The following is a 56,430-nucleotide window of genomic DNA, read 5'->3' as shown; positions in this document are numbered from 1 at the left end:
CCACCGCCGGAGCCACCTTCGCCGCCGTCGAGGTCGAACCCGCAGCAGGCTTGACCGCCGTACCCGTCGAGGCCGCCGCACCAGCCACAGAACTGTCCGAACCCGCCGCGGCACTACCCCCGGCCGGTGCGCTGTTGGCCGGGGTGTTCGCCGCGGTGTCGGTCGACGCGGAACCGGAGTTCTGGCTCGCCGTGTCGCTCGCGGCGACCCGGGACCCACCGCATGCGGCCAACAGGGCCAACGTCGTGCTGACAGCCACGCAGGCCGTTACCAGCCGACGTGGTCTCCTTCCAGCTGTCATGTGCTTGCCCTTCGAGAAGGCCCCGAGCGGGGCCGCAGTCGTCCAGGAATGTCGAACAGCTTCTGTGGTGCTGCTGGGCCGTAATTCGAAAAGCGGTACGACTGCGGGCGGTGTTCTCTACGGGCCCCGCGGGCGGGCGGGTCCTGCCGTGCACGGTGCTGGAGCTATTGAGCGGTCCAACCACCGTCGATGGCAATGACCTGGCCGGTGATGAATGAGGATTCCGGGCGGGCCAGGTGGATCAGAGTCGCGGCGATGTCGTCCGGTTGGCCGAGCCGCCCATTGGGCGTGGCAGCCTCGCAGTAGTCCCGCAGCGCGTCGGTGATGTCGCCCAGGATCGGCGTTTCGATGATGCCGGGGCAGATGACGTTGATCCGCACGCCGGTCTTGGCGTACTCGATCGCGGCCTGGCGGCTCATGCCGATGATCGCGCCCTTGGTGGCCGAGTAGGTGAAAACGTTCTGCATGCCGACCAGGCCCGCGACCGAGGCGACGTTGACGATCGCGCCGCCGCCGGCGGCGATCATCGCGGGCAGCACCGCGCGCATCCCGTAGAACACGCCTGTCTGGTTGATCGACACGACCCGGTCCCAGCCGTCGTCGGTCTGGTCCACCGCGTTGTCCGGGCCAGCGTTGACCACGCCGGCGACGTTGGCCAGCAGATCGATCGAGCCCTGCCGGGCCAACGTCTGCTCCACCACCAGGCGCCACTCGCCCGGCTCCCGGACGTCCATCGAGACCGCCGACGCCGAGCCGCCTGCGGAAGTGATCTCCTCCGCGGTCTGGTCGGCCTGTTTGACGTCCAGCGCCACCACGTGCATGCCCTCGGCGGCGGCCCGCAAGGCCGTTCCGCGCCCGATCCCTGATCCGGCGCCGGTGATGATCGCGGTTCGCCCCTGCAAGCTCATCTGCATCCTCATTCCGGTCGGCGACGCCTGGAGTGACCCCGACGTTAGGTAGCCGGGGCGTGCTTGCCAATGGCCGATGACGTCAGGTGGGGACCACCCGTTGTCAGGTTCCGTCAATCTCGCAGGCGCATCCGTAGGAACTACGACCGGAGGCGGATCCGGGCTAGTACCTAGCACGGATTCAGCGGTCGCCGCGGCCGACGTAGACATGGCCATCGCTTGAGCCCCGCTGCCCATCAGAAGGGTCGGACCCATGCACTTCGGGATTCTGCTGCTGTTCGCGAACGCGCACTCAGGTAAGACCGACGCGCAGCTGTGGAAGGAGGAGATGGACCTCGGGGTGCGTGCCGAGGAGCTCGGCTTCGACAGCGTCTGGGCGCCCGAGCACCACTTCGACCGTCCGTACTGCGAGTCACCGGACCCGCTGTCGGCCTTGACCTACCTGGCAGCCAAGACCAGCCGCATCAAGCTCGGCACCGGCGCCATCATCCTGCCGTGGTGGCAGGGCCACAACGACGCCATGCGCCTCGCGGAGCGCATCAGCATCGTCGACCATCTCTCAAACGGCCGGCTGCTGCTCGGCCTCGGGCGAGGGCTGGCCCGCATGGAGTACGAAGGCTTCGGCGTCGACATGGAGGAGTCGCGGGACCGCTTCACCGAGACCGCGAACATGCTCCTCGACGGCCTGGACAACGGCTTCATCGATCACGACGGCAAGTACTTCAACCAGCCCAAGCGGGACATCTTCCCCGAGCCGGCCAAGAACTTCCGCGACCGGACCTACACGATCGCGATGTCGCCGCCCTCGATCGCCGCCTCCGCCGAGTTCGGCGGAACGCTGATGTGCTTCAACTACCAGTACCCGATTGAGCAGCAGGCCGAGCAGTTCAACGAGTGGCGGGCGCTCTACGAGGCGACGCACGGCGTGCCGGCTCCGCCGCCGGTCCTGCTGGACTTCTCGTACTGCCACGAGGACGCAGCGGTCGCCGACACCGTGATGCGCGATCACCTCGGGCCGTTCTTCAACGCGATGGTCGACCACTACGAGTTCGACGGCAAGCACTTCGCCAGCTCGGACATGTACAACCACTACGCCGGTGGCGCCGAGGCCATCCAGGCAGCCGGCCGCGAGGCCGCGTTCGAGGGCTTCTACGGCCTGCAGTGGACCGGAACGCCGGAGAAGATGATCGAACAGATGCGCCGGCGCATCGAATTGATCGGCGAGTTCAGCCAGATGATCCTGGTGTCCTTCGGTGGCATGTCGGTCGAGGCCGTCGACAACAGCCTGAAGCTGTTCATGGACAAGGTCGCCCCCGAGGTGCAGAAGATGGCTGCCGCGGCAGGCGCCAAGGTCACCATCTCCGCGTGAGACCGGTGAGGGCGCTCCGCTAGGAGGAGGAATCCCGTGCGCGATCCCACGAACCCGTACTGGGACGTCAAACGCGAGACGCGCGACCCGGCAGACCGCGATGCCGAGACGCTCGTCCACCTGCAGGCCTCGCTCAAGCGGGCCTACACACTGACGTTCTACCAGCGGCACTGGGACGCGCACGGGTTCCATCCGGACCAGGTGCGGACACTGGCCGACTTCACGCAGCGCTGCCCGATCATGACCAAGAAGATGCTGGTCGCCGACCAGGCGGAGTTCCCGCCGTACGGCAGCTATTTGGGCATCGACCGGACCGACATCTTCCGGATCCACGGCTCTTCGGGCACCTCGGGCACCCCGACCATGTACGGGGTCGCGCGCGCCGACTGGGAGCACGCGAAGGAGATCTTCGCGCTCACCCACTGGGCCTCCGGGGTGCGGCCGTCCGACGTGGTGCACTACGCGTTCCCGTTCGGCATGTTCTTCGGCGGCTGGGCGATGCTGATGGCCGCCGAAGAGGTGGGCGCGACTGTGTTCCCGATGGGGCTGGCCGACACCCGGCGGCACATCGAGATGATCGACCGGTTGGGCTCGACCGTGGTCGAGGCGACCCCCTCGTACATGCTGCACATGGCCGAGGTCGCCAGGGAGATGGGCTACGACACCGTCAACAGCCCGATCCGGATCTTTCTGTCCGGCGGCGAACCCGGCGGCTCGATCCCGTCCACCAAGAAACTGATCATGGAGCTGTGGGGACTGGACATCCTCTGCGATGCCGGTACCAGCTCCGAGATGTTCCCGTTCGTGACCAACGCCGAGTGCTCCCACATGCAAGGCCCGCACGTCTACACCGACGAGGTCTGGACCGAGCTCGTCGATCCCGAGGACTCCCACAAGCTCGTGCCGGACGGGGAGATCGGCAACCTCGTCTACACGCATCTGCATCGGATCTCGCAGCCGATGATCCGTTTCCAGGTCAACGACCGCAGCTACCTGACCCGCGAGCCCTGCCCGTGCGGGCGCACCTATCCCCGACTGCCGCAGGGCCTGATGGGCCGGGTCGACGACATGCTCGTGATCCGCGGGGCGAACATCTTCCCCTCCGCGATCGAGAAAGCCCTGCGCGGCGTGGCCGGGCTGGGCACCGAGTTCCGCATCCGGGTGTTCAAGCAGGGACACCTGGACGAGATCAGGGTCGAGGTCGAGGTCGCCCCGGACTTCACCGGCGACCGCGACAACCTGACCCGGCAGGCCACCGACGCGGTCACCCACCACTGCCTGATCCGGGTCCCGGTCAACCTCGTCGAGGCCAACGTGTTCGAACGCGCGGTGCTGAAGTCGCGTCGGGTCATCGACGAGCGCGCCTCATGACTTCGCTCGACTTCGAGGTCGACGTGCTCGGCCCGGAGGCGATCCGCGACCCGTCGGGGTACTTCTCCCGACTGCGCGAGAGCGCCCCGGTGTACTGGGACCCGCGCTACCGCTCCTGGTTGATCACCGGGCACTCCGCGATCGTCGAGGCCATCCGCGACCCCCGGTTCTCCTCCGACCGGGTCGCGCCGATGATCCAGAACAAGCTCATGGGTTCGGACACTGATCCGGCAATCCGCAACGCGTTCGAGGTGCTGCAGCACTGGATGGTGTTCCAGGACGACCCCAAGCACGCCCGGTTGCGTCGCCTGGTGTCGCGCACGTTCACCCCACGCTCGATCGCGAACATCGAGCCGGCCATCGAACGCAAGAGCCACGAGTTGGCCGCCGCGCTGCCACGGCACGGCAAGTTCGATCTCATCGCGGAGTTCACCTATCCGCTGCCGGTCTTTGTGATCGCCGAGATGCTCGGCGTCCCGGAGGCCGACCGCGCCAACTTCAAGAACTGGGCCGAGGAGATCGCACCGGTCATCTCCGGCGGACTCGACGACCCGTCGCGCTACGACCGAGCGGGCCGCGCAGTGGCCGATCTGGTCGCGTTCTTCAGTGACCTGCTCGACCACTACGCCGCCAACCCGGCCGACAACCTGCTCACCTCGCTCGCCGCCTCGCGCGTTGCCGACGAGCCGCTCACCCAGCACGAGGTACTCGCGTTCTGCACTCTGCTGATGTTCGCCGGGCACGAGACCACGGCGAACCTGATCGCCAGCGCGATGCTCGCGCTGTGCCGGCACCCGGACCAACTGGATCTGCTGCGCCACGGCAAGGTCCCGATCGCGAGCGCCGTCGAGGAATTCCTGCGCTGGGACGGCCCCGGCAAGGCGATCACCCGAGTGCTGGCCGAGAACGTCGAGTTGGACGGGCAGCAACTGCTCGCCGGGCAACGGGTCTTCCTGATCCTGGCCGCGGCAAACCGCGACCCGGCGGTGTTCGACGACCCGGACGCGTTGCGCCTGGACCGCGACGCGAACAAGCAGCTCGGCTTCGGCGGCGGCGCGCATTTCTGTCTGGGCGCATCGCTGGCCCGGTTGGAGACCCGCATCGCGTTGCCGATCCTGCTCGACGCCCTGCCGAACGTGCGCCTGTCGCCGGGCCACGAGCTGGAGTGGCAGCAGGTCCTGCTCACCCGCGGGCTGAAGACGCTCTGGCTCGAGGTCGGATGAGCGAGCTTGCCGGGGGCTCCCGGCAAACCGGTTCGCTCCCCCTGCCGGCGACCACCGGACGGTGCGGTTCGTTCTGGACCGCTGGTGCCGACGGCGTTCTTCGGTTGCCGTGGTGCGCGAGCTGCTGTCGCCACCTGCACCCGTCGGCGCAACTGTGTCCAGGCTGCGGCGGAACGGATCTGACGCCCGTCGCAGTCGACGGCCGCGGGCACGTGGTCGCCTGCACCGTCAACTTCCACCCGTGGCCCGGGGTCTCGACGAAGCCGTACGCGCTGGCCGTCGTGGAACTGCCGAACGCCTCAGGGATCCGGCTGACCACCCGCCTGGTCGGCCTCGACGTCGCTGACGCGCGGGTCGGGCTGGCGGTCCGGGTCCGCTTCGAACCGGTCGAGGACGTCTTTCTGCCGGTCTTCGAGCCCTCCGGTGCACCGGACGCCGCGGCCCGAGCACCGGAGCCGGCTCCGGTCGCCCGAGTGCCGGCCGCGGCGAGCCGGTTCGAGCACCTGGTCGCGTTCACCGGCACCGGCACCTCGCAGGTCGGGCGACGACTGGACCGGTCGGAGCTGGACCTGACCGTCGAGGCCTGCCGGCGGGCGATCGCCGACGCGGGGCTCGATCCGTCCGAGATCGACGGGTTGTGCGCCTACCCGGGCTCGACCGGGATGCCGGGCGTGGGCAGCGGTGGGGTGCGGGCCGTCGAGCAGGTGCTCGGCCTGCACCCGACTTGGCACAGCGGCGGGCACGAAGTGCCCGGCCAACTCGGTGGAGTCGTCGCCGGGATGCTCGCGGTCGCGGCCGGGCTGTGCCGGCACGTGCTGTGCTGGACAGCCGTCGGCCGCGACGCCCTGCCCTCCGACGTCGGACCCGGCAGCCGGTTGACCGGGGAGGCGCAGTGGCGGGTGCCCTTCGGGGCCGTGTCGCCGGCGCATTGGATCGGGCTGGCGGCCTCGCAGTACCTGCACCGGTACGGCGCCGACCGGGAAACCCTGGGTTGGCTGGCGGTTTCGGCCGGGCAGCACGCCGCGCGCAACCCCGCGGCGTTGCGCATCGGCTGCGCCGATCTCGACGACCACGCGGCCGCGCGGATGATCACCACCCCGTTCGGGTTGTTCGACTGCGACCTACCCTGCGACGGCGCCCACGCGGTCGTGGTCTCCGCGCTGTCGGCGGCCCGCGACCTGCGGCGGCCGCTGGTGCGGGTGGAGGCCGTCGGCACCGCTGTCGCCGAGGACCAGACCTGGGAGCAAGGCACGCTGACCCACCAGCCCAACGTGTTCGGGCCCGCGGCCCACCTGTGGAGTCGTTCGGCACTGCGGCCTGCCGACGTCGACCTGGCGCTGCTTTACGACGGCTTCACGTTCAACGCGCTGTGCTGGCTGGAGGCGCTCGGCTTCTGCGGCCCGGGCGAGGGCCCGGAGTTCGTCAAGAACGCCGAGCGGATCGGGCCCGGCGGGGTGCTGCCGGTCAACCCGCATGGTGGCCAGTTGTGCGCCGGGCGCAGCAACGGATTCGGCAACCTCGCCGAGGCGATCAGCCAATTGCGCGGCCACGCCGCGGAACGGCAGGTCCTCGGGGCGCAGGTCGCGGTTGTCAGCGCGGGCGGCGGGATCCCGGCAGGATGCATGATCCTCACGACGGACAGGTGAGCCGATGACCATCAGCCCCGCCGACGACTTCATGATCCACCAGACCCCGGACCCGATCCGGTGGGTGGGAACCAGCGACCGCAGGTTCTACGACCGCCACTTCCTGACCGGACACTCCCGCGACGGACAGGTCGCCTTCCTGTGCGGCATCGGGGTCTACCCGAACCTCGGTGTGATCGACTGCTTCGCCTCGGTCACGGTCGGCAACACCCAGTACACGACGCGGGCCTCCCGTGAACTCGGCCACGACCGCATGGACACCGCGGGCATCGGACCGTTCGGACTGCAGATCCTCGAGGGCCTGCGCACGCTGCGCTTCACCTGCGCGCCGCACGAGGACCAGTTGGTCTCCTTGGACCTGCGGTGGGACGGCTCCGCCCCGGCGTTCGCGGAGCCACCGCTGTTCTCCCGGGTCATGGATCGCGTGATGGACGCGGGCACGCGGATCATCCAGACCGGCACGTGGTCCGGCCACATCCGGGTGGCCGGCCGGGAGTTCGAAGTGACTCCGGATCAGTGGCAGGGCGGGCGCGACCGCTCCTGGGGCGTGCGTTCGATGGGCATGGAGCGGGAGCCCAAGGGCATTGCGCACGCGCACCAGGTCGCCAAGAACCGCACCACGCTGTGGATCTGGTCCCCGATGCAGTTCCGCGATCGCACCGTGCACTTCAGCCTCTCGGAGTTCCCCGACGGCGAACGCGACGTCAACACCGTGCGCGAGTCGCTGTCCTACGAGCGCGGCGGCGAACTGCGGTTGCTCTCCGGGCCCGATCACGAGTTGGTCCTGGACCCGCACGACCGGGAACTGCACAAGGGCCAGGTGTCCTGGCGCGAGGCCGACGGCTCGCGCCGCACCGTTCACCTGACCCCGATCTCCCGCATCTACCTGCGGGCCGGCACCGGCTACGGGGGCCCGGATCCGTGGCGGCACGGGACCTACATGGGCCGCGAGTGGGTCGACTCGGTCTCCTTCGACCTGACCGATCCGGCTGTCACCACGAAGATCGGCCCGACACACGTGATGTGCCGGATGGAGGCCGACGACGGCGAGATCGGCTACGGCACCTTCGAGGTCCAGGTCTTCGGCGCCCACGAGAGGTACGGATTCAGCGCGTGACGAACCCAGCCCTCGCTGCCGGGCTCGCCGACGTGCTGACCGAGCATCTCGGTCGGCCGGTGGAGGTCGGGGGCCTGACCCGGCTGTCCGGCGGGTCCTCGCACGAGACCTGGGGTCTGGTGGCCACCACCGGCGACGGGGCCGTGACCGCCCCGCTCGTCCTGCGTCGGGACTTCGACCGGGGCATGCTCGACACCGACGTCCGGGCCGAGTACGAACTGCTGACCACGCTGCACGACGTGGGACTGCCGGTCCCGCGACCTTGGCTGTGCGTCACCGAGGATTCCCCGCTGGACCTGCCGTTCATGATCATGGAACGGGTGGCCGGCACCGATCTCCGCAAGGACCTGGCCCGCCCCGGGCACGGCCGCGACCTGCCCGCGCTGGCCCGTCAGGCGATCGAACTCCAGGCGCGCATCCACGCGGTCGACCCGGCCGAACTGCCCGGCCTGGACCCCCGGTGGGGCCCGCAGCGCGAATTGGCCCGCTGGTCCGCGGTCATCGCCGACGCCGAGCCGGTCCCCGATCCGCTGTTGGTCGCGGCACTTGCCTGGTTGGGCACGCACCTGCCGGACCCGCCGGCGCCGGCGCCTTGCCTGGTGCACGGGGACTTCAAGGCCAACAACCTGCTGATCACGCCGGCCGCTGAACTGGTGGTCATCGACTGGGAGCTCTCCCACCTCGGCGACCCGATCGAGGACCTGGCCTGGACGATGCTGTGGCGCACCGACTGGGACATCGTCGGCGGGCTGCACACCCGCGAGGCGTACGTGCGGACCTACAGCGATCTGACTTGCCGTCAGGTCGGCGCCGAGGCATTGCGGTTCTGGCGCATCCTCGCGCTGGTCAAGCTGTGGGCCATGTTCCTGACCGGGACCGCCGGGGAGGCCCCGCGGCCGACGTTGCTGCTGATGGGCCGGGCCGGGATCTGGATCGCCGACCAGCTGGCGCAGGAGTTGGCGCCGGTTGTCGTCGGGATGAGCGGCGGCACTCGATGATCGACGGTCTGAGCACCGTCGAGGCGGTCGCCGACTTCCTCGATGCCGAAGTCGCCGGGGCGGTGCCGGGCGAGCTGCGTGGCGAGGTGCGTGCGGCCGCCAAGCTGCTTCGGGCCTGCGCGCTGGAGCTCTCGGTGCGCCCCCGCGAGGTCGGCACCGAGATCGACGACCTGCTCGGCCTGATCCACCGAACCAACCTCGATGAGGCCGACCTGGACCTGCTCAACTCCCTGCAGGCCCGGTCGCTGGACCCGCATCTGACCCTGCGCGAGCAGGAGGACCTGCGCTGTGCGGTGGCTGCCCTGACCGGACGCACCCTGGCCCGGCTGGTGCAGACCGACGACCCGCGGGTGGCCGGGTTCGTCGAGTGCCTCGGCCACCATGCCGCGCGCCGCTCGCGCTGGCAGGACGTCTTCCCGGCGAATCCCGCAGGGGTCCGACAGTGAGCGGCGTCGCGCTCAACCGCCCCAGGTCCTGACGGTCAATCACAAACGAGAGGAACGACCATGGAGAAGCTCGTCGGAGACGGTCATTTCTTCGAAGGCCCGCGGTGGCACGACGGCCACTGGTACTCCTCCGACCTGTACGGCCCCGCCGTCCATCAGGTCACTCCCGAGGGCGAGTCGCGGATCGTCGCGACAGTGCCCAATCAGCCCTCGGGCCTGGGCTGGTTGCCGGACGGCACGATGCTGGTGGTGTCCATGAAGGACACCCAGGTGATGAAGGCCAACGCCGACGGATCGGTGTCGAACTACGCGGACCTGCGTCCAGGCACCGTCAGCTTCGCCAACGACATGGTCGTCGACAAGCTGGGGCGTGCCTGGGTCGGCACCTTCGGCTTCAACCTGTTCGAGGGCGAGCAGCCCGCCCGCGGAGCGATCTCCAGAGTCGACCCGGACGGCACTGTCACCGTCGTCGCGACCGAGATGGACTTCCCGAACGGCTTGATCGTCAGCCCGGACAACAACACGCTGATCGTGGCGGAGACCTTCGGCTCCCGGCTGACCGCGTTCGACATCAGCGCCGACGGCTCGTTGAGCGGCAAGCGTGTTGTCGCCCAGCTCGGCAAGGCACCCTCGTGGGACTCGATGGAAACCCTCATCCAGCTCGAGTGCGCCCCCGACGGCTGCGTGCTGGACGCCGAGAACCACGTCTGGGTGGCCGACGCCTGGATGGGCCGCGCACTGCGGGTGTCCCCGGACGGCAAGATCGTCGACGAGGTCAAGGCACCGCCGGGGATGGGCCTGTTCTCGTGCACGCTCGGCGGGCCGAACGGAAACACGCTGCTGATCTGCTGCGCGCCGAGCTTTGCCGACCACGAGCGCAAGCCGGTCAAGGAGTCCGAGCTCTGGGTGCAGGACGTCGAGGTGCCGCGAGCAGACGGGCGACCTTGACCCGCGACGGAGTAGCGTCCCTTCCCTGCGACCCAACGGTCGCACCGGGAGGAGGGCCCTGGCAGGTGAGCCCCGCCGACCCCTACCCGAGCGCGGCGCACCGCGGCGATTCCCTCGCCGCGGTCGCTCCGTTCGCGAGGGTGAGCCTGGCGGAGCGACTGGGCCGGGGCCCGCTCGGACTCGGCGCGACCCTGGACATCACCCGGGATCTGCTCAACCACCTCGTCCCGTTGCACGCCAGGGGCCGGGTCCACGGGGCGCTGTCTCCGGAGAACGTGCTGCTGACCGAGTGCGACGGGCTGACCCAGGCGACGCTGCTCGCGCCACGGCTGCAGACCGAGGCCGGGCCCGGCGGCGGCGCGAACAACCACGCCTACAGCGCCCCGGAGATGCTCGGCGCGATCGACCGGCGCGTCGACGGGCGGGCCGACCTCTACTCCCTCGGCGTCGTCGTGCTCGAGTGCCTGACGGGTACTCAGCCGTTCCGCGGGGCCGACCTGCGGGAGACGTTGCGCCGGCAGCTGTCGATCCGCGTCCCCACCCTGCGAAGTCGCGGAATCACGGCCCCGCGCGCCGTCGACGAGCTGTTGGCCGCGCTGCTTGCCGCCGACCCCGACGATCGCTACGACCGGGCCGACCGGGTGATGACCGACGTCATCCGTCTGATCGCCGACATCGCCGCCGGGGAACGGGAACCCGCGCTGATGCTCGGTCCGCGCCGGATGCCGGCACCCAGCGCACTGGACGAACCCTCGTTCACCGGGCGGGAGGCGGAGCTGCGATTGCTGGCCGGACGGTTGGAGGACGCCCGGCACGGCACACCGCGCACGGTGGTACTCACCGCGGCCAGCGGCGGTGGCAAGACCGGTCTGCTCGACGAACTCTGCCGCCATCCCGGCGCGACCGACGTGTTGATCCTGCGTGGGCAAGGGGTGGAGGGCGCGGGCCAACGGCCGCTGCAGGTGTTGTCCGGCGTCGCCGAGGGCATTGTCGAGCAGGCCGCGACCGACCTGGAACTGGCCGGCGCACTGCGCACGCGACTGGCCGGGCACAGTGGCCCGCTGTGCGAGTTGTTGCCCGAACTGGCCGAGGTCCTCGACCCGCGGCGCTCGCCCACCGCGTGGCCGGGCGTGCACTCGGAGAGCCAGACGGTGGCGGCACTGGTCGCGTTGTTGGCCAGTCTCGGCCGGCCCGGCCGGCCGGCGCTGGTGGTCCTGGACGACTGCCAGTGGGCTGATGACCTGACCGTCTCGGTGCTGTCCGCGTGGACCTCCCGCGGTGTGGCGGACGACGCCTCGACGCACGTGGCTCTGGTGGTGGCGATGCGGTCCGAGGCCGGTTCGCGGACCGTCCCGCCGACCGCGTTCACCGGCGCCGAACTGCGGGCGTTGCCCCCGCTGGCCGAGCCGGAGGTGGCCGCGATCATCACCTCGATGGCCGGCGCTGTGCCCGCCGGCGTCACCGAGGTCGTCGTCGGCCTCTCGCACGGGGAGCCGCTGCTGGTCTCCGCAGTGCTGCGCGGACTGGTCGAAGGCGGTGCGCTGACCGGTCGGCGCGGAGCGTGGGCCTTCGACGCCGTCCCGGACGGTTGGCAGGCCTCCACCGAGGCCGCCGGGGTGCTCTCCCGGCGCATCGAGTTGCTGGCGCCGGGCACCCGTCGTCTGTTGGAGTCCGGCGCGGTGCTCGGGCGCCGCTTCACCGTCGCGCATGCCGCACAGTTGGCCGGTCAGGCACCGGAGGAGACAGCGACCGCCGCGGTGCAGGCGTTGGAACGCAACTTGGTCTGGAGCCCAGAACCGGGCGTGCTGGCCTTCATCCACGACCGGGTCCGCGCGACCCTGCAGGGCGGGCTGACCGAGGACCGGTTGGCCGCCCTGCACGGGGCCGCCGCGGAGTTGCTCGAAAGCGCGCAGGCGCCGCCGGATTTCGACCTGGCCTACCACTTCGACGCCGCCGGCCAACCCGAGCGGGCTTTCCCGCACGCGCTGTCCTCGGCCGCAGCCGCCCGGGCGCGGCAGGACCTGGTGCTCGCGGTCCGGCAGTACGAGATCGCCGAACGCGGATTCGCCGCCGCTACCCGCGAGGAGCGCTACCGGGTCCACGCGGCGCTCGGCCAGATCCACGTGCTGCGGGGCAGCTACGACGCCGCGGCCGCGCGCTTCACCCGGGCGTTGACCTTCGCCGACGACCAGGTGCAGATCGCCACCACACAAGGACATCTGGGCGAGGTGGCCTTCCGACAGGACGACCTGGCCCGGGCCGAGACCCATATCGAGGCGGGCCTGACCGCGCTCGGCGAACGGGTGCCGCACGCCCGGGTGGCGGTCTGGATCCGGCTGGCCGTCGAACTGCTGCGACGGATGACCCGCCGCGTGCGTCCGCAGCGCCGGTCCGAAGTCGGAGGCGGTTCGGCCCGCGACCGGTTGGTCGCACACCTGTACACCCAACTGCAGTACCCGCGTTGGTTCCACGCCCGGCGCGTCGAGACGCTGTGGCTGATGGTGCGTCAGGTCAACGTCGCGGAACGCTGCCCGAACAGCCGCGAACTCGTGCACGCCTACAGCGTCTGGGGCGGGGCACTGGCGTTGACGTTCCCGTTCCTCTCCGGCCGCGGCCTGCGCTACGTCGACCTGAGCAACGAACTCGCGGTGGCCCATCACGACATCCGGGCCCAGGGCCACGCGCAGAGCATGCGCACCTGCGTGCTGCTGGCCGCGGGCCGCTACGCCGACGGTGAGGTCTCGGCCGCGCAGGCGTTGCGCGTGCTCTCCCGGGTCGGAGACCGTTGGGAGCAAGGATTCGCGGCCCGCAACCGCGCGCTGTGCCTCTACCGGACGGGCCGCCTGCGCGAGGCCGCGGCCGAGGCGCGCCGGGTGCACCGGATCGGGTTGGAGGTCGGCGACGCCAACGCCGAGGTGACCGCGTTGGAGGTGCTGGCCAAGTCCACCGGCGGCCGGCAACGGGTTCCCACGCCGGCGGTGGAGCTGTTGCTGCGTGGGCCGGATCTGGAGACCCGGGTCGCCGGGCTGCAGGCCGAGGCCTTGCGGTTGCGCCACGACGGGGACCTCTCCGGTGCGCTCGATCTGCTCGAGCAGGCCGGCCGGGCGGTACGCGAGGCCCGCCCGACCAACACCTACCTGGTCCCGGTGTTCGCCTGGCTGGCCACGGTGCACCGCGAGCGGATCGAGGGCGAACTGCTGCCGGGCGGGCGTCGCCGCGCGCTGCGCGCCGCCCGTCGCGCCACCCGACGGGCCACGCGCTACGCCCGCGTCTACCCCAACGACCGCCCGCATGCCCTGCGGGAGAAGGCGTTGGTCGCGGCGCTCGGTGGACGGTCCCGGCGGGCCCGGCGACTGCTGCGGGCCGCCGCGGCCGACGCGCTGCGGCGGGAGGCCTGGGCGGAGCTGGCCGAGACCCGCCGCGAGGCGGACCGCTTCGGCATGGCCGACGCGCTGACGGGGCCTGCGTCCCAACCCGCACCGGGCGGCGACGGCGACCTGATCCCGCCCCCGGCGGGTCTGGCCGACCGGTTCCAGGCGCTGCTCGAGGCCGGTGCGCTGCTGGCCGCCGCCGACGACGTCGATGCCGTCCAGGAAGCCCTGAGTGCAACGGCCATCTCCCTGCTGCGGGCCGAATACGCGCAGGTGGGTTTCGCGGTCGAGGGTCCCGATCCCGCCGGCGGCGTCGAGGACGCGGTGCGGCAGGCTGTGGACTGGCTGGCCGAGGTCGGGGCGCCCACCGTCCTGGACCTGGAGGCCGACCGCCAGTCGACGCCGATCCATGCCCTGGTGCCGGCCGCGGCGCGTTCGGCATTGTGCGCCCCGTTGACCGTCGACGGCCACTGCGGCGGCTACCTGCTCATCGCACATGACCGGGTGCCGAACCTGTTCGGCGAGGCCGAGGAACGGCTCACCCGGTTCCTCGTCGCGTTGGCCGGGGCGGCGTTGAGTCGGCAACGGTTGGAGCGGGCGACCCGCGCGGAGGTCCTGGCGGCGGCGGAGGCCGAACGCACGCGAATCTCCCGCGACCTGCACGACGAGATCGGCCAAGCGTTCACCTCGGTGCTGCTGGGCGTGCGCCTGGTGGAGAACGCGGCGCTGAGCGGAGGCAACTGGCAGGAGGTGCTTACCCGCACCGAGCACCTGCGGACATTGGTCACCGGTGGCCTGGACAGCGTGCGCCGGTTGGCGTTCGAGCTGCGACCGACGGTGCTCGACGACATGGGTCTGCTGGCCGCGGTGCGCCAACTGGTGGCGGCGCCCCGAGCAGGCGTCGAGGTGGACCTGGAGACCGTCGGGGTCGACGACGGCCAGCGGCTGCCGCCGGACGTCGAGACCGCTGCCTACCGGGTGATTCAGGAAGGCCTCACCAACGTGGCCCGGCACGCCGGACCATGCCGGTGCAGCGTGGTGATCGGGGCCGACCGGCGCCGGTTGCGCATCCTGATCGAGGACGACGGTCGCGGTTTCACGATGGGCAACGGCAGCGAACGCCTTGGGCTGCGCGGAGTGCACGAGCGCGCCGCCTTGGTGGGTGGCACGGTGCGCGTCACGTCGGCACCCGGTCAGGGCACCGCCGTAGTGCTGGAGGTTCCGCTGGAGGTGCCTGGATGACCGAGCGCAGTGAGGGAATCAATGTCACAGTGCACGCCACCTCCGACTCGCGCGCGCGAACCAGGGTAAGCCGGTGACCGATCCGATCAGGTTGGTGATCTGCGACGACCACCGGGTCGTCCGCGAAGGCCTGCGCCGGGTGCTCAGCGAGGACCCGGATCTGCTGGTTCTGGCCGACGTGGGCACCTCGGCCGACGTCGTCGGGGCCTGCGCGCAGCACCGGCCCGACGTCGTGGTCCTCGACGTCACTCTGCCCGACGGCAGCGGGATCGGCGCGATCCCGCGGATCGCGGCGGTCAGCCCGGGCACCCGGGTGCTGGTGCTGACGATGCACGACGATTTGGCCTACCTGCGCGAGGCATTCGCGGCCGGCGCGGCCGGTTACGTGCTCAAGGCCGCGGCCGACGTCGAACTGTTCGACGCCGTCCACCAGGTCTTCGCCGGACACCGCTACGTCCATCCGACACTGGGCGCCGCGCTGATCGACGCCCAGACCGATCCCGGGCCGAACGGTGTCGGCAAGCCGTCGGTGTCGATGACCCACGGCCTGTCCGAACGCGAGGCCGAGATCCTGCGTTACCTCGCGCTGGGCTACACGAACACGGAGATGGCACAGATGCTGACGCTCTCGGTCAGGACGGTGGAGACCTACCGGTTGCGACTGCAGCAGAAGGTCGGGCTGCGGTCCCGCGCCGAACTGGCCCGGTTGGCGCGCGAGTCCGGGCTGCTGCCGTGAGTCAGAGGCTCGCCGGGAAGGTCGCGTTCATCACCGGTCTGGCCCGGGGCCAGGGCCGGTCCCATGCGGTCCGGATGGCGTCCGAGGGCGCCCGGATCATCGGCCTCGACCTGTGCGACCGGATCGACTCCGTCGGCTATCCCCTGTCCGACAAGGAAGATCTGGAGCGCACGGTCGCGCAGGTGCAGGCAGCCGGTGGCGAGATCGTGGCGCGGGTCGGCGACGTCCGCGACCGCGATGCCGTGGCGGCCTGCCTGGCCGACGGGCTGGCGGCGTTCGGTCGGGTCGACCTCGTGGTGGCCAATGCAGGGGTCCTGCCGATCGTCGGTGAGCAGAGCCGCACCGTGGCGGCGTTCCTCGACGCCGTCGAGGTCAACCTGACCGGGGTCTTCCACACCGTCGACGTGGTGATCCCGACCCTGATCGAACAGGGCGAGGGGGGCAGCATCGTGATCACCAGTTCGACCTCGGGGCTGACCGGCCTGGCCGACGGGAGTCCCGGCAGCATGGGCTACGCGGCAGCGAAGCACGGCGTGGTGGGGTTGATGCGCGGCTGGGCAACGGTCCTGGCCGAGCACAACGTCCGGGTGAACACCGTGCACCCGACCGGGCTGGCCTCGCCGATGGTGCTCAACGAGGCTTTCGGCGGCTACCTCGACGAGCACCCGGAGATGCGTCCCCGACTGCGCAACGCCCTGCCGGTGCACCTGATCGAGCCGATCGACATCAGCAACGCGATCATCTGGCTGTGCTCGGCCGAGGCCCGCTACGTCACCGGTGTCACGCTGCCGGTGGATGCCGGGTTCTGCCTGCGCTGAGCCGCGGTGGGACTCAGGCTGGGACGATTCGCAACTCGGCAAGGCTTTCGCGCAGTGCCGCGGCGTCGGTGAACCGGATCGCGAGCAGTCCGGCGTCGCCGGCCCCGGCTACGTTCTCCACGAAGTCGTCGATGAACACGATGTTCTCGGCCGGGCAGGCGCACCGCTCGATCAACGCCGCATAGATGGCCGCGTCGGGCTTGCGCAGGCCCACCTCGTAGGACAGGCAGTGCACGTCCACCGTGCCCGGCGGGAACATCGACCGGATCCAGCCGTCCAGATCGGAGTAGATGTTCGAGCACAACCCGATGCGAAACCCGGCGGCCTTGAGTTGCAGGACCAGCGCGTGAATCACGGGTTCGACCTGGTCGCCCATGATCGCGGCCATCATCGCCGCGAACCGCGCGGCCGGGACCGAAATCCCTTGCTCCGCTCGGATCTGTTCGACCGCGTGCTCGCAGAACGTGCTGAACGGCATCCGGCCGGTCTCGCACGGTTCGAACAGACCTCCGCCCCGGAACAGGCCCATGGCCGTACCGGGGATGAGCCCGTACTCGGCATCCAACCGGCCGAACTCCGTCAACGGACTGGCCACCAGGACCCCGCCGATGTCGAACACGACCACGTCGATGTCGGGTGCGGGCACCGCGGCGGCTCCTGGCGAAATGGTCCGGAGGGCGGCCGGACCTACGCCGGCCGCCCTCCGGGGCTAGAGGGTTGCGAGGATCTGACGTCACGTCAGGACGGCGTTGCCAGCTTGTTGTCCGGGGTGAGGTGATACCCGTTGCCTTGCTGCGACGGGATGGGGATGCCCGGGCCGGGGCAGTGGATGTCGGTCCCGACGCCGGCCATGCCGTCGTTGTACCAGGGCGCGTTGCAGATCGCCGGGATGGTGGTTCCGGAGTGCAGCCCGACGTAGTTGTAGGAGACGTTGTAGCAGAGCATCGCCAGGTTCAGCGCGCCGGACAGTGCCAGGAAACGGACGCCCGAGCGCTTCCAGCCGGTGACCTTGAGCTTGTCCAGGCCCCGTTCCGGGAACGTCTCGCCCTTGTCGTTGCGGAAGTAGCGGAGCATGCCCATCGAGCCCCAACAGCCGCTCCACAACAGCCATTCGCCCAGCGGCATCTGGTAGTAGTGCCCGTAGAACAGGGTCAGATGGTTGTTCGCCGGGTACCACCAGACCCAGCCGCCGCCGCGCTCACCGGGCAACTCGAGGATCAGGTCCAGGATCAGCGCGGCGCTGAACGCAACCGCTATCAGGCCGGGTGTGCCGATGGCCGGCCACCGCTTCTTGGCCATGCTCATGACCTTGCAGATCCCGACCATGCCGAGAACCAGCACGCCGCCGTACATCAGGCCGATGAAGATCAGCGGCTCGACGAACTGGTGCTTCCCGGACCCGCCCGGGGAAAGCCAGCCGGGGACGTGGCACTGCGGGCAACCCAGGTTCACGAACCGGCTGTTGTAGCTGTAGACAACCGCGGAGTAGTTCTCCCACGGGTCCTGCAGCATGTAGACGCTCGTCATCGCCATGATGAGCAGGCCGTCCAGCGTGATGCGCCGTTGCACGCGCCACTGCTTCCAGCCGAACTGATAGATCGTGAACAGCAGCAGAGCAGCGACGACACCCTCGAAGATGTGGTCGGTCAGCGCCATCCAGCCCGGCGCGTGCCCGTCCTTGGGGGCCGGATGCGCGTCCCCGACGGCGATCCAGTCGGTCCAGCAGTAGATGATCATGCCGACAACGCCCGCGCCGAGCGCGGCCCACCACTTGATCGGGACCACCTTGCGGGTCACTACGTTCGGGTTTTCAGGACGGGCGGCCTCCGTTGCGGAGAACGGCCGTTCCGGTGCGATGGTCACGAGTCTGCCTCCCGGTGTGTCGAGCACTCGTCGGTCAGGACTTGCGAGGAAGAACACCCGCTCGAATGAACTGGGCGTCGCGGAACACGTCGACCTTGTGCATATAACCGTTCTGCGTGAAAACCGAGTACTGCTTGCCGTCCGGGTCGCGGAACACGGCGTAGTAGTCCTGCATGGTCGGGGTGATGTTCGGGACGTCCGGGCGGTGCTCGGCCTCCTGCAGGTGCAGGGCGAGCCGACCGGTCGGCTTGACCAGTTCGCCGGTGACCGTTCGTCCGTCCTCGAACTCGAGGTGATAAGCCATCGGCCAGGCGGTGGATTCCTTGTGGTAGTAACCGCCGACCAGCGGCGTGAGCGTGGTTGCGTCGGAGTACCACCCGGCCACCGGCATCGGCGCCGGCTCGGGCAGTTCGTGGCTGCGCAACGCGATGAACGAGAAGACGCTGTCGTCCGGCAGCACCGCGGAGACCAGGTCCCAGCCGGTGTTCCACATCAACTGGGTCTTGCGCCGACCCCACCCGCGGTCCCGCCAACCGAACCCGGAGAACGGCAGCTCCCTGCCGTCGGCCTTCCAGGTCAAGGTGCCCTCGGCGACGATCACCTGTTCGGTGTGGCAGTAGAACTGGCCGTGCTCGCCGGTGGCGTAGTAGCCGTGGAACATCGTGTCCCACAGCGGCGCGAAGTGCTTTCCCTTCAGGGTGAGGTCGAACCGCACCTCGTCCAGGTCGGCGACCCAACGCAGCTCGTGGTCGGAGTCCCAGGACAGATTGACGATCTCCAGCCGGCTCATCGAGTTGCCGATGGACTTCTCGTTGTGCAGGCCGTCCTCGCGGCGCACCTGGACCGCGGTGTTGTTCCCCTGGGACACCCCGACCGCGATGCGAGTGTTCGGCGTCCGGTTGGCGCTCACCGTCATGTGCATCATCAGGTTCGCGTTGATCGCGTCGTCCCGGAGGGTGACGAAGAACGTCTCCTTCCACGGGAACGACTCATCACCCCAGGGCGTGTGCAGCAGCTCGTCCTCGGGGCGTGGGCGCCACTCGGCCGGGATACTCGCGGGCCAGCTCATGCTCCCACCTCCGCGTCGGCCGGGGCCGGCTTGAGGATCGTCACGGTGCCTTCGTTGCCGTCCACCCGAACCAGGTCGCCGGTCCGCAGCACCTTGGTGCCGTTGCCGGTGCCGATCACGCAGGGCACCCCGACCTCGCGGGCCACGACGGCGGCGTGGCTGAGCAGACCGCCGATGTCGACGACCAGTGCGGCGGACAGGAACAGCACCGCGGCCCAACTCGGGTCGGTGGTGACGCACACCAGGACCTCGTCCGGCTCGATGTCGGCGAAGGTCGGGTCGTGCACTATGCGCACGACGCCCTCGACGATTCCACCGCTGGCACCGATTCCCTTGAGGGTGCCGTCGCTGTTCGCCGACTCCGAGCCGGTCCCCGCCCGGGTCAGGACGAACGGCTCCGGGTTGCCCTCCCAGTGGGTCGGGATGTCGTGCAGCTTGAAGTCCTCGCGCTGGGCCCGCCGATCGGCGGCCACATGCTTCATGTCGCCCGTCGGCACGCCCTTGGTCAACTCGTCGATGGTGAACAGGAACACGTCCTCCGGATCACCGATGCGACCGTCGTTCGCCAGATGCTGCCCGAGTCGACGAGCGGCTCCGCGAGCGACGTCGAGGGACTGCAGGTAAGCCCCCTTGGCCACACCGCGCAACGGGATGCGGGCCACCGCCATCTTGAGCACGAGCTTCGCGCCGGAGCGCCGCGACCGGGGCAGTTTGGCCAGCAGATCCCGCTCGGCCTCCTCCCGCAGGCGGACCCGCTCGGCCGCGGCCTTCGCCGGGTCGCCGTCCGCGTCGCGACCCGCGTACTGCTCGGCGATCCGTTGCACCGGCGCCGAGTCCTCCCGCCAGGAGAAGCTGGACAGCTCGCCGGCAGCCGGGCCGTGGTAACCATGGCGCTGCAGGAACTGCTCGAGGGTGAGTGTCCGTCGGCCCATCGCCCACAGGTCGAAGATGATCTCGGTCTCGGCGTGCGATCCCTGCCCGGCCACCAGGGCGTTGGCCTGCGCCGCGTCCAACTCCGCCTTCTTGATCAGCGCCAGCAACTGGTCGTAGACGCCTTGCACTCCGATGAACACGCCACCGGCCTGAACCCGAACCGTCTCGTAGAAGTAGTCGCGGCCCTCCTTGAGCGCGGCCTTGGCCCCGTCCTCGTCGAGGCTGTCGAACCGGGAGACCCAGGACTGCCACCACGGATGGATCGGGGCGCACTTGGAGATGACGTCCTTGCGGATCGTGACCATCTCCCGCGGCATCTTCGCGAGCACGTGGCCCATCCGCCGCTTGGACCGCTCCAGCGGCACTCCGGCCGGAACCTCACCGAGCAGCTGCCGGGCGATCGCATCCGGTCCGGAGCCCGGCAGCAGACCGCCCATCTCGCAGAAGAAGTTCACGTTCAACGCCGCCCGGCCGTAAAAGACACCGACCGTGCGGTTGTTCGGGTCCTCGACGATGCGCACCTCGCTGCGCGGCAGCGATCCGAGCCGCGCGAAGCAGTCGCGGATCGCCAGGTCCGCGCCGGTGCCCCAGATCGACCAGCCGAGGTAGCTGATCACTCCGGGGACGGCCTCGCCCAGATTCGTCGTGCTCCAGAACTGGCCATCACGCGACACGGTGTGGAGCGAGCTGCTGGGATCGACCTCGATGGCCATGAACGTCTCTCTTCCTGCAGACCGCGTCGGCTGGAGAACCTGCTAGGCGGTTTCGCCGACCAAGTTGTCGCGAACGTATTGGCCGATCTGCTCGTAGACGCCGTTGGCGTGCTCGACAATCCCGGCCATCCAGAGGAAACCATGGATCATCGTCGGATTCTCCAGCGAGACGACGGACACTCCGGCAGCCTCCATCCGCCGTGCGTAGGCCTCACCCTCGTCGTGCAACGGGTCGTTGCCGGCGGTGATCACCATCGCCGGGGGCAGTCCGGCAAGGTCGAGCGCGCGGACCGGGGAGATGTAGGGGTTGTCGACGTCGTCAGGCTTGTCGATCACCAGGTCCATGAACCACTCCATGGCCCGACGGGTCAGCAGGAACCCCTCGCCGTTGCTGATCCGCGACGGGTAGTCGTCCTTGCTCATGTCGGTGACCGGGTACTGCAGGACCTGAACACCGATCGACGGTCCGCCGCGGTCGCGGGCCATCAGGCTGACGGTGGCCGCCAGGCCGCCACCGGCGCTGTCGCCGGTGACGCCGAGCCGACTCGGGTCGCCGCCGACCCGCTCGGCGTTGGTGGCCACCCACCGGGTTGCGGCGTAGCAGTCCTCGGCACCGGCGGGCGCCTTGTGCTCCGGGGCCAGGCGGTAGTCGACGGAGACCACGACACAGCCGGTCACGTTGGCCAACTGGCGGCACGGCTTGTCGGCGACCTCGAGTCCCCCGATCACGAAGTACCCGCCGTGGAAGTACATGAGGATCGGCAGCGACTCCCCGTTGCTCGGACGGTAGACCCGCATCGGGATCTCGTTGCCGTCCGGACCCGGCGCCGAGCACTCCCAGGCCTCGGCGACCTCCTGGGCCGGCCCCTCCAGATCCAGGAAGGCGTTGATGAAGCCGCGCGAGGCCTCCACGCCGAGGTCGGGGAAGTCCGGCACGCCCTGCGCAGTGAGGTTGTCGAGGAGGGCCTGTGCCTGCGGGTCGACGGTCATCGGGGGATCCCATCGTTTGCGAGGTCGCTGCGGGGACGGCCTGACATAAGGCCGCCGGCGCCAGTCTGGTGCCCCCACGGGCACTCGCCAATGACAGCAACTGTCAACCGGAGGCCGGCACATTTCCGCTTCCGTACCAGGGTGTCCGCCGCAGTGAAGGCGCCGCGGCAGCGGTGGCGAGTGGCGCCATTGTGAGCGGCGGGGGCCGAACCTAGCGTCGGCGACGACACACCTGTCGCCCCGAGCCGCACTCACCGCCCTGGCGCCAACCGATCGGAGTCCCGATGCCGGATGTCATGGACCGCACCCATACCCATCCCCTCGTCGAGCGCGCCACGGAGCTGCGCGACGTCCTGCGGGCCGATGCGCGCCAGGCCGATCTGGACCGCCGACTGCCGGACTCGACCGCGAAGGCGATGATCGACGCCGAGCTGTACAAGGTGTGGATCCCGAAGCGCTACGGAGGCTTCGAGGCTGACATCAAGACCCACGTGGACATGTGCGCGGCGATCTCCCGCGGCTACGCCTCGGCCGGCTGGGTGCTCGCCATGCAGACCGCGGTCTCGTGGATGGCCTGCTGGATGAACGAGGAGGGCCAGGACGACGTCTACAGGAACAACCCGGACGCGCGCCTGGTCGGCCTGTTCACCCCGTGCAACATCCCGGCCCAGGAGGTCGAGGGCGGCTTGGTCATCAGCGGTGCCTGGCCTTACGCCACCGGCTGCATGTGGTCGGACTGGGCCGAGGTGATGGTGCCGCTGATCGACAGCGACGGGAACTTCCTCGACGCCCTCTGGTGCTTCGTGCCGATGAGCGACCTGCGGATCGAGGACACCTGGTACTGCATGGGGATGAAGGGCACCGCCTCGAACACCCTGCACGCCGAGCGGATCTTCGTGCCGCAGCACCGGGTCGTTTCGATGCTCGGCCCGAAGGGTGTCCTGGCCGGTGTCTCGGGCAACCCGTACACCGAGGAAGCGCTCTACCGGATCCCGTTGAGCATGGCCGGCACGATCTGCACGACCGGTTCGGTGATCGGTGCCGCGCAGGCCGCCCTGGACTACGTGCTGGAGAAGGCCCCCAAGCGCTCGATCTCCTACTCCACGTACATGAACCAGGCTGAGTCCAAGGTCACCCAACTGCAGGTCGCCGAGGCCGCGACGAAGATCGACACGGCCCTGCTGCATGCGCACCGGGCAGCCGACGACGCCTGGGAGGCCGGGGTCAGTGGTGAGTGGCCCGACGCCCGACGCCGGGCCCGCGCCCGGTACGACGCCTCGTTCGCGATCCGCGAGTCGAAGATCGCCGTGGACCTGCTGGCCAGCATCGCGGGCGCGTCTGCATTCGCCGACGGCAGCGACATGGAGCGGATCTACCGCGACGTCGGCGTTGCGACCCTGCACGGCGTGTTCCGCCCCGATATCACCGCGGAGCTGTACGGGTCGATCCTGCTCGGCCAGCCGCCGACCTGCTCCCCGATCCTCTGACCCGGCCGGAGACGCCATGACCGCCACGATCAACCGCGACGCCGTAGTCGTCGGCGCCGGGTTCGCCGGGGTCCGGACCCTGTGGGAGATGCGACAGCTCGGGCTGTCCTGCACGGTCCTGGAGGCCGGCACCGGCGTCGGAGGCACCTGGTACTGGAATCGCTACCCCGGAGCCCGGACCGACAGCGAGGGCTGGACGTACTGCTTCTCGTTCGACGACAAGCTGTGCCAGGAGTGGGACTGGACCGAGCGTTTCCCGGGCCAGCCGGAGATGGAGCGGTACTTCAACCACACCCTGGACAGCCTGGACCTGCGCAAGGACGTCGAGTTCAACAGCCGGGTGAACAGCTGCGTCTACGACGAGGCCGCCAACACCTGGACGGTCACCACCACCGACGGCCGCAGCTACGTCTGCAAATACCTGATCAGCGCCAGCGGCTTCCTGCACATCGCCCTGAAGCCGCCATTCCCCGGCCTGGAGAACTTCCGCGGCGAGTATCTGATGACCTCGAACTGGCCCAAGGAGCCGGTGAACTTCGCCGGCAAGAAGGTCGCGGTGATCGGCACCGGCGCCACCGGCGTGCAGATCATCCCCACCATCGCCCGTGACGCCGAGGAACTCACGGTCCTGCAGCGCACGCCGAACTACGTCGTGCCCGGGCGCAACCACGCGCTGGAGCCCAACCACCGCGACGAGATCAAGCGCAACTACGACGAGATCTGGGCGCAGACCGAGACCCAGGTGTTCGCGTTCGCGATGGACCCGGCCGGGCGCATGGCTGCCGACGTTCCGCGGGAGGAGTGGAACAAGGTCTTCGACGCGGGCTGGGAAGCCGGCGGTTTCCGCTTCCTCTTCGAGACGTTCGACGACCTGCTGATCAACCTGGAGGTCAACCAGGCCGCCGCGGAGTTCATCCGCAACAAGATCCGCACGATCGTGAAGGACCCGGCAACGGCCGAGTTGCTCTCCCCGAATTACTACTACGGCGGCAAGCGCCCGCCGATGGGCACCTTCTACTACGAGACCTTCAACCGACCGAACGTGAAGCTTGTGTCGGTCGCGGACAACCCGATCACCGCCATCACCGAGACCGGCGTGCAGCTCGCCGATGGCACCGTGCACGAGGTCGACGTGATCGTGTTCGGGCTCGGCTTCGACGCGATGACCGGCGCCCTGGCGCAAATGAACGTGCGGGGCAAGGACGGCCGCACGCTTCAGGAGAACTGGGACCCGGAGCCGCAGACCTTCATGGGCGTGACGGTGCCCGGTTATCCGAACTTCTTCATGTTGTCCGGTCCGCAGTCACCGTTCGCGAACATCCCCGTGGTCATCGACAAATCGGTGCGGTTCATCTCCGCAACGATCCAGAAGGCGCGCGAGGTGGGGGCCGAACGCATCGAGCCCTCGGCGGAGGCCGCGGTGGCCTACAACGACCACTGCAAGATGCTGCTCAGCTTCAACCCGATCATCTCCTCCGGTGCGAACATCCACTCCTGGTTCCTCGGCGCGAACGTCGAGGGCAAGTCCCAGTCGGCGGTGTACTTCTACTACGGCGGCGCGGCTGGGTACTTCACCGAGCTCAAGGGCGTCGTGGAGAAGGACTTCGAGGGCCTGCAGTTCCGCTGATCCGAGGGCCGTTCTCATTTCACGGAGGTCAGCGGATTCCCGGGGGCTTTCGGGGGTCGACCACCGGACGACGGCAGCGCCGACAACTCGGAGCGCACCGGGATCGCGTCGAGCAGGCGGCGCATCCGCAGCGCGACCAGCAACTCGGTGCGTCGCTCGGTGGTGGACCGCCCGACCAATTGCTCGATCTGTGCGATCCGGTTGCGGACGGTGTGCTCGTGGACGCCGAGCCGACTCGCGGTGTTGATGTTCGAGCCGGAGGTCAGCCAGACCCGCGCGGTTTCCCGTAGCGCAGCGGTGCGGGCGTCGTCGCGGTTCAGCTCGCCCAACTCGGCGCGGACGAATCGACGGGCCCGGTCCGGGTCGTCGAGCAGCAACGCCTCCAACCGAAGTTCGTCGAAGGAGACCACGTCGGGCGCCGCGTCGGCGAGCAGGTCCTGCAGGCGGGCGGCGTCCAGCGCGTCCTGGGCGGTGGATCCCAACCCGGCCCGACCCCGCGCCGGATCGCCGAGCGCACACCGCAACCTGGACCGCACGAGCGCCTTGCGGACGGTGGCCAGGCGTTGTTTGCCCAGGCCCCGCGGGTGCGACATCCACAGCAACCACAGCCGCACGCCGTACCGGTACTCCAGCACCCGGGCCCCGTCGGCGTCGCGCACCAACAACCGAGCCAGCCCGGTCTCGGTCGGGCTGGCCTCGGTTCGGACGGCGATCGCCAGGTGCTCACCGGACAGCACGATGTCCAGCACCTCCTCGATCTCCCGGTCGCCGAGCACCATGGAGTCGTCCAACGCCTGACGCAGCACGCTCAGTTGCAGTTGCGAACGAGTGCGCTGGTGTTGGGTCTGCGTTGTCTCGTAGCGCGCGGCGAGCATGGTGGCCTGCCCGTCGCTGTAAGCGTGGATCAACATCGTCGGCCCGCCGAGCAGCTCGCTCAGGTCGACGCCGTGCTCCCGGGAGTACTCGACAGCTGCCTCGAACCAGGCGCTCCAGGCCAAGGCGACGCCGACGCGGTAGATCCGCTGGAACTGGCTCAACGGCACTCCGAGCGCGGCCGCGGTGTCGCTGAACGCCAGGGTGGGGAAGGGCGGGTTGGCCTCGAGCTCGTCCTGCCCGGCGATGATGCGCCAGACCGTGTCGATGTTGTCCCAGGCGTTGCGCAGCAACATCTCGCGGAATTCCGGGTCGTCCCGGTGTTCCGGGAAGACGACCTCCATCAGCCCGTCGGTGATGATCGCGGCGGACTTGTCGCGGTTCATCGCTCGCGCCAGCTCCCGCGCGGCAAGGCTGACCGCACCGCACGTCGCGGCCAGCCCATGGCTCGGACCCAGCTCCATGCCAACCTCCAGGCTCGCGCCGGCGAATCTCGCGGGCGCGCAGACAGCGGCACCGTGACCATACGGCTCGGGGTCGCACGACGTAAGACCCGGAGACGGGCGCGGGCGCTTACTCGCTGACACCGACCGGCGACGAGACGTGAGAATCCACCGGCAGTTCCGGCGGCGGCTTCCACGCGGCAGAAGCCGGTTCGGCGTCCGGGGCGAGGGCGATCGCGCGCAGCGTGGCCCAGATCAGGATCACGGTGAACACCCCGAAGGCCGGGACGGCCACCCAGAAGGCCAGCAGTCCGTTCCACGCGAACGGCCCGGTCTTGAAGAAGAGGAGCAGGGCGGCGGGGGTGAACAGCAACCCCGACCAGAGCATCGCGTAGGCCGTCCAGCGCGGGAACACCGGGACCGGGGACGGATCGTTCAGCACCGCGACGCAGATGACCACCACCTGCGCCACGGCCGGTGGGAACACCATCAGCAGCGGGATCCAGCCCAGGTCGTTGAGCAGTTGCGTCAACGCCGGGTCCCGGTCCGGCCGGAAGGTGGCGACGGCGAAGAAGATCACCGGGAAGATGATGATCAGTACACCGGCGGAGCCGGCCGCGATCTGCGCGAAGCACAGTGGGGTGAAGTGGCCCTCCATGCGCTGCAACTGGGCGCTGACCACGCCGTAGAACGGGATGGTGAACGCCGCACCGAAAATCATCAGCACGCAGCCGAGCCGAATCGCGTTCGCGTGCTCCCGGTAGCGGTTCGCCACCTGGACCGCGGAGTCCTTGGGCGCGATGGGCGGGATGAATCCGGCCGTCAGCAACCCGGCGAACAGCAGCGCCAGGAAGACGACCCCGCACCAAGCCATGGCTCGTTGGACCGGCTTGGTGCTCACCTCGCCCATCAAACACGGCGGGCACAGGCAATTCTTCCGTGGAAAGTACGTACACGGCGCTCGAGCTGACGGTGGATCAGATGTTCCGACGCGGCGGCGGCCGGGCCCCTGGCCCCGGACGGTGCCGCGGCGGCCGTCAGACTGCTGGCACCCGCCGGCCGCCGCCGGCCGGGCCGGCAACCGCCGCAGGAGGCTGGGTTGATCCAGTGCAGCAGCCAGGACCGCGTCGTCACGATCACGATCGACCGCCCGGAGAAACGCAACGCGCTGAACACCGCGTTGTGCACGGCGATCCGCACCGCCGTGCAGGACGCCGTGGCCGACGGCGCACGCGCCCTGGTCCTCACCGGCAACGGCAGCAGCTTCTGCTCCGGCGCGGACCTCGACGGGGTCCACAGCGCCGAGTTCCGTTCGGCCCTGCACGACATGCTGCAAGCCGTCGTCGCGGCCCCCGTGCCCGTGGTGGCCGCGGTCAACGGTCCGGCGATCGGTGCGGGCACGCAACTGGCGATCGCCGCCGACCTGCGGGTGGTCGCGCCGACGGCGCGCTTCGCGGTTCCGACTGCAAAGCTGGGGCTCGCCGTCGACCCGTGGACGATCGCCCGACTGGCGCAACTGGCCGGGCACGGGCAGGCCGGTGTCCTGCTGCTGGCCTGCGACGAACTCGACGCGTCCGGCGCACTGGCCTGCGGGCTGGCCGACCGCGCGGGCGCCCTCGACGTCGCCGCGGGCTGGGCCGCGCAGATGGCCGAGTTGGCGCCGTTGACGCTGGCGTACAACAAGCTCGCGTTGCATGCGTTGCCGGGCAGCGCCGCGGGCGCCGAGGTGGTCGCCGCGTTCGAGCGCTGCTGGTCCAGTGCCGACGTCGCCGAGGGTCGACGCGCCCGGGTCGAGAAACGGCGCCCCGTCTTCCGGGGCGAGTGACGTAGCCGGCGACCCAAGTTCTCGATTCCGAAACGCAAAAGCCGCAAAAGACCCCGCAGGCCACGAAAGGCTGAGGCGTTCCGAAGAGCGACCTCGCGGGGGCGGTGGGTCAATTGGGGAGTAGGCGACCTCGCGCGTTCGTCGCGCGGGCGTTGGTCGGTGCAGTCGCCGGCGGGTGTCTGCTGCCCGCGGCCGCGCACGGTGCCACGGCAGCACACATCGACCCGCGGTGCCGGTTCGGGCGGGTGGTATGCATCGACAAGCGGACCCACACCCTGCGTTGGGTCGTGAACGGGGACGTCCAGTTCAAGATGTCCGTGCGCTTCGGGCCGGTTCGGCACCCCACCCGGGAAGGCGACTTCTACATCTACTGGAAGGACCGGCACCACATCTCGAAGCTGACCGGCGAGACCATGCCGTACTCGCTGTTCTTCAGCGGCGGCGAGGCCGTCCACTACTCCCCCGACTTCGCCCGCCGCGGCTATGTCGGAGCCAGCAGCGGCTGCGTCGACACCCGTGACCTGCCCGGCACCAGGGCGCTGTGGGCGGGGACCCGCGCGGGCGACCGGGTCGTGATCTACCACAGCAAAGTTCCCAGCAGCGCCGCGAACGACACAGCCGGAACTTATCGCTCACGCGCGCCTGACAGCGCCCAGAAGGACCCCAGCTCCTTGGGCTGACTCCCCGTCAGCTCTCCGTCAGCTCTGCCGACAGGATTGCTGCGGTCCCGGAACTTCGCGCGAGCGGACCTGGCGCGCCGACGGCATCGGCAACGCGACCGCCATCGCGGCCAGGGCCAGCACGATCGAGACGGCGACGGCCTCGTGCAGGCCTCGGGTGAAGTGCGTCGCCGGACCGAGCAAGGACCCGAACACCGCTACGCCGAGCACGCTGCCGGTCTGGCGCATCGTGCTCAATGTGCCCGAGGCGACGCCGGACCGATTGCGTTCGACCGCGGCCATCAACCCGGCCGTCATCGGCGGGACAACAGTGCCCAGCCCGCCGGCCAACAGGATCCACGGGCCGGCCACAGCCAGGTACGCCGTGCCCGGTCCGACCGCGAGCAATTCCGCGCAGCCGAGCGTCATGGCCAGCAGGCCGCTCAGGATCACCGGGCGCGCCCCGAACCGGGCGGCCAGCCGGGTCGCCGCCAGGTTCGCCAGGAAGATCACGCCGGTCGGCGGGAGGAACGCCAACCCGGTACGCATCGCCGAGAAGCCCTGCACGCGTTGGAAGAACAAGCTGAAATCGAAGATCAGCCCGTAGAACGCGATGTTGACCAGCAGCCCCAGGAACGCCGCCGCGGCGAACCGGCGGCGGGTGAACAATTCCAGCGGCAGCATCGGCTCGGCGACCCGCGACTCCACGAACAGGAATCCGGCCAGCGCGGTCACACCCAGCGCCAGCGCGACAATCACCACCGAGTCCGTCCAGCCACGCTCGCCGCCCTCGATCAGCCCGAAGGTACCGGCGGTCATGGCAACCACTGCCAGCACCTGACCGGGCGGGTCGATGCCACGGCCGGACAGGTCGGTCTCACCGGTGCGCCTGGTCAGCCACCAGCCCAGCGCACCCAGCGGGACATTGATCAGGAAGACCGCCCGCCAGCCGGAAAGTTCGATGAGCACCCCGCCGACCACCGGCCCGGCGGCCAGCGCCACCGCGGCGGAGGCTGACCAGAGCCCGACCGCGTGCGCCCGCTGCACCGGATCGCTGAAGGCGTGATTCACCAGCGCCAGCGAGCAGGCGCCGAGCAACGCGGCCCCGCCACCCTGCACGGCCCGGGCACCGATCAGCACGCCGAGGCTCGGCGCGGTGGCACAGGCCACCGAGGCAACGGTGAAGACGACAAACCCCATGATCAGAACGCGCCGCGCGCCGAGCCGGTCCCCGGCCGCCCCAGCGGTCAGGATCAACGCGGCCAGCACCAGCGTGTACGCGCTGACCAGCCACTGCAGCCCGGCGGTGCCACCGCCCAGACTCGCCCCGATCTGCCGGACGGCGACGTTCACCACGAACACGTCGAGCTGGACCATCGCCAGCGCCAACGCCGCGCCGACCAGAGTCACCCGCTGCTCGCTGTTCATCCGGGCCACGCCAACTCCACCTCCCGACCGGTTCGACTCCCCGGTCCGATGACCATCCTCGTGCGGAAATAGTTCGGCCCGCACCGAAATATCCGCCGGTTAGGGTCGACGGCATGGCGGATGCGGACATCGCTGTCCCGGCGGCGCTGATGGCGGATCCGGGCCGGGCAAGAATGTTGCTCGCCCTGACCGACGGCCGGGCGTTGCCTGCCGGGGTGCTGCGCGCGGAGGCCGGGGTGGCGACCTCCACGGCGTCGGAGCACCTGAAGAAACTCTGCGCCGCCGGCCTGCTGCGGGTCGAGCAGCACGGGCGGCATCGGTACTACCGCCTCGCTTCGGTCCAGGTCGCCCGCGCGATCGAAGCCCTCGCGCAGATCTCACCGCAGGCCCCGGTTCGCTCGCTGCGGGAGGGCACGCGGGCGGAAGCGCTGCGCCGGGCGCGGATGTGTTACGACCATCTGGCCGGGCGGCTCGGGGTGGCACTGATGTCGGCCATGCTGGAACGTGCGGCGCTGGTGGGCGGGGACGGGCGGTACGACCCGCAGACGGCGCGACGCGATCGGCCCTCGGCACCGGGGCACGACGTGGACTATCGGCTCACGCCGGTCGGGACCGGGTTGGTTCGGGATCTCGGCATTGATCTGGATCGGCTGGCTGCCGGGAAACGACAACTCATTCGCTATTGCGTCGACTGGACCGAGCAACGGCATCACCTGGCCGGGAGCCTCGGGTCGGCGGTGGCCGATCAGATGCTGTCGTCGGGGTGGTTGAAACGGCGGGCCAATGATCGGGCGGTCCTGCTTACGCCTGCCGGAGCGGCGGGGCTTTCCGAGGTCCTTGGGGTTGAGCTTCCGGAGCCCATTCGCCGGCCGCGAGTCGCGTCAGCGTAGGTCGCCGATGCTGCGGCGCATGGTCCGCAGGTCGGCGACGATGCGGTCCGCGGTCGCCGCGTCGATGTCGCCGACCCCGAAACCGATCTCGGCCAGGGAAGCGCTGGCTTCCTGGGTGACCTTGAGGCCCTTCGGCGTCAGACGGGCGAGCACCGTGCGACGGTCGGTCGGGTGAGCCAGCCGGGTTACCAGCTTCGGCTTCTCGAGTTGGTCGACCAGCAGCGTGACCGTGGTCGGGTGCACCAACAGCTGCCGGCTGAGCTGCCCGAGCGGTCGCTCGTTGTTCGGCGCCATCTGCAGTGTGATCAGGACCAGGTAGCCCGTGCGGTTCAGCTTCAGCTTCTTCAGGCGCTGCTCGACGGCTTCGCTCATCACCGCCGCGGCGCGCATGACCGAGGCCATCGCCGCGAAGTGCGACGGCGAGGGTTCGCCGTGCTCCGCCCAGCGGGCACGCATCCACTCGACCGCATCCACGTCCTGCTCGACCTGCACGGTGCCTCCTCCGTCAGATCCGATTATTCCAGATCCGGAAGGTCGAGAACCCAATACTGGGGGGCGCGAGTTCCTCCGGTCATCTGCCATTCGACTCTGACGGACCGTCAGAACCGAACCTGCGATCGCCACGAACAGATCCGGGACAGCCGTGACGCCCGGAGCGGCGGCGCGCGCCCCGGGCGTCACGATGTTGTTCAGCAGCAGTCGACCTCAGTGGAACCCGAGGCCCCCGGCGAACTCGTAGGAGCGAACGGAGTCCGCCGCGCACGCGAATTCCGCGCCCGCGGCCTCGCGACCCCACATCAGGCCGACGTGGCTGCCGTCCATCGCGCCGTGGGTGACGAATCCGTAACCGCCGGTGCCGTAGGTGAAGTCGCCGGTCTGCATCGACAGTTCGCTGTGCGCTCCGTTCTCCCAGGCCACGTCCAGCACGGCCTGGCTCGCTCCGCCGATGCACCCCACGACCCCGTGGCCGTGGCCACTGACCGTGCCGTGGCCGAACTGCCGGGACGTGCAGTCCATGACGCCGTGGATCACGTACGAGCCGTCGGCGGGTGTGTACTTCAGCCCGCCGGGGCTCGCGACGGACCCGACGACGCTGCAGGCGTTCCCACCGGGTCCATCCGCGTCATGGGCGCCGGCAGCAGCGGCCGGCAGCAGGGTCGCGGCCGCCACAAGGGAACACAGGGTTGCGGCGGCGAAAGCAGACTTCATCTCGTCAACTCCGATCCGGGGACAGGGCCTACGCACAGTCGGGTTCTACGACGGCGTTCCGAGCAGAGCTCGATGCCCGAAACGCCGGTACTGGGCGCAATTCGGCAGCACAAGCTCGATGAACGAATCAGCAACCTACTGATAATCGGGTTATTTCCCACTATGTCCCGTTCCTCGGCCGGCGTCCAGACCCCGCACCGAACCACTTCCGCGAGGAGCCGACGGCCGAGGCGTTCAGGTGCCCGCCGAACCGGGCCCGGCGAAACCGCATGGATGATCTTGGACAGGTCTTTGCTCCGTTGTTGGACCTGGAACACCCACAAGGTCGACAGTTGGCGCGAGCGGAACCGATCGCGGGCCGGCCCGAACCCGGGCTTGGTCGGAGCGGACTTGTCGAGGAGGACCCCGTGGGACGTCAACGAGGCTTCGCGCCTTCCATCGCGGGACGGGCTCTGCCGGTTCTTACCGGCGCGTCGGTCGTGTTGATGCTCGCCGTAGGTACCGCCGGCGCCGCGGTCCAGAGCGAGCCGACGGCCGATTGCACCGCCGACGCCCAGGGCATGATGACCATGCCTGACGGCATGAAGATGCCGGTGGCCCAGATGCCCGGCTGCGCGGTCGGCAAGGCGACCGCGCCCGCCGCGGGCACCAAGACCGCTTCGCCTGCCCCGGCGGCCGCCAAGGCGACCACGTCGAGTTCGGGCGGCACGGCCAAGGGCGCAACGGGCGCCGCTGCCGCGAAGCCGCAGACGGTGAAGGCCGGGACCGGTGGTCAGGCCACCGAGACCGACTCCCACGGCCTGCCGCTCGCGCCGCTCGGCCTGGTCCTCGGCGGCGTCGGCCTGGCCGCGGTAGCGGCAGGCCGCCTGCGTCACAACTGAGCCGGAACCCGACGCGGACGCCGGCAGCCCGAAGCTCGGCTGCCGGCGTCCAGCGGTCGGTGTCCAGTCCCAGGCGATTGTGAGAAAGTTTCCTGCCGTTCCCGATGGTCGGCCCGCGGACGTGTCCGCCGATCCGGAGGTGACGGATGGATGCACAGCTCGCCCCGGCCCGGTCACCTGACCGCGCGCGCCCGCAATTCGTCGCGTTGCCGCGCAGCTGGGCCCCGATTTCCGCGGCGGCGCACTGGGAACCCGACAAGGTCCATCGTCGACGCTGGGCGACGTTGGGCGTGATGTGTCTGTCGCTGACGTTGATCGGTCTGGACAACACCGTCCTCAACGTGGCGCTGCCGACGTTGGTGCGGGACCTGCACGCCACCGGCAGCCAGCTGCAGTGGATCGTCGACAGCTACACGTTGATCTTCGCCGGGCTGCTGCTGACGGCGGGCACCCTGGGCGATCGCTTCGGTCGGCGCCGCGCACTGTTCGTCGGGATGACGATCTTCGGCTTGTCCTCGTTGTGGGCGGCATGGGCGGCCGGCGCCGACCAACTGATCGCGGCGCGCGCGTTCATGGGAATAGGCGCCGCAGCGATCATGCCCGCCACCCTGTCGATCATCATCACCGTCTTCACCGACCCCGCCGAACGGGCCAAGGCGATCGGTATCTGGGCCGCGGTCGCGGGCCTGGGCATCATCGGCGGGCCGTCGCTGGGCGGCTGGTTGCTGATGCACTTCTGGTGGGGCTCGGTCTTCCTGATCAACGTCCCGGTGGCGGTCGGCACCGTGGCGCTGGGTCGGGTGCTGGTACCGGAGAGTCGCGACCCCGCGGCGCCACGCGCCGACCTGATCGGGATGGCCTCCAGCGTCGCCGGGTTGGCCGCGCTGGTCTGGGCCTTCATCCAGGCGCCGGTCCGGGGCTGGACCGACCCGTTGATCCTGCTCCTCATGCTGGCCGGAGCCGGTGTGCTCGTGGTCTTCGTGCTGTGGGAACGGCGTACCGCGGCGCCGATGCTCGACATGGGGTTCTTCCGGGACCGCGACTTCTCGGTCTGCTCGGCCGTGATCAGCCTGGCCTCGTTCGCGCTGGTCGGTGCGCTGTTCTTCCTCTCCCAGTACCTGCAGTTCGTGCTCGGTTACAACGCTCTGGGCACCGGTGCGCGCCTGCTGCCGTTCGCGACCATGGCACTTGGTGCTCCGCTCGGCATCGTCCTGTCCCAGCGGCACGCGACGAAGTTCGCGGTCGCGCCCGGTCTGGCGGTGACCAGCCTGGGCCTGAGCCTGATAGCGACGATCACCCCATCGGACGGCTACCCGAAACTCGGGCTCGCGCTGGGCATCATCGGCTTCGGGGTCGGCATGGCGATGGCTCCCGCGACCGACGCGGTGATGGCCTCGCTGCCGGCCGAGAAGGCCGGGATCGGCTCGGCGGTCAACGACACCGCGCGACAGGTGGGCGGGGCGCTGGGCGTCGCGGTGCTCGGCAGTCTGCTGGCGGCCCGTTACGCGGACGGGTTGTCCGGGCAGCTCGACGAGACGACCGTCCCGGCAGCGGCCCGTGGCGGAATCGGTCAGACCCTGGCCTTCGGCCACGACGCCGCCGGGGCGGACGCGGCCGGCGTCGCCGGTGCGGCCGCCACCTCGTTCGTGCACGCCATGGACGTGACCGTCCTGGCGGCCGCCGGGGTCGTGATCGCCGGAGCTGTCGTGGCAGCGGTCTGGCTTCCGGCCAGACAACCGCGACGGGCGAGCGTTCTGACGACTGGTCAGCTCTTGTCCGGACTGCTGGTGGCTGCGCCTGCGCAGTTCGACCTGTGAGCTTCTGACGGCGCGTCAGTCAGCGTCCTGGGTCAGGGGACGAGCACACCGGGGTTGAGCACTCCGGTGGGATCGAAGGTGTTCTTCAGCGCGCGCCACAGCTCGAGCTCGGCCGGGGTCCGCACGAGCGGCAGCCATCGGCGCTTGGCCCGGCCGATCCCGTGCTCGGCGCTGATCGACCCACCGTTGGCCGCCACCAACGTGAGCACGGCGTCGTCGAGGTCGTGGTCGTCCGGGGCGGCGCCGGTGATGTTGACGTGCACGTTGCCGTCCCCGACGTGCCCGAACAACCACAGCTGGGTGTGCGGCCACCGGTCCCGCAGGGTGCGCCGCAGCTCGTCGACGAAACCGGCGAGCCGGCCCAACGGCAGGGCGACGTCAAGTTTGTGGGCGCTGCCGACACGACTGATGGCCTCGGTGTGCAGTTCGCGGTAGGCCCACAGGCGTCGACGACCCGGCGGGTCGATCCCGACCGCCCCGTCCAGAACCCCGAACAGGCGCCCCACGCCGTACTCCAGCGCGGCCTGCGCGTCGCTCGCGTCGTCGCGGGCGGTGAACTCGGTGAGGATCGCGGCACCGAACCGGTTCGGGAACGGCTTGGCCAGTTCCATCCGGTCGCAGACCAGGTCGATGCCGCTGGGCAGCAGCAGCTCGACGGCCTCGCAGGCCTGTTCGCGACGCAACACGGTGGCGGCCGCGACGGCGGCCTCGAGGTCGGCGAACGTCAGCAACGCCACCGCCTGACCCAGCGGTGCCGGCAGCAGCCGCAGTCGGGCCGCGGTCACGACAGCCAACGTTCCCTCGCTGCCGCACACGATTCCCGGCAGCCAGTAGCCGGTGTTGTCGCGCAGCGGACCGTCGAGCCGGGACAGCACCTGACCGTCGGCCAGGACCATCTCCAGACCGAGAATCTGCGCCCTCGTGTCGCCCAACCGTCCGGCGCGCAGGCCACCGGCGTTGGTCGCGATCGTGCCGCCGACGGTCGCCGAGCTGCGGCTGGCCAGGTCCACCGCGTACCGCAGGCCGTGGCGCGTCGCATGGGCCGCCAGGTCCGCGATGGTCACCCCCGCGCCCGCCGTCACCTGCGCCAGGTCGCTGTCCAGACGCACCGAGTTCAGCCTGCGCAGATCCAGGACGACGCCACCGTCGGGCACCCCGCCGGCCACCAGACCGGTGTTGCCGCCCTGCGGCACCACGGAAATCCCGGCCTGCTTGCAGCGGGCCAGGACCGCGGCCACCTCGGCGGTGTCCGCCGGGGCAATCGCCGCCGCCGCGGAACCCCGAAAACGTCCGGTCCAGTCCTGCACGTGGCCGGCCAGAGCGGCCGGATCCGTGCGCACGAAGCGCGGGCCGACCACATCGGTCAGATCCGCGAGCAGGCTCCCCGCTCCCGCACCTGGGACCACCGTCCCCACCCGCCATTCCGCTCCGGACGCCGGGACCTTCCGAGCACCGTTGGCATCGATTGTCGCCATCGAGCCGCAGGTCTGCGCCCGAAACGCGTTCTCAGGTTGCCGCCGGACGGAGTTCGACGGCCCGCCAGCAGTACCAGGCGACCACGCTGCGGTAAGGGCGGTAGGGCTCGCCGAGCAGTTCCAGAGCCTTCGGGGTCGGGGTCGGCACCGACCAGGCGAGCCCGAATCCTTTGCGCACGCCCAGGTCCCCGATCGGCCACACGTCCAGCCGCCGCAGTTGGATCATCAGGAACATCTGCGCCGTCCACGTGCCGATGCCGCGGACCGAGGTCAGCCGCTGGACGATCTCCTGGTCGCTCTCCCGGGCCAGGCCGGCCGGGTCGAGCACGACCGTGCCGTCCAGCACCTTGGCCGCCAGATCCTGCACGGACGCGATCTTGGCGGCCGACAGCCCCGCGGCCCGCAACGCCTCGGTGGGCAGACCCAGCAGGGCCTCGGGGGTGGCCTCGCCACCGAGTGCGACCAGCACCCGGCCGTGGATGGTCCGCGCGGCCTTACCGGCCAGCTGCTGGTGGGTGACGGCACGTACCAGCGTCGCGAAATGGGTCTCGGTCGAGGTGGCCACATCCGGCAGGCCGCACTCGGCGATCAAACCGGCGATCACCGGGTCGCGCGCGCCCAACTCAAGGGCGGCCTGCCGGTAGGTGAGCCGGCGGGCACGGGTGGGCGGCACGGTTTCGGAGGATACGGCTCAGCCGAACGAGATCGACGGCCGCCGGCGAGACGGAACGGGCAACGGGGGCGGCGCGGGCGGCCGCGGTTCGGCCGGACCGGGGGCCGGGTCGTTCGCGTCGGTGTCCCATCGCCCGCCGCGCAATTCCGCGACGCCGACCAACTCGCCGATCTCCACGCTGATCTGCCCGACCGGCTCACCGGTCAGGTCGTGCACCGCGCGGGAGAACCGGGCCTCGACCTGGTCCAACCGCCGGCAGTGGACGCGGACCACCGAGGCCACCGGCAGGGTGGTCACGAGCCAGGTGCCGTCGTCCCACTCGCACCGCACCGTGTAGGTGCTCACCGGCTGCCTCCTCTCCGCGACTGCGTCCGGAAGTTCGGATTGATCTTGGATGGTGGCGGTGCGAACCGGTGCAGGACAACCCGTGTGCGCGGGCCATGGGCATCTGTTTCCCTGCCAGGCTGGGCATTTTGCCTGCCCGAGCGCTCGACAAATCCGTCCCGTCATCGCACCGAGAAGCGGGTTCCGGGCACTCGACGCGGGTCGGCGTGGACGGTCGGTTGACCTCGATCGACGGCCGGATGGACCCGACGTGGCCGATGAGTGAACTGGCCCTTGGGGCCCCGTTCTGCGCCCATTACCCCGGATTCGGCCGTCTCCCTCGTAGGCTTGGGGCGTGGCTGGCGACCTCCCGCGCGACGTCGCGGCAGCTATGGCCGCGGGGGGCCGGACGGGCCTGCCCGCGGCGCGCATCGACTGGGACGCGTACCCGGCACCGGTACGCACCGCCGTCGGGCTGGTGCTGAGCGCCCCCTTCCCCGCGGTCGTCTGGTTCGGCGGGCCCGCCGCGTGGCACCAGGTCCACAACGACGCATGCCACGCTCTGCTCGGCGATCGGCATCCGCTGATGGCCGCGGGCTCGCCGGTCGAACCGGCGTTCCGCGGGCTGCTGGACTCGGTGAGCCAGACCGCGAGGTCGGCGTCGGTCGCGCTGCCGGCGGCCGAGCCGGACGGTGCCGCACAGCGGGAGTCGTCCCTGGTCACCGTGCCGGTCTTCGCCGAGGACGGCACTGTCTGCGCGGTGTTCGGCACGATCAACGAGCTCGCCGGGCCGGCCGTGCGACTGGCCGGCCTGCGGGCCGCGTTGGATGCTGCCGGACGCGAGCCGGACGTCGCGGCCGCGTTCCTGCGGTGTCCGGAGGCCTGTGCGGCCGCCGACGCCGTCGCGCTGGGGACCGTCGTGCCGGACGAGGGCACATTGCGGATCCTGTTCGTCGGAGACATCCCGACCGAGCAGCGCGACCGGTACTTCGCCGTCGCCCTGGACGCCCCCGGACCGATGGCCGAATCGGTGCGCACCGGGCGCATGGTGGTCGTCACCGACACCACCCAGGGCCATGCGCTGCATCACTCGGTGCTGTCCGATTTCGCCCATGTGCTCGGCACATTGGTGTTCAACCCGCTTCGGGATCAGGCCGGTCAGTGCATCGGCGCCCTGACGCTGGGCTGGTCGCGGCCGCGGTCGTTCTCCCCCGTCGAACTCGCCGACCTGACCGCCGCGGTGGCCTTGGCCGGACCGGCCCTGGCCCGGGTGCGGGCGGTCGACGAGGACCGGCAGGCCGCCGCCGAACTGCAGACCCTGTTGCTCGACCTCGACCGGTCCTCGACCACGGCGGCGGTCGCCGCGGCCCACCGGCCGGCCGCGTACGGCGCCGGGCTCGGTGGGCACTGGTATCTGGCCGCGCCGGGCGCGACCGCCGACCGGACCGCGTTGGGCGTCGGGGAGGTACCCGGGCAGGGACTACCCGCCACTGCTGCCATGAGCAGGCTTCGCACGGCGCTGGCCGTGGCCGCGGCTTCGAGCGACGGCCCCGGTGCCGTCCTTGACGTGGTGTCGGCCCACGCCCGCACCGTGCGCGGCGCGGAAGGCGCTTCCGTCGTCCACGCGGTGCTCGACTCCGCGACGTACAGCCTGGAATACGCTTGCGCCGGACACCTGGGTCCGTTGCTGGTCGGGCCCGACGGGCGGACCGAGTACCTGACCGGGGGACGCCGGCCGGCGCCGGCCGCTTGGTCCCCGGGCGACCCGGCGGGATCTGCCTACGCTGAGTTGGCGCCAGGCTCGCTGCTCGTGCTGTTCACCAGCGGCCTGGTGGCCCGGCCCGGCGAAGCGGTCGATGCCGGCTCGGCCCGGTTGGCCCGCGCCGCCGCCGAGTGCGCCGTGCTGCCGGTCGGGGCGGTCTGCGCGCACCTGCTGGAGCGCATGTCCGGGCCCGAGGGATTCACCGACGAGGTCGCGCTGCTGGCCGTGCGCCCGCCCGGGGTGACGTCGCACAGCTTCGTCCAGGTGATGCCGGCGACGACGGAGCAGGCCGTCGAACTGCGGCACGCCCTGGGCGTCTGGCTGGAGCCCCACTGTGCGGACGCCCAGGTACGCGGCGGGATCCTGATCAGCGTCGGGGAGGCGCTCAGCAACGCCGTCGACCACGGCACCGACCCGGACCGACCCGCCACGATCAGCATCGAGGCGTTCCTGCACCCCGACGGGTTGGCCACTACGGTCAGCGACTGCGGGCGCTGGACCGGTGACTCCTCGGCGAGCTTCCGGGAGTCCGTCCGCGGTCGTGGCCTGAAGCTGATCCACGCATTCAGCAGCCGGGTCGAGACGGTGCGCGACGGACACGGGACCCGGATGACCATGCATCACGCCCTGAGCCGCCACCCGGCCGACGCCCACGCCTAGATCGCTCAGTGGTGCGGGCCGGCCACGATCTCGACCCGGTCGACCAGGGCGTCGTCGTCGAGGCTCGAGTCCAACGACCAGCCCTGGGCGACGACCGCGACGCTGTCGCCATGCCGCAGCAGCTGCTTCCACTTCAGGCCGGGGCACGGTCGCGTGTTGGTCGGCGGCAGCCGGTGCCGGAACGGGTGTCCCGGCGCGATCGTGCGGACGGCCAGGTCGGCGTCCTCGCCGAAGTTCGGCATGTCCGCGTAGCGCTCGGCGTGGTCCTGTCCAGCCACCACCACGCCGGCGGGGTTGAGCACGACGACGCGCGCGAACCCGTGGGACAGCGCGACCGGCTGGTCGGCGCTCAGCTCGTAGGTGACCCGGGGGGCGCCGTGCCGGCCGGTGGTGACCCGGACCACCCGCACGCTGACCCCGTCAAGGCTCTGGCTCAACCCGGTCGGCAGGGACTGCCCGCAGCGGAATTCCCCGACCGCCGCGACCGGCGCCGGGGCCGGGGTCCCGGTCACGGCAGGGCTGTCGTCGGGCCGAACCCACGGCTGCGGTTGGGCGTCGGAAGCGACCCGGTGGTCGACCAACCCGAACGTGGGCAGCGACACGACCACCGACAAGGCGGACGCGTAGACCAGACCGGTCCAATTCACCACGTCCGCGAGCCTAAAGCGCATCCGGGCCGTAGCGGGTCGAATCAGGCAAAGGACCGGTTCGCACACCGTCTCGGGCGGACCGAACATGCAGGCAGAGGTGCGACAGCGCACCCAAAAAGGCGGGCGGCGGACCTCCCCAGGTCCGCCGCCCGCGACTTGCTTCTGATCATTGACGACCGGCCACCCCTGCCCGATCGCCCCGCTCGGTGTTGCACCTCACCCGCGCCGGTCTCCCCAGGCCGGCCGCGCGAGGTTGTGTCAGCAGCCCGCCAGAAGATCTGCCAGAGCTGCGTCCACGTCCAGGTGCTCGGTCTCCGACCCCACCGGAACCGAGCAGTACGACTCCTTCAGGAACTGCGCCAGCTCCTGCGCCGGCACCTCCAGGACAGCCTCTCCGTCCGGGCTGCTCAGCGCCAGCCGGACAACCGCCGACCCGTCCTCATCGAGGCACGGGTGAACCCGCACGTCGCCCAGACCGGCCGGCCGCTCCAACCCGTCGGCCACCAGATCCCGCGAGAAGGTCCAACCGACGACGTAGTCCCCGGCCGTCATCTGCAGGTGGACCGCGAACGGCTCGCTCGGCTCGTACCGGAAGGTGCTGGGAACCGTCCACGCGCACCCGTCGCCGACCACCAGGGTCAGCTCGATCCGGCTGATCGTCGGGTGCAGCGTCACGTCGGTTCCTTTCACCAGGGTGGTCTCGAACTTGCTTGCTCCGCCTCGCTGGGACAGTTGTAAGACCGCCCGGCGCCCGGCTGCAATGCTCGGCTCCGAGCGCTGACCTTGCCCATTGCCGAACGTATAAAGCCTCCTGCCAGTTTCCTCGGCACCGGCCCCGACGCCCGCCCCGCCCGGTTTGGTACCGGACCAAACCGACCCTTCCTGGACACCTCGTACGCCCCGACCGGGGCGCAGGGCGGGGCGGCCAATCGGACCAGCCGTCCACGAGCCGACACTTTCAAGATCACGAAGGCCGGAAGAGTTGACTGAACCTTGGCCGATGTGGGCTCAGCGATTGACACGACCGCCGCGCCGAGCGTCCACGCAACCGCTGCGCCAACGCATCTGACTGTGCGTCAGTTATCGTTCCGCAATGGGCGGAACGAAATCCCCGCAACGACATCGGCCGCAACGCATCATGGACGAACCATGCGCCGCGACCGATCCACCATCAGCCTCCCCGTGCCGGGGCAGGCCGGGATCACCGCGCGGATCATCGGGACCGAGCAAGCGCTGCGCGAGGGCCGCGGGAAGGTCATCCTCTGCCAGACCGCGCACGAGCCCGCGCCAGTCCCGGTACAACTTTCCGACCTGTGGTTGTGCGACGACTGCGAGCTGGTCTGGAGGCACGCGGACGCGACGTGCCCGGGCTGCACGAGTCGACGCACCCTGCGGCACGCCCGCTGGCAGCTCGGGCGCCGGATCTACCTGCTCCCGGTCGGCGCCGGACACAACCGTCGATATCAGGCAACCGTCGCCGAGCTGCGGCGCAATGCCCGCTCGCGTGGAACCCGGGCACCGTGGCGGTTGAGCCGCCCCGCGCCGAAGCCCAATCCCGCCTGATCTTTCGGACATTTGCGGGCGGTACCGGAGGATCCCCTCTCCTGTCGTTCACTCCTTCGGCTCTGCCGGGATCCCCGTTCGTCCAGCCTGCTCTTAGCTTCGATCCGTACTGAGGAGGACCTTCGGTTCTTCTCCACGCGTGCAGATGGGAGTCCACCGATGGCGACGGTCGGTCTGGCCATGATCGTGCGGAACGAGTCGCAGGTGATCGAGCGCTGCCTGGCCTCGGTCCGCGACCTGATCGACCATTGGTTGGTCGTCGACACCGGGTCCACCGACAAGACGCCGAAGCTGGTGCACGAGTGGTTGGACGGGATCCCCGGCACCTTGCACCACCGGCCCTGGGTGAACTTCGGGTACAACCGGACCGAGGTGGTCCAAGCCGCGCGCGTCTGCGCCGACTACACCTTGGTCATCGACGCCGACGACGTCCTCGAGACCCCGCGGGGCTTCACCTGGCCGGAACTCGACGTCGACGTGGTCGTGCTCGCGCACCGGTTGCAGAACCTCACCAACCGCCGGGCGACGCTGCTGAGCACTCGCCTGACCTGGCAGTACCAGGGCGTGCGCGACGAGGTCCTGCAGGCGCCGCACGACGTCAGCTGGATCATGCTGCCCGACGTCTCGGTCCGGGTTGGCATCGACGGCGGCCGGACGCGGGGCCTGACCCGGTCGGAGGTGCGGGCCGCCGACGCCGTCGCACTGGCCGACGCGGTCGCCCGCGACCCGCGCAACCCCGGCGTGGCCTACCACCTGGCCCGCGCGCTGCGCGACAGCCACCAGTACCAGGCCGCGTTGGACGCCTTCCGGAACCGCGCCGGCATGGGCGGCAACCTCGAGGAGATCGCCGACTCGCTGCACGAGGTCGCCCGGCTCCTGCAGTTGTCCGGCGTCGACCGCGAGACCGTCATCGCCGCGTACCTGACAGCGTGGAACGAGCGGCCCACTCGCGCCGAACCGCTGATCGCGCTGGCCGCGTTCGCCCGCGAGCAGGGACTGCACTCCGTCGCCCGCATGGCCGCGACGCAGGCACGCGAGATCCCCCGCCCGGACGACAGCCTCTGGATCGACGAGGACGCCTACAGCTGGCGCGCCGACGACGAGTACGCGAGCAGCACGTTCTGGACCGGGGCCTTCGCCGAGTCTGCCCGGACCTGCCGGCACCTGCTGGCCGGCCACATTCTGCCCGCCGAGCACCGCGACCGCGTCGCCGCCAACCTGGCGCATGCCGAGCAGCGACTTGGCGTGGCAGGCACGGAATCCGTCGACGAGCCGGTCAAGCAAGCGCCCGCGGCCGCGCCCACCAGCGTCGAGGAGGCGCACGAAGTGCCCCGCCCCCGCGACGCCGAGGAGGACATGCTCCCGGCCGCCGTCGAGGCGGAGGTCGAGTACGAGTTCGACGACTCGATGTACGACGAGGCGGAGCTCGAGGAAGAGCTGCTCGAGGACGAGCTGCTCGAGGAGGAGCTGCTCGAGGAGGAGCTGCTCGAGGAGGAGATCCTCCAGGAGGCGGAGCTCGAGGAAGAACTGGTCGAGGACAAGTTGCTGGACGAGGTGGCGCTCGACGACGAAGTGGTCGACGACGCGGTGCCCCAGTTGCTCGACCTCAACCAGGGGATGCTGGACGAGGACCTACCGGTGGAGCCGGTCCGGACCCGCCCCAAGCGTCCGGTGGCCGCCGCGCCGACCGCCGCCGCGCCGGCTGCCGCGCTTCCCGTGGTGAAGTCGCAACGAACGGCCAACACCGTGGTCATCCGGACGTCCCGGATCCCGCTCACGCCCGCCCGCAAGGCCGCCGCGGAGGAGACCCGGGCCAACGGCCGGCGGCGCGGCGCCTGACCCGAACGCCGGATAGCCGCTGTCGCAAGGCAACTGACGTCCCGCCAGGCAGCTGAGGCGGGGCGTCAGGTGAGCGCCAACCCGACGACGACCGCCGCCGCGGCGGCGGGCTCCAGGTGGTCGGTGTTGAGCACGATGTCGTAGTGGTGCGGCTGCTCTACGCCGACCTCGTAGAAGCGTTTGAGGTAGTCCGCGCGGTTGGCGTCGAGCTTCGCCAACTGCTTGGCGTCCTGCGCCAGCCGTCCGGTGCGGGTCTCGGGCGACGCGGTGAGGAAGACCCGTAACGTGTCCCGACGCCCGCGCAGCGCGAACGACGCGGCGTGGGCCACGATCACGACCCGACCCGACCCGCGTCCGCGACCTGGCCGATGGTGGCGCGGATGAGATCGCGCAGCGCGGCCTCGGCGGGGGTGCCGTCGAGCGGTTCGGTCACGAAGGCGCCCAGGGTGGCCGACGCGGCCGTGCCGGGGCCGAGCCGGTCCAACAAACGGATGATCGCCGACTTGCGCCGCTCGACGTCGGCGACAACCGCTTGGTCCAACTGCGCCTCGCGCGCGGCCAGGGCGACGATCTCGTCGTCGACCATCCGGTAGCCCAACCGCTGGGCCACCAGCGGACCTACCTGCTCGCCGCCGGAACCGTCCACGGCGGACAGACACACGACCTGGAACGACATGGTCGCGACCCTAGTGGGCCGGGCCTGGAAAGCACCCGGCCCGACCCGACGAGTTGATTCGAACAGGTGTTCGACTTTGTGTTATCGTCCCTGGCATGGCGGCGTCGAGCCCGTACGTGCAGGTGCCGGGGCGGGGAAAGGTGTGGCGGCCGGAGGGGAAGCCGGCCGACGCCCCCGCCCCAGCCATGCAGGGCTCGCTTCTGGACCTGGCCGAGGAACCGACGTTCGGCCGCCTGGGAGACACGGTTCAGCGCCGACCGTTGACCCGTGGCGCATGGGCGGACATCCGCCGGTCCTGGGTCAGCGGGTCGGATGAGTTGTTCACCCTGTTGAGGGACCGGGCGCAGTGGCAAGCAGAACGGCGGCAGATGTACGACCGCGTGGTCGACGTGCCGCGGCTCAACTGCTACCTCTCCGCGGCCGACGTGTGGCCCGACCCGTTCCTGCGCGAACTGCAGACCGCGCTCAACGCGCACTACCGCGACGCCGACCCGTTCGTCACTTGTGGCCTGGCCTACTACCGCGACGGCCGCGATTCCGTGGCCTGGCACGGCGATACCTTCGGTCGAGGCAGCACCGATGACGTCATGGTCGCCATCGTCTCCCTCGGCGCACCACGCGCGTTCATGCTGCGCCCGCGCGGTGGTGGCCCTGCACTGCGGTACGACGTCGGCCACGGCGACCTGCTGGTCATGGGCGGCTCTGCCCAGCGGACCTGGGAGCACGCCGTCCAGAAGACCGCCCGAGCGGTGGGGCCGCGCATCAGCATCCAGTTCCGGCCCCACGACGTCGGCTAAGACCCGCGCCGATTGCGCAGGAGCCCTCCGGGGAAGATCATTTGGCGAAGATCACGCCGGCCAGGCGTGGACGGGACCGAGGAGCAGCGCCATGAGACTTCACCGGTGGCAGGGTCGCTACGGCGCAGCGGTGACGCACCACCACCGCTACGAGCATCACACCGACTGGAGCGGCCTGTACGCGACCTGGTACGGCGGCGGCGGCTGGGGCAGTTGGGACGATGACTGCGACTGTGGCTGCGAGTGGTGGTAATCAGCCCGGTTGAGGCAGGCTCGACCGCCCGCCTGACGGGTCGTCATTTCGCTCCCGAGGAGAGAGATTCTCGATGGCCCTTCGCGCGGTGGCTTTCGACGTCAACGAGACCCTGATCTCGCTGGAACCGTTGGGTGCCCGGATGGAACAGGTGGGGCTGCCGGCGGCGGCCGTGCAGGCCTGGTTCCCCCGCACGCTGCTCTACGGCTTGGGGATGTCCGTCGCCGGCGACTATGTGCCGTTCCCGCTGGCCGCAGCCGAAGCCTTACGGGCGGTCAGCGGGTACACGCTGTCCGAGGAGGCGGTGGCACACGTGCTGGGCGGCTTCGCCGACCTGCCCGCCCATCCCGACGTGCAACCGGCCATGCAGCTGTTGGTCGACGCCGGGGTACGGATGATCTGCCTGACCAACGGCGCCGCGCCCGCGGTCCAGGCATTCCTCGACCGCTGCGGGCTGGCCGGCTACATCGAAGCGGTGGTAGCCACATCCGAGGTGAACGCCTGGAAGCCGCCGGCCCGGGTCTATCACCACGGCGCGGCCCGCCTGAACCTGAGCCCGGATGAGGTCGCGTTGGTGGCGGTCCACGCCTGGGACTGTCACGCCGCCAAACGAGCCGGCCTGCTCACCGGTTGGGCGTCCCGGGCCGAAGGCGGATACGGGGAGATCTTCACGCCCCCCGACGCGAGCGGCGCCGACCTCGTCGAGGTGGTCGAAGGCCTGCTGGCCCTGCCGAACCGCTGACGTTCGGGGCTGTCTTGAGGCCGCTCAGGCGACGGCGCGAGCCGTGTAGGCGGCGACGGCTTCGTCGAGTGCCTTCGCGATCGCCCGAACGGTCTCGGGGGTGAGCACGATCCGGGCCACGTTGCAGCCGGTCTTCATCAACGCGAGCGCATCCATCGAGCGGTCGGCACTGGGCTGCACCGCTTCCATGACGATGTCGGCCCGGCCCAGGTCGTCGGCGACGATCGAGACGGAGATCGACTCCTCGATCTCGACCGCCCACCGGACGGTGGACGCGAGGCGAACAGGCGGGTGACTGGCCATGAGCTCAGCGTGGCCGATCGAATTCCCTTTCACAGCCGATGCAGAGAAGATCACCCGTTCGACCGATGCCGGCAGAGTGAACGGGCAGCATCGAGGCTGCGAAATGACCTGACTGGACGATGACCTGACTGATGGTCACTTTTGCGGTTCTGCACCAGCCACGGCGGCATCGGGGTCCTCGGGCGGGCGCGAGGCCACGGTGGATGTCTGGACCTCGGGCCGCTCGACCTGCTGCGACCAAGGGGATTCCCGAGCCGTGACCGGTCCGCTGCGGTCGCAGCGGCCGTAGAAGACGTATCCGGTCACCTGGTCCGGGTTGTCACTCTCGACGACCACGACGGTGGCCCGGCGATTACCCCAGAATCCGTCATCACCGGCGATCGCCCGGCGGCCGACTCGGGCGGCGCACTGCAACACCCGGGCCTTCAGGTCGACCGATGCCGGTGCAGCGGTGACCGGTTCGGGTGCGGTGTCTCGCGCCAGCAGGTCCATCACCCCGGATGCGAAGTTGTCCTGGTCGTACACCGCGCCCGAATGCGTCACCACCGGCGGTTCTGTCTCGCGGCCGGGACGACGCCGGTGCGCGGGCTTCCTGGCGCGCTTCGGGATCAGGTACCTCGGAAGACCGTCGGCGCCACGCACGATCTCCACGCCGTCGGGCCGCAGGACCTTTGTCGCGATCCGCCTCGCCCGACCGGGAATCTTCTCGGCAGCACCGGCCGGGACGTACATCGTCCCGCTGCCGCGGGCGACGTAGTAGCCGTGCGCGTCAGCCACCGCGTCGTCCGGGATGTCGAACACCTGGGCGGCGTAGGTGACCACCGGATCCGGGCCACCGCCGGCATCTGGGTGGCCGACCTCGCTGCCGTGGTCGCCGACGGTCCGGATGCCGAATGCCGTCCCGCCGACGAGCAGGACCACGGCCGCGGCAACGGTGCTCATCCGCCGTGCACCCGTCGCCAGAGCCCGTCGTCGGGAGGCAACGGCGACGCACAGGGCCCCGGCGGGCGCGAGCAGCAGTCCGGGCGACACCGGTTCGGTGACCGCCAGTCGGGCGAGGTTGGCGTGCAACCGGGTGACGTAACAGGCGGGCATGACGCCCGGATCGGCATCGGCCAGAATCCGCGACACCGACTCCAGCAACGCAGCGGTGCCTCGGCATTCGGCGCAGCCGAGCAGATGCCGCGCCACCCGCCTGGCCTCGAACTCACTGAGCAGGCCTTCGGCGTGGTCCGCGATGGTCTCGACGGGCACATGGTCATCCCGCGTCATTCCCCGCAGCTCCGCTCCCCCCTCGAGGCGTCGGCCACGCCGGACACGGCTACGCGCCGGGGTGCGCCGAAGGCCCCAAAGGGCACAACGCCGACATCACCTCAGATTTGACGCAGACCGGACAGATCCGGTTCCAACTCACCTACCGTGATCCAGCACGCTGTCCGCGGCGATGTCGAACATCCGGAGGTTGGTGCTGTGTACATTCCGGCGCACTTTGCCGCGGACGAGGCGACCGTGCATGACCTGTTGCACCGGGCCCGGGCGGCCGACCTGGTGACCGCAACCGAAACTGGGCTGGCGGCGACGATGCTGCCGTTCCTGCACGACCCGTCCGTCGGCGAGCACGGCGTGTTGCACGGGCACGTGGCCCGCAACAACGACCAGTGGCGCCGACCGGCCCTGGGTGAGGCCCTGGTGATCGTGCGCGGTCCCGACGCCTACGTCTCCCCCTCCTGGTACGCGTCCAAAGCTGAGCACGGGCGGGTGGTGCCGACCTGGAACTATCTGACCGTCCACGTTTACGGCCGCCTGATCGTCCACGACGACGCGGTCTGGCTGCGAGACCTGGTCACCCGCCTCACCGAGCACCACGAGGCGGGCCGGCCCAGGGCCTGGAGCGTGGCCGACGCGCCGCCCGGGTACATCGCGGGCCAACTGCGCGCCATCGTGGGCCTCGAGATCGTCATCACCCGCATCGAGGCGAAGGCCAAGCTCAGCCAGAACCGCCCGGCCGACGTCGACGGCGTGATCAGCGGCCTGACCCAGGACGGCGAGATGGCCTGCGCGGCGGCCACCGCTGCCGCGAACGGTCGAGCCGAGCGGTTGGAGCCCTCCTGACGGACTCGATCAGTCCGAGTCGTTCAGCCTGCGCGCCAGGTGTTCGGCGAAGTCACGGGACAACCCCGTGATCTGAAATTCCCCGGTCGTGATCGGGTCCATGACCGTCGGGGCGGACAGCAGTTGGCCGTCGACCACGATCGCCAGCTCGTGCCCGACCTCATCGCGGGTGACCCGGGCGAACTCCCGGCGTTGCCGGGGGTTCAGAGTCAGGTCCACCTCCCAGCCCCCACCGCCCGGTTGCACCGAAGCATGCGCCGCCATCGGCCGACGGACGGTCATCAACAATCGCTGCAAGTGTTGACAGTCGTCGCTGTACGGGCCCCGCACCACCGCCCCCGGCCGCGCCGACGTGCTCACCGTCGGCGGACACGGGCTCGACTTCGAGTGCCACAGCGTCACCCCCGCCGGATACCCCCCGCCGGGGCCGGCCAGGGCTTGCGCAGCCGTGGCCACGAATCCCACCGACGCGAGCGAGGCGGCCGCCAACACCGCCGACGCACGCGCAGAACCTCGGTTCATCCGCATCCGGTCCCCTCCGGTCCGCCAAAGCCGCAAAAGCTGACCAACGTCCCAGAAGCGTACGGATCACCACGGCGGCCCGCAGCGGATCTTCAGAGATCATCCCCAGCGAAGTTCACCGGCCGGAGATGTCCGAACAGCAGTGCCTCTCTGCCATCGTGTAGGGCTTGAGTGCAGGCTCGGTGTTCACCCGAGGATCTGTGGCGAGCGAACTCCCGATCTTCTTCCAGGCGCCGCTCAGGTCGGCGGCGAAGCCGATTGGGTCGACGCCAGGCATGAACACCTCGCTGCATACCGATTTCGGGACCCGTCGCGGGTCAGCCGGACCGGAATGGTCGAGTGCGTCCATCGCCAACGCGTAGGCGACCGGGTCCCAGGTGCCGACCGCGATGTGATCGGCGGTGTCGGTCGGGCAGAGGTCCTGCACGGCGACGTTCGTGATCTCGCCCGGCCCGTGCAACGACGTGCTGCCCTGGTCGTCCAGGTTCGGTTGCACGATCTGGTCCAAGTGGGTGTAGATCGCGGTGTAGGAGATCTCGGGGAAAGTCTCCTGGTAGGAGTTCATCGCCTGCACGAAGTTCGACCCGATGGCCTGCTGCCAGATCGCAGGTGCGCAACCGGAGGTACACAGGGGTCCGGCGATCACGGTTCCGTGGTTGGTCGCGCCGAAGGCGACATAGTCGTCGACCATGCCGCGCAGGTCCGGCCAGAAGCGCAACGCGAACCGTGGCACCGCGCCACCTTGGCTGTGTCCGAGCACCTGGACCCGGCGCCCGGTACGCGCGTGGATCGCACGGATCGCATGCACCACGTACTCCGCGGCGATCTGGATGTCGCCGGTGGTGTCGAACGGCAACGTGACTGCGCAGTAGGGCCGACCGAGTTTGTCCAGCGCCCGGAACCAGTTCCACGAGTAGTTGTCCGTCGGGTTGACCGTGGTGCCCGGCACGAACAGCACCGTCTCTCGACCGGCGCCCGCGCTCGATGTGCACGACAGCGCTGCTGCCAACTGGTCTTCGGGTACCGACAACGCCGGACCCGGCCGGTCGAGCGGGGCGAACCCGCCCGCAGTGGCCGATGCTGCCGGCCCCGGCGCGACGACCAGGATCGTCAGTGCCACTGCTCCCGCAGCGAGGACGGCGATGCGGTCTCGGTACCTGCGCATGTCGGGGCACCTCCACCTCGGTCGAGCGAACTCCCGGAAAACAGCTTCTGACCGTCCGTCAGTTCTCGCGTGACGTCGAGGTGCGGTCCTCGGGGGGCGGTTCGCGTTCGGCGACCGGGCAGGGCATCGGGCCCAGCCGGACCACGTGTCCCCAGCCGCCCAGCAGGCGCCTTCGGATCTCCACCCCACAGTGCGCGCAGAAGATGCGCTCCCCCGCCATGTCCGCGAGCATGCCGCGACCGCACGCCTACCACCAGCCCTCCACGACGACTGCGGCGCGCCGCGCGCCGAACGGCCGCTGTTCGACGCGCGACACGCGGCCCTCGACTGTCGAACCCGCCCCGGAACCACTTGCAGGCACAGGTTTGCGCAGTGCAAGAAATCCGCGCGCGGCCTAGATTCGTCGTCATGAACGCTGCTGCCACCTCTGGCCCCACCTCTGGTCCCACCGCGCGCACCCTCGGCGAGCTGCGCGAGACCGGCCACGTGTTCCGTCCGATCAAGGCCGAGTTGCGGGCCAACCTGCTCGCGCGGCTCGCCGCAGGCGATTCCCGATTCGCCGGCATCGTCGGTTTCGACGACACCGTGCTGCCGCAACTGGAGCGTGCGCTGCTGGCCGGCCACGACATGGTGCTGCTCGGCGAGCGGGGGCAGGGCAAGACCCGGCTGGCCCGCACCCTGGTGTCGTTGTTGGACCCGTGGACCCCCTACATCACCGGCTCTGAACTGCGCGAACACCCCTACGCCCCGATCTCCGTGCACAGCCGCCGGCTGGTGACGGAACTGGGCGACGAGCTACCGATCTCCTGGGCGGCCGCGGAGGAGCGGTACGCGGAGAAACTGGCCACCCCGGACACCTCGATCGGCGACCTGATCGGGGACGTCGACCCGGTCAAGGTGGCCGCCGGACGCAGCCTGGGCGACCCGCAGACCGTCCATTACGGGCTGGTCCCCCGCGCCAACCGCGGCATCTTCGTGGTCAACGAACTGCCGGACCTGGCGGAGCGGATCCAGGTCGGTCTGCTCAACGTGCTCGAGGAGCGCGACGTGCAGATCCGCGGCTACGCGCTGCGGCTGCCGCTGGACCTACTGGTGGTGGCCACCGCGAACCCGGAGGACTACACCAACCGCGGTCGGATCATCACCCCGCTCAAGGACCGGTTCGGCGCGGAGATCCGTACGCACTACCCGGTGGAGCTGTCCGACGAGTTGGCGCTGGTGCGCCAGGAGGCGGACTGGACCCTGCTGGAGGCCGACGCCTCCGAGCTGCCCAAACACCTGCTCGAGGTGCTCGTCCGGTTCACCCGCGCGGTACGCAACTCCCCTGTCGTGGACTCCCGGTCCGGCGTCTCGGCGCGGTTCACCATCGCTGCCGCGGAGACCGTCGTCGCCTCGGCGCAGCGCCGGGCTGCGCTCACCGGGGAGACGGCGGTGGCGCGGGTTGCCGACCTGCCCTGCATCGTGCCCACCCTGCGCGGCAAGGTGGAGTTCGAGGCCGGCGAGGAGGGCCGCGAGTTCGACGTGCTGGCCCATCTGCTGCGCAAGGCCATCCACGAGGTGTTCCGTGCCCGGTTGGGCGGGGCGGACCTGGTCGGCTTCATCGAGCGGATCGCCACCGGGGAGCCCGTCGCGTCCGGCGACCTGACCCCGGCCGCGGACCTGTTGGCCGCGTTGGGACCGGTGCCCGGGCTGGGCAAACTGATGAGTCGGTTGGGCATCGGTGAAGCGGAATCGCCCGGGCACGCCGCGGCGGCTGCCGAGTTCGCGCTGGAAGGGCTGTACCTGGGCCGCAAGATCTCCAAGCAGACCGACGCCGGCCGCACCACGTACTCCGCGGCATGAGTCGGTATCGGTACGGGGCCTTCGACGACGGCCCGGATCCGCTGGCCGCGCCCTACGACGTCCGGCATGCGCTGGACGCCCTGGGCGACGGAGTACTGCGCGGGGACCGTCCCGGCGACGCGCTGCGCGATCTGCTGCACCGCGGCACGGAGGGCCGGCGCGGGCTGAACGACCTGCGCCGGCAGGCGTTGCGCCGGGCCAAGCAGCTGCGCAAGCGGGGCCGGGCGGACGGCACACTGGAGGAGGTCCGCCGACTGTTGGACACCGCGATCGGGCAGGAGCGCGCGGCGCTGTTCCCCAACCCGAGCGATGACGCCCGGTTCCGCGAGGCCCGGTTGGACGAGGTGCCGGCGGAGACCGCGCGCGCGGTGGCGGACCTGCGCGAGTACGACTGGCAGTCCCCCGAGGCCGCCGCGACGTACGAGTCGATCCGCGACCTGCTGCGCCGCGAGGTGCTGGACAGCCGGTTCGCAGGCATGAAGCAGGCCCTCGGTCAGGCCACCCCGGAGGACCTGGCCCGGGTGAAGAACATGCTGGCCGACCTCAATGAGATGCTCGCCGCCGACGACCGCGGGGAACTGACGCAGGATCAGTTCGACGAGTTCATGGGGAAGTACGGCGACTTCTTCCCGGACAACCCGGCGAACCTGGCAGAGCTCGTCGACTCGTTGGCCCGACGCATGGCCGCGGCGCAGCGGCTGATGGATTCCCTCACGCCGGAGCAGCGGGCCGAACTGGCGCAGCTCGCCGCCGGGGTGTTCGACGACTTGGGCGTGGCCGCGGAGATGAGCCGGCTGACCGATGCCCTGCGCACCCGGCGACCGGACCTGGACTGGGACGAGGGATCGCGGCTTTCCGGCTCGGAGCCGTTGGGACTGGGCGATGCCACCACCGCGCTGCAGGAACTGGCCGACCTGGAGGAGCTCGCCTCGACGCTCGGGCAGGAGTACCCCGGCGCGGACCTGACCGACGTCGACGACGAAGCGGTGCGCCGGGCGCTGGGCCGGGGCGCGCTGGACGACCTGGACGCGTTGCGCCGCATCCAGCGGGAGCTGACCGAACAGGGCTGGATCGACCGCGTCGGCGGGCGGCTGGAACTGACGCCGAAGGCCATCCGGCGCATCGGGCAGACCGCGCTGCGGCGGGTGTTCGCCTCACTGTCCGCGCAGCGGCCCGGCGGCCACGACATCCACTCCGCGGGTGCCGCCGGCGAGACGACCGGGGCCAGCCGGGCCTGGCAGTTCGGCGACGCGCAACCACTGGACGTCGTCCGCACGCTGACCAATGCAATCCGGCGCGGGGGCGCGACCGAGGACGGCATCACGTTGGACGTGACCGACTTCGAGGTGACCGAGACCGAACGCCGCGGCCGCGCCGCGGTCTCCGTACTCCTCGACTGCTCGTACTCGATGGCGCTGCGCGAGACCTGGGTGCCCGCGAAGACCACGGCGTTGGCGTTGCACGCACTCATCACCGGCATGTACCCGGCCGACGCGGTGCAACTGGTCGCCTTCTCCCGGCACGCCGTCGAGATCACCCCGACCGACCTGGCCACCCTGGAGCCGGACTACGTGCAGGGCACCAACCTGCAGCACGCGCTGCTGCTGGCGGGCAAGTTCCTCGACCGGCACCCTGGCACCGAGCGGATCGTGCTGATCGTCACCGACGGGGAGCCCACCGCGCACCTGATGCGCGACGGTGGGGTGTGGTTCGACTGGCCACCCTCCCGGGAGACACTGACCCTGACCTACGCGCAGGTCGACGCGATGACCCGGCGCAGGGCGCGGCTGTCGGTGTTCTCCTTGGACCCCGACCCGCGGCTGGCCGAGTTCTGCGACGAGGTCGCCCGCCGCAACGGCGGCCAGGTGTTCGCACCGGATCCCGCACGGCTCGGCGACTACGTGGTCAGCGACTACCTACGCCGCCGCAACCGCGGCACCCGCCGGGCAGGCTGACGTGGGCGGCTCGACGAGGTAGGCGTCGCGGGCGCACGCCCGCGGTGGGCCGGAGCAACTGGTGTTCGAGCAGGCTCCGGTCCCGGTGCCCGGGCCCGGCGAGGTCCTGGTGAAGGTGCGGTCAGCCCAACGCCTTCGGGTCCTTCGCGTTGGGGGGCATCGCGAAGACGACCCGCGTGTGCCATCGCCCGCCGTTGTCCTGGACGACCGAACGTGACACCACACACGGCCCGCGCACGGCCGCGCCGGCGCAGTCCGGAAGCACGCCGTCGAAGACCCCGCCGCTTCCGCCGAGGGCGAACCCGGGTCTGGTGTCGAACCGGTACGGCGCTTCCAGGCAGACCTGCTGAGCCGCCGCCGTGGCCGTCGCGTCGGCGCGGGAGGCCGCGCGACGCAGCGTGAAGGTCGCGGTCTTGCGGAAACGACGGCCCGCGGACGGGTCGGTGAAGCCGAACTGGGCCCAGTTCACGAAGGTGCTGCGGTAGCCGGGGCAGGCCGGCCGATCGCCGCCCCCGTCGCGCGTGGCGAACAGCACCGGGGCCCCGCCGGTGTCCGCCTCCACCGCCGAGGCCCCACCGCCCTGCGAGCTGGCCGTCAGGTCGAACAGTGCGTCGGACAGGTCGACGCTCACATGGCACGTACTGGAGCAACGAGTGGTGTCGGACGCCGGGCCGAACAGGTCGGAGTACTGCGGGTCGGTGTTCTGGTTCGGGTCCCCGCTGGCCGGGCCCGGACCGTGGTGACAATCCTGCGCCGGATCGGCACCGCGCACCGCGACGGAGGCCAGCCGCATCTGCTGCCTGACGCCCGGCTCGCTGGGCGGTTCGGAGTTGCGCGGAGCCGGCGGCGGCGGTGGGGAGCACGTGTTGGTGAGTGCCGCGGGCGTGCCGGGTTCGGCTGCGTGGGTTGCGGCCATGGCGGCCGCACCGGTCGCGGTCGCGCCGATTGCAAGCACCAGGGCGGCTCCGCTTCGCAACAGAGGTGAGTCGGCCGCTCGGCTCCGGGTGGACTTCATCGAGGCTCCGCCTTCCCGCGGGCTCCATCGCCCAGTCGGGCGAATCATCCCGGCCGGAGGGTTCGGGTGGACCGAAGGCGCGCCGAGCACCCCGCGCAGGTGCTGCCGCAATCGCCGCGCGGCGAAGGGCGAACGGCGCGCGGCGGGAGGAGACTGGGGCCATGGCCACCAGGACGATCACGCAGATCCACGACGACGTCGACGGCAGCCCGGCGGCCGAGACTGTCGCCTTCGGCCTCGACGGGGTGCAGTACGAGATCGATGTCTCGGAGCGCAACGCCGAGAGACTCCGCAAAACCCTAGCCCGCTACACCGCTGCCGCACGGCGCATCGGCGGGCGCGCGAAAGGCACCGCGAAGGTCGACCGGGAACAGAGCGCGGCGATCCGCGCCTGGGCCAGGACGCACGGCTTGGACGTGAACGAACGCGGACGCATCCCGATCGGGATCGTTGAGCAGTACCACGCCTCGGGACGCTGACCGAGGCCCGCAGCGACTGACTGATCGTCAGATGTGCGGGTGGCTCAGGTGGCGGTGCGAGCCGAGTACGTGACGACGGCCGCCTCGATCGCCTTGGCGATTGCCTTGGCGGTCTCGGCGTCGACGACGAGTCGGGCCACGTTGCAACCGCTCTCGAGCAGAGCGAAGGCATCCGCCGGACGGAAGGCGCTCTCCTGCACGGCCTCGATGACGATGCTCGCCCGGCCTACCTCGTCGGTCATGACCGAGACGGAGATGGACTCCTCGAAGTCGATGGCGCACCGGATCGTGGTCTCGGCGACGACAGGGCTGCGATCGGTCATGCATGTGAGGTTAGGCAGCCCGAGTCGGGTTCACGCCGGATGCGCGGAAGATCAACCGTTCGTCCGACCCGTCCCTCAATCGACCGGACGAGCAAGTAC

At 70.2% G+C, this 56,430-nt stretch carries 54 protein-coding genes; 28 read left to right on the top strand and 26 right to left on the bottom strand.

The window, feature by feature from the left end; all coding sequences use genetic code 11:
* Both VHU88_15915 and VHU88_15910 read right to left on the bottom strand, forming a co-directional pair.
* The coding region (locus VHU88_15915) for a hypothetical protein (protein HEX3613175.1) at nt 1-259 on the bottom strand (259 nt) is incomplete at its 3' end.
* A gap of 206 nt (nt 260-465) precedes the next feature.
* The gene (locus VHU88_15910) at nt 466-1,209 is read right to left on the bottom strand and encodes an SDR family NAD(P)-dependent oxidoreductase (protein ID HEX3613174.1); all 744 of its coding nucleotides are present in this window, start codon (nt 1,207-1,209) and stop codon (nt 466-468) included.
* A gap of 253 nt (nt 1,210-1,462) precedes the next feature.
* Here VHU88_15910 and VHU88_15905 point away from each other — a divergent pair, with 253 nt between their 5' ends.
* The 11 genes from VHU88_15905 (at nt 1,463) to VHU88_15855 (ending at nt 16,494) form a co-directional block, all read left to right on the top strand.
* On the top strand, nt 1,463-2,578 hold the full coding sequence (locus VHU88_15905; protein ID HEX3613173.1) for an LLM class flavin-dependent oxidoreductase: 1,116 nt from the start codon (nt 1,463-1,465) through the stop codon (nt 2,576-2,578).
* 36 nt (nt 2,579-2,614) lie between these two features.
* Nucleotides 2,615-3,949: an AMP-binding protein gene (locus tag VHU88_15900; GenBank protein HEX3613172.1), complete on the top strand. Its 1,335-nt coding sequence runs from the start codon at nt 2,615-2,617 to the stop codon at nt 3,947-3,949.
* Nucleotides 3,946-5,172, top strand: coding sequence for a cytochrome P450 (locus VHU88_15895; GenBank protein HEX3613171.1), 1,227 nt, complete (start codon nt 3,946-3,948; stop codon nt 5,170-5,172). The genes VHU88_15900 and VHU88_15895 overlap by 4 nt, the downstream gene beginning before the upstream one ends.
* On the top strand, nt 5,169-6,818 hold the full coding sequence (locus tag VHU88_15890) for an OB-fold domain-containing protein (protein HEX3613170.1): 1,650 nt from the start codon (nt 5,169-5,171) through the stop codon (nt 6,816-6,818). Before VHU88_15895 ends, VHU88_15890 begins: the two co-directional genes overlap by 4 nt.
* A gap of 4 nt (nt 6,819-6,822) precedes the next feature.
* Nucleotides 6,823-7,935 carry a hypothetical protein gene (locus VHU88_15885; protein ID HEX3613169.1) on the top strand — a complete coding sequence of 371 codons (1,113 nt, stop codon included), beginning with the start codon at nt 6,823-6,825 and terminating at the stop codon, nt 7,933-7,935.
* Nucleotides 7,932-8,933, top strand: a complete 1,002-nt coding sequence (locus tag VHU88_15880) for a phosphotransferase family protein (GenBank protein ID HEX3613168.1) — start codon at nt 7,932-7,934, stop codon at nt 8,931-8,933. Before VHU88_15885 ends, VHU88_15880 begins: the two co-directional genes overlap by 4 nt.
* Complete coding sequence (locus tag VHU88_15875; protein HEX3613167.1) at nt 8,930-9,379, top strand: hypothetical protein; 450 nt, start codon at nt 8,930-8,932, stop codon at nt 9,377-9,379. The genes VHU88_15880 and VHU88_15875 overlap by 4 nt, the downstream gene beginning before the upstream one ends.
* A gap of 60 nt (nt 9,380-9,439) precedes the next feature.
* Nucleotides 9,440-10,327 (top strand): SMP-30/gluconolactonase/LRE family protein, encoded by an 888-nt coding sequence (locus VHU88_15870; GenBank protein ID HEX3613166.1) that lies wholly within the window; start codon nt 9,440-9,442, stop codon nt 10,325-10,327.
* Nucleotides 10,328-10,392: 65 nt separating this feature from the next.
* A complete protein-coding gene (locus VHU88_15865; protein ID HEX3613165.1) occupies nt 10,393-14,940 on the top strand; it encodes an AAA family ATPase in 4,548 nt (1,515 codons plus the stop codon).
* Between the two features lie 73 nt (nt 14,941-15,013).
* Nucleotides 15,014-15,676 (top strand): response regulator transcription factor, encoded by a 663-nt coding sequence (locus VHU88_15860; GenBank protein ID HEX3613164.1) that lies wholly within the window; start codon nt 15,014-15,016, stop codon nt 15,674-15,676.
* Nucleotides 15,673-16,494 (top strand): mycofactocin-coupled SDR family oxidoreductase, encoded by an 822-nt coding sequence (locus VHU88_15855; GenBank protein HEX3613163.1) that lies wholly within the window; start codon nt 15,673-15,675, stop codon nt 16,492-16,494. Before VHU88_15860 ends, VHU88_15855 begins: the two co-directional genes overlap by 4 nt.
* Before the next feature lie 13 nt (nt 16,495-16,507).
* On the opposite strand, the gene VHU88_15850 is transcribed toward VHU88_15855, so the two are convergent.
* The 5 genes from VHU88_15850 to VHU88_15830 all read right to left on the bottom strand — a co-directional run bounded on the left by VHU88_15850 (nt 16,508) and on the right by VHU88_15830 (nt 22,062).
* A complete protein-coding gene (locus VHU88_15850; GenBank protein HEX3613162.1) occupies nt 16,508-17,140 on the bottom strand; it encodes an HAD-IA family hydrolase in 633 nt (210 codons plus the stop codon).
* A 92-nt stretch (nt 17,141-17,232) separates the two neighbouring features.
* A complete protein-coding gene (locus tag VHU88_15845) occupies nt 17,233-18,291 on the bottom strand; it encodes a spirocyclase AveC family protein (protein ID HEX3613161.1) in 1,059 nt (352 codons plus the stop codon).
* 100 nt (nt 18,292-18,391) lie between these two features.
* Entirely contained in the window at nt 18,392-19,426 is a 1,035-nt protein-coding gene (locus VHU88_15840; GenBank protein HEX3613160.1) for a hypothetical protein, read from the bottom strand.
* Nucleotides 19,423-21,072, bottom strand: a complete 1,650-nt coding sequence (locus VHU88_15835) for a PEP-utilizing enzyme (GenBank protein ID HEX3613159.1) — start codon at nt 21,070-21,072, stop codon at nt 19,423-19,425. Before VHU88_15835 ends, VHU88_15840 begins: the two co-directional genes overlap by 4 nt.
* A gap of 42 nt (nt 21,073-21,114) precedes the next feature.
* Nucleotides 21,115-22,062 carry an alpha/beta hydrolase gene (locus tag VHU88_15830; protein ID HEX3613158.1) on the bottom strand — a complete coding sequence of 316 codons (948 nt, stop codon included), beginning with the start codon at nt 22,060-22,062 and terminating at the stop codon, nt 21,115-21,117.
* A 284-nt stretch (nt 22,063-22,346) separates the two neighbouring features.
* On the opposite strand from VHU88_15830, the gene VHU88_15825 reads away from it, so the two are divergent.
* Both VHU88_15825 and VHU88_15820 read left to right on the top strand, forming a co-directional pair.
* Nucleotides 22,347-23,549: an acyl-CoA dehydrogenase family protein gene (locus tag VHU88_15825; protein ID HEX3613157.1), complete on the top strand. Its 1,203-nt coding sequence runs from the start codon at nt 22,347-22,349 to the stop codon at nt 23,547-23,549.
* Between the two features lie 16 nt (nt 23,550-23,565).
* A complete protein-coding gene (locus VHU88_15820; GenBank protein HEX3613156.1) occupies nt 23,566-25,176 on the top strand; it encodes an NAD(P)/FAD-dependent oxidoreductase in 1,611 nt (536 codons plus the stop codon).
* A gap of 14 nt (nt 25,177-25,190) precedes the next feature.
* On the opposite strand, the gene VHU88_15815 is transcribed toward VHU88_15820, so the two are convergent.
* Nucleotides 25,191-26,513, bottom strand: coding sequence for a helix-turn-helix domain-containing protein (locus tag VHU88_15815; protein ID HEX3613155.1), 1,323 nt, complete (start codon nt 26,511-26,513; stop codon nt 25,191-25,193).
* 109 nt (nt 26,514-26,622) lie between these two features.
* The gene (locus VHU88_15810; GenBank protein ID HEX3613154.1) at nt 26,623-27,393 is read right to left on the bottom strand and encodes a hypothetical protein; all 771 of its coding nucleotides are present in this window, start codon (nt 27,391-27,393) and stop codon (nt 26,623-26,625) included.
* A 198-nt stretch (nt 27,394-27,591) separates the two neighbouring features.
* Here VHU88_15810 and VHU88_15805 point away from each other — a divergent pair, with 198 nt between their 5' ends.
* Both VHU88_15805 and VHU88_15800 read left to right on the top strand, forming a co-directional pair.
* Nucleotides 27,592-28,317, top strand: a complete 726-nt coding sequence (locus VHU88_15805) for an enoyl-CoA hydratase (GenBank protein ID HEX3613153.1) — start codon at nt 27,592-27,594, stop codon at nt 28,315-28,317.
* Between the two features lie 113 nt (nt 28,318-28,430).
* Nucleotides 28,431-28,997 carry a L,D-transpeptidase gene (locus VHU88_15800; protein ID HEX3613152.1) on the top strand — a complete coding sequence of 189 codons (567 nt, stop codon included), beginning with the start codon at nt 28,431-28,433 and terminating at the stop codon, nt 28,995-28,997.
* An 18-nt stretch (nt 28,998-29,015) separates the two neighbouring features.
* Here VHU88_15800 and VHU88_15795 read toward each other — a convergent pair whose 3' ends face one another.
* Nucleotides 29,016-30,404: an MFS transporter gene (locus tag VHU88_15795; GenBank protein ID HEX3613151.1), complete on the bottom strand. Its 1,389-nt coding sequence runs from the start codon at nt 30,402-30,404 to the stop codon at nt 29,016-29,018.
* Nucleotides 30,405-30,517: 113 nt separating this feature from the next.
* Here VHU88_15795 and VHU88_15790 point away from each other — a divergent pair, with 113 nt between their 5' ends.
* A complete protein-coding gene (locus tag VHU88_15790; GenBank protein HEX3613150.1) occupies nt 30,518-31,294 on the top strand; it encodes a winged helix-turn-helix domain-containing protein in 777 nt (258 codons plus the stop codon).
* Here VHU88_15790 and VHU88_15785 read toward each other — a convergent pair.
* Both VHU88_15785 and VHU88_15780 read right to left on the bottom strand, forming a co-directional pair.
* Nucleotides 31,286-31,786: a MarR family transcriptional regulator gene (locus tag VHU88_15785; protein ID HEX3613149.1), complete on the bottom strand. Its 501-nt coding sequence runs from the start codon at nt 31,784-31,786 to the stop codon at nt 31,286-31,288. The genes VHU88_15790 and VHU88_15785 overlap by 9 nt on opposite strands.
* 213 nt (nt 31,787-31,999) lie before the next feature.
* The gene (locus VHU88_15780) at nt 32,000-32,503 is read right to left on the bottom strand and encodes a hypothetical protein (GenBank protein HEX3613148.1); all 504 of its coding nucleotides are present in this window, start codon (nt 32,501-32,503) and stop codon (nt 32,000-32,002) included.
* A gap of 407 nt (nt 32,504-32,910) precedes the next feature.
* On the opposite strand from VHU88_15780, the gene VHU88_15775 reads away from it, so the two are divergent.
* Together VHU88_15775 and VHU88_15770 are read left to right on the top strand one after the other, a co-directional pair.
* Nucleotides 32,911-33,384 carry a hypothetical protein gene (locus VHU88_15775; GenBank protein ID HEX3613147.1) on the top strand — a complete coding sequence of 158 codons (474 nt, stop codon included), beginning with the start codon at nt 32,911-32,913 and terminating at the stop codon, nt 33,382-33,384.
* A 146-nt stretch (nt 33,385-33,530) separates the two neighbouring features.
* The gene (locus VHU88_15770; GenBank protein ID HEX3613146.1) at nt 33,531-35,201 is read left to right on the top strand and encodes an MFS transporter; all 1,671 of its coding nucleotides are present in this window, start codon (nt 33,531-33,533) and stop codon (nt 35,199-35,201) included.
* 32 nt (nt 35,202-35,233) lie between these two features.
* Here the strand turns inward: VHU88_15770 and VHU88_15765 are convergent, their stop codons facing one another.
* The 3 genes from VHU88_15765 to VHU88_15755 all read right to left on the bottom strand — a co-directional run bounded on the left by VHU88_15765 (nt 35,234) and on the right by VHU88_15755 (nt 37,694).
* Nucleotides 35,234-36,616: an FAD-binding oxidoreductase gene (locus tag VHU88_15765; protein ID HEX3613145.1), complete on the bottom strand. Its 1,383-nt coding sequence runs from the start codon at nt 36,614-36,616 to the stop codon at nt 35,234-35,236.
* 91 nt (nt 36,617-36,707) lie between these two features.
* Nucleotides 36,708-37,349: a hypothetical protein gene (locus VHU88_15760; protein ID HEX3613144.1), complete on the bottom strand. Its 642-nt coding sequence runs from the start codon at nt 37,347-37,349 to the stop codon at nt 36,708-36,710.
* A gap of 18 nt (nt 37,350-37,367) precedes the next feature.
* Nucleotides 37,368-37,694 carry a hypothetical protein gene (locus VHU88_15755; protein HEX3613143.1) on the bottom strand — a complete coding sequence of 109 codons (327 nt, stop codon included), beginning with the start codon at nt 37,692-37,694 and terminating at the stop codon, nt 37,368-37,370.
* 334 nt (nt 37,695-38,028) lie between these two features.
* On the opposite strand from VHU88_15755, the gene VHU88_15750 reads away from it, so the two are divergent.
* Nucleotides 38,029-40,095 (top strand): SpoIIE family protein phosphatase, encoded by a 2,067-nt coding sequence (locus VHU88_15750; GenBank protein HEX3613142.1) that lies wholly within the window; start codon nt 38,029-38,031, stop codon nt 40,093-40,095.
* Nucleotides 40,096-40,100: 5 nt separating this feature from the next.
* Here the strand turns inward: VHU88_15750 and VHU88_15745 are convergent, their stop codons facing one another.
* Together VHU88_15745 and VHU88_15740 are read right to left on the bottom strand one after the other, a co-directional pair.
* A complete protein-coding gene (locus VHU88_15745; protein ID HEX3613141.1) occupies nt 40,101-40,745 on the bottom strand; it encodes a hypothetical protein in 645 nt (214 codons plus the stop codon).
* 258 nt (nt 40,746-41,003) lie between these two features.
* Nucleotides 41,004-41,420 (bottom strand): SsgA family sporulation/cell division regulator, encoded by a 417-nt coding sequence (locus VHU88_15740; protein HEX3613140.1) that lies wholly within the window; start codon nt 41,418-41,420, stop codon nt 41,004-41,006.
* 474 nt (nt 41,421-41,894) lie between these two features.
* On the opposite strand from VHU88_15740, the gene VHU88_15735 reads away from it, so the two are divergent.
* Both VHU88_15735 and VHU88_15730 read left to right on the top strand, forming a co-directional pair.
* The gene (locus VHU88_15735) at nt 41,895-42,308 is read left to right on the top strand and encodes a hypothetical protein (protein HEX3613139.1); all 414 of its coding nucleotides are present in this window, start codon (nt 41,895-41,897) and stop codon (nt 42,306-42,308) included.
* A gap of 159 nt (nt 42,309-42,467) precedes the next feature.
* The gene (locus tag VHU88_15730) at nt 42,468-44,147 is read left to right on the top strand and encodes a glycosyltransferase (GenBank protein HEX3613138.1); all 1,680 of its coding nucleotides are present in this window, start codon (nt 42,468-42,470) and stop codon (nt 44,145-44,147) included.
* Between the two features lie 65 nt (nt 44,148-44,212).
* On the opposite strand, the gene VHU88_15725 is transcribed toward VHU88_15730, so the two are convergent.
* Nucleotides 44,213-44,482, bottom strand: coding sequence for a cytidylate kinase family protein (locus tag VHU88_15725; GenBank protein ID HEX3613137.1), 270 nt, complete (start codon nt 44,480-44,482; stop codon nt 44,213-44,215).
* Nucleotides 44,479-44,823: a cytidylate kinase family protein gene (locus VHU88_15720; protein HEX3613136.1), complete on the bottom strand. Its 345-nt coding sequence runs from the start codon at nt 44,821-44,823 to the stop codon at nt 44,479-44,481. The genes VHU88_15725 and VHU88_15720 overlap by 4 nt, the downstream gene beginning before the upstream one ends.
* A 95-nt stretch (nt 44,824-44,918) precedes the next feature.
* Here VHU88_15720 and VHU88_15715 point away from each other — a divergent pair, with 95 nt between their 5' ends.
* The 3 genes from VHU88_15715 to VHU88_15705 all read left to right on the top strand — a co-directional run bounded on the left by VHU88_15715 (nt 44,919) and on the right by VHU88_15705 (nt 46,615).
* Nucleotides 44,919-45,620, top strand: a complete 702-nt coding sequence (locus VHU88_15715; protein ID HEX3613135.1) for an alpha-ketoglutarate-dependent dioxygenase AlkB — start codon at nt 44,919-44,921, stop codon at nt 45,618-45,620.
* Nucleotides 45,621-45,711: 91 nt separating this feature from the next.
* Nucleotides 45,712-45,873 (top strand): hypothetical protein, encoded by a 162-nt coding sequence (locus VHU88_15710; protein HEX3613134.1) that lies wholly within the window; start codon nt 45,712-45,714, stop codon nt 45,871-45,873.
* Nucleotides 45,874-45,946: 73 nt separating this feature from the next.
* Entirely contained in the window at nt 45,947-46,615 is a 669-nt protein-coding gene (locus VHU88_15705) for a haloacid dehalogenase type II (protein HEX3613133.1), read from the top strand.
* Nucleotides 46,616-46,639: 24 nt separating this feature from the next.
* Here the strand turns inward: VHU88_15705 and VHU88_15700 are convergent, their stop codons facing one another.
* Both VHU88_15700 and VHU88_15695 read right to left on the bottom strand, forming a co-directional pair.
* On the bottom strand, nt 46,640-46,918 hold the full coding sequence (locus tag VHU88_15700) for a hypothetical protein (GenBank protein HEX3613132.1): 279 nt from the start codon (nt 46,916-46,918) through the stop codon (nt 46,640-46,642).
* A gap of 135 nt (nt 46,919-47,053) precedes the next feature.
* Nucleotides 47,054-48,190 carry a zf-HC2 domain-containing protein gene (locus VHU88_15695; GenBank protein ID HEX3613131.1) on the bottom strand — a complete coding sequence of 379 codons (1,137 nt, stop codon included), beginning with the start codon at nt 48,188-48,190 and terminating at the stop codon, nt 47,054-47,056.
* Nucleotides 48,191-48,388: 198 nt separating this feature from the next.
* Here VHU88_15695 and VHU88_15690 point away from each other — a divergent pair, with 198 nt between their 5' ends.
* Nucleotides 48,389-49,030: an FMN-binding negative transcriptional regulator gene (locus tag VHU88_15690; GenBank protein HEX3613130.1), complete on the top strand. Its 642-nt coding sequence runs from the start codon at nt 48,389-48,391 to the stop codon at nt 49,028-49,030.
* Between the two features lie 9 nt (nt 49,031-49,039).
* Here VHU88_15690 and VHU88_15685 read toward each other — a convergent pair whose 3' ends face one another.
* From VHU88_15685 to VHU88_15675, 3 genes are all read right to left on the bottom strand, one after another.
* Nucleotides 49,040-49,312: a hypothetical protein gene (locus VHU88_15685; GenBank protein HEX3613129.1), complete on the bottom strand. Its 273-nt coding sequence runs from the start codon at nt 49,310-49,312 to the stop codon at nt 49,040-49,042.
* A 355-nt stretch (nt 49,313-49,667) separates the two neighbouring features.
* Nucleotides 49,668-50,717 (bottom strand): lipase, encoded by a 1,050-nt coding sequence (locus VHU88_15680; GenBank protein ID HEX3613128.1) that lies wholly within the window; start codon nt 50,715-50,717, stop codon nt 49,668-49,670.
* Nucleotides 50,718-50,775: 58 nt separating this feature from the next.
* Entirely contained in the window at nt 50,776-50,949 is a 174-nt protein-coding gene (locus VHU88_15675) for a hypothetical protein (protein ID HEX3613127.1), read from the bottom strand.
* 176 nt (nt 50,950-51,125) lie between these two features.
* Here VHU88_15675 and VHU88_15670 point away from each other — a divergent pair, with 176 nt between their 5' ends.
* Both VHU88_15670 and VHU88_15665 read left to right on the top strand, forming a co-directional pair.
* On the top strand, nt 51,126-52,559 hold the full coding sequence (locus VHU88_15670; protein HEX3613126.1) for a sigma 54-interacting transcriptional regulator: 1,434 nt from the start codon (nt 51,126-51,128) through the stop codon (nt 52,557-52,559).
* A complete protein-coding gene (locus tag VHU88_15665; GenBank protein ID HEX3613125.1) occupies nt 52,556-54,514 on the top strand; it encodes a VWA domain-containing protein in 1,959 nt (652 codons plus the stop codon). Before VHU88_15670 ends, VHU88_15665 begins: the two co-directional genes overlap by 4 nt.
* A 121-nt stretch (nt 54,515-54,635) precedes the next feature.
* On the opposite strand, the gene VHU88_15660 is transcribed toward VHU88_15665, so the two are convergent.
* Nucleotides 54,636-55,469, bottom strand: a complete 834-nt coding sequence (locus VHU88_15660; protein HEX3613124.1) for a hypothetical protein — start codon at nt 55,467-55,469, stop codon at nt 54,636-54,638.
* Nucleotides 55,470-55,690: 221 nt separating this feature from the next.
* Between VHU88_15660 and VHU88_15655 the strand changes: the two genes are divergently transcribed.
* A complete protein-coding gene (locus VHU88_15655) occupies nt 55,691-56,008 on the top strand; it encodes an Lsr2 family protein (protein ID HEX3613123.1) in 318 nt (105 codons plus the stop codon).
* 44 nt (nt 56,009-56,052) lie between these two features.
* Here the strand turns inward: VHU88_15655 and VHU88_15650 are convergent, their stop codons facing one another.
* Complete coding sequence (locus VHU88_15650) at nt 56,053-56,331, bottom strand: hypothetical protein (protein HEX3613122.1); 279 nt, start codon at nt 56,329-56,331, stop codon at nt 56,053-56,055.
* Nucleotides 56,332-56,430 lie beyond the last annotated feature (99 nt).

This window comes from Sporichthyaceae bacterium (assembly GCA_036269075.1).
Lineage (GTDB): Bacteria > Actinomycetota > Actinomycetes > Sporichthyales > Sporichthyaceae > DASQPJ01.
The sequence above is the reverse complement of the archived record's forward strand: the minus strand, read 5'-3'. Positions and strand labels throughout refer to the sequence as shown.

Bases quoted from the DNA above. Each gene is read 5' to 3' on its own strand.
- VHU88_15910 (HEX3613174.1), bottom strand. From the start codon at position 1,209: ATGAGCTTGCAGGGGCGAACCGCGATCATCACCGGCGCCGGATCAGGG.
- VHU88_15905 (HEX3613173.1), top strand. From the start codon at position 1,463: ATGCACTTCGGGATTCTGCTGCTGTTCGCGAACGCGCACTCAGGTAAG.
- VHU88_15895 (HEX3613171.1), top strand. From the start codon at position 3,946: ATGACTTCGCTCGACTTCGAGGTCGACGTGCTCGGCCCGGAGGCGATC.
- VHU88_15890 (HEX3613170.1), top strand. From the start codon at position 5,169: ATGAGCGAGCTTGCCGGGGGCTCCCGGCAAACCGGTTCGCTCCCCCTG.
- VHU88_15885 (HEX3613169.1), top strand. From the start codon at position 6,823: ATGACCATCAGCCCCGCCGACGACTTCATGATCCACCAGACCCCGGAC.
- VHU88_15875 (HEX3613167.1), top strand. From the start codon at position 8,930: ATGATCGACGGTCTGAGCACCGTCGAGGCGGTCGCCGACTTCCTCGAT.
- VHU88_15870 (HEX3613166.1), top strand. From the start codon at position 9,440: ATGGAGAAGCTCGTCGGAGACGGTCATTTCTTCGAAGGCCCGCGGTGG.
- VHU88_15840 (HEX3613160.1), bottom strand. From the start codon at position 19,426: ATGAGCTGGCCCGCGAGTATCCCGGCCGAGTGGCGCCCACGCCCCGAG.
- VHU88_15835 (HEX3613159.1), bottom strand. From the start codon at position 21,072: ATGGCCATCGAGGTCGATCCCAGCAGCTCGCTCCACACCGTGTCGCGT.
- VHU88_15830 (HEX3613158.1), bottom strand. From the start codon at position 22,062: ATGACCGTCGACCCGCAGGCACAGGCCCTCCTCGACAACCTCACTGCG.
- VHU88_15825 (HEX3613157.1), top strand. From the start codon at position 22,347: ATGCCGGATGTCATGGACCGCACCCATACCCATCCCCTCGTCGAGCGC.
- VHU88_15820 (HEX3613156.1), top strand. From the start codon at position 23,566: ATGACCGCCACGATCAACCGCGACGCCGTAGTCGTCGGCGCCGGGTTC.
- VHU88_15815 (HEX3613155.1), bottom strand. From the start codon at position 26,513: ATGGAGCTGGGTCCGAGCCATGGGCTGGCCGCGACGTGCGGTGCGGTC.
- VHU88_15795 (HEX3613151.1), bottom strand. From the start codon at position 30,404: ATGAACAGCGAGCAGCGGGTGACTCTGGTCGGCGCGGCGTTGGCGCTG.
- VHU88_15790 (HEX3613150.1), top strand. From the start codon at position 30,518: ATGGCGGATGCGGACATCGCTGTCCCGGCGGCGCTGATGGCGGATCCG.
- VHU88_15780 (HEX3613148.1), bottom strand. From the start codon at position 32,503: ATGAAGTCTGCTTTCGCCGCCGCAACCCTGTGTTCCCTTGTGGCGGCC.
- VHU88_15770 (HEX3613146.1), top strand. From the start codon at position 33,531: ATGGATGCACAGCTCGCCCCGGCCCGGTCACCTGACCGCGCGCGCCCG.
- VHU88_15735 (HEX3613139.1), top strand. From the start codon at position 41,895: ATGCGCCGCGACCGATCCACCATCAGCCTCCCCGTGCCGGGGCAGGCC.
- VHU88_15730 (HEX3613138.1), top strand. From the start codon at position 42,468: ATGGCGACGGTCGGTCTGGCCATGATCGTGCGGAACGAGTCGCAGGTG.
- VHU88_15720 (HEX3613136.1), bottom strand. From the start codon at position 44,823: ATGTCGTTCCAGGTCGTGTGTCTGTCCGCCGTGGACGGTTCCGGCGGC.
- VHU88_15715 (HEX3613135.1), top strand. From the start codon at position 44,919: ATGGCGGCGTCGAGCCCGTACGTGCAGGTGCCGGGGCGGGGAAAGGTG.
- VHU88_15710 (HEX3613134.1), top strand. From the start codon at position 45,712: ATGAGACTTCACCGGTGGCAGGGTCGCTACGGCGCAGCGGTGACGCAC.
- VHU88_15705 (HEX3613133.1), top strand. From the start codon at position 45,947: ATGGCCCTTCGCGCGGTGGCTTTCGACGTCAACGAGACCCTGATCTCG.
- VHU88_15700 (HEX3613132.1), bottom strand. From the start codon at position 46,918: ATGGCCAGTCACCCGCCTGTTCGCCTCGCGTCCACCGTCCGGTGGGCG.
- VHU88_15695 (HEX3613131.1), bottom strand. From the start codon at position 48,190: ATGACGCGGGATGACCATGTGCCCGTCGAGACCATCGCGGACCACGCC.
- VHU88_15685 (HEX3613129.1), bottom strand. From the start codon at position 49,312: ATGACCGTCCGTCGGCCGATGGCGGCGCATGCTTCGGTGCAACCGGGC.
- VHU88_15680 (HEX3613128.1), bottom strand. From the start codon at position 50,717: ATGCGCAGGTACCGAGACCGCATCGCCGTCCTCGCTGCGGGAGCAGTG.
- VHU88_15675 (HEX3613127.1), bottom strand. From the start codon at position 50,949: ATGCTCGCGGACATGGCGGGGGAGCGCATCTTCTGCGCGCACTGTGGG.
- VHU88_15670 (HEX3613126.1), top strand. From the start codon at position 51,126: ATGAACGCTGCTGCCACCTCTGGCCCCACCTCTGGTCCCACCGCGCGC.
- VHU88_15665 (HEX3613125.1), top strand. From the start codon at position 52,556: ATGAGTCGGTATCGGTACGGGGCCTTCGACGACGGCCCGGATCCGCTG.
- VHU88_15655 (HEX3613123.1), top strand. From the start codon at position 55,691: ATGGCCACCAGGACGATCACGCAGATCCACGACGACGTCGACGGCAGC.
- VHU88_15650 (HEX3613122.1), bottom strand. From the start codon at position 56,331: ATGACCGATCGCAGCCCTGTCGTCGCCGAGACCACGATCCGGTGCGCC.